The following is a 56,189-nucleotide window of genomic DNA, read 5'->3' on the forward strand; positions in this document are numbered from 1 at the left end:
TTGATTGCGGCGCCGATGGCACGGATGGTCCCGGAGGAGCCTATCGCTTCATCCCAGGTCAGGCGGTGCAGGGCATTCTCGATGCTCATCAGCTCCAGGCGCGCGGCAGTGTAGGCCTGGGCGTAGCGGGCCGGGGTGATCTTGCCATCGCGGAAATAGCGCTGGGTGAAGCTGACGCAGCCCATCTGCAGGCTTTCACGCAGCAGCGGCTCAAAGCGCTGGCCGATGATGAACTCGGTGCTGCCACCGCCGATATCGGCGACCAGGCGTTTACCAGGGGTGTCGGCCAGGGTGTGGGACACGCCCAGGTAGATCAGGCGCGCTTCTTCGCGGCCGGAGATCACTTCCACGGGGTGGCCGAGGATCACTTCGGCACGCTGGATGAATTCGTTGCGGTTGCGCGCCTCGCGCAGGGCGTTGGTGCCAACGATGCGCACGGCCCCCGCAGGCATGCCGTTGATCAGCTGGGCAAAGCGCTTCAGGCATTCCAGGCCCCGGACCATGGCTTCTTCGCTGAGCATGCGTGCTTCGTCGATGCCAGCGGCGAGCTGAACCTTTTCCCCGAGCCGCTCCAGGATGCGGATCTCGGTATGGTGAGCCTTGGCCACGACCATGTGGAAACTGTTGGAGCCCAGGTCGATGGCGGCAATCAGGGACAGGTTCTTCGCTAAGGTATGCGGCATGATCTGAGTAGTCTCGGTCGGTAACCCGGCAATCGTGCCACGTTAGCAGGCTGTCGCCAACGCGCGACTCGCCAGGGCTTGATGCAAGGCAATGTGCCAGTCGATGCTATGACACTTCTGTGACAGTTTCGATTCGTGGCGTCTTGCACAACTATAGTGACACTCAATCGTCCGCGACTTCCTGTAGCGCGTGGGTGCGGCTATGATGGGCCACGTTTTTTGCTTACGACCCTGGAGATATCCATGAGCAGCGATCTTATCAAACACGTCACCGACGCCACCTTTGAGGCCGAAGTCCTGCAAGCCCAAGGCCCGGTGCTGGTCGACTACTGGGCTGAATGGTGCGGCCCATGCAAGATGATCGCTCCGGTGCTGGACGACATCGCCACCACCTACGAGGGTAAACTGACCGTCGCCAAGCTGAACATCGACGACAACCAGGAAACCCCGGCCAAGCACGGCGTGCGTGGCATCCCGACGCTGATGCTGTTCAAGAACGGCAACGTCGAGGCCACCAAGGTCGGCGCCTTGTCCAAATCCCAGCTGGCCGCGTTCCTCGACGCCCACCTGTGATGTGAAAAAGCCCCGGAAATTCCGGGGCTTTTCTTTTCCAACCCACTAGACGTCGAAAAAAGCAAGTGTTACATTCGGCCTCGCACTGTTTCTCCAGTGCCCCCTGCACGCCGTCGCCGACGCACTCCTAATTAGAATCTGTGCGCGATCCTATCGCCTTCTAGCGGCGCGGCTTCATTAAGCCAGAAGCTTAATCCTCCCTTCATACATGATTACGTCATTCCCCTTATGAACCTGACTGAACTCAAGCAAAAGCCGATTACCGATCTGCTGGAAATGGCCGAACAGATGGGCATCGAAAACATGGCCCGTTCGCGCAAACAGGACGTGATTTTCGCCCTGCTGAAAAAGCACGCGAAAAGCGGCGAAGAGATCTCAGGTGACGGCGTGCTGGAGATTCTCCAGGATGGTTTCGGTTTCCTGCGTTCGGCTGATGCGTCCTATCTGGCCGGCCCTGACGACATCTACGTCTCGCCCAGCCAGATCCGCCGCTTCAACCTGCGTACCGGCGATACCATCGTCGGCAAGATCCGCCCGCCGAAGGAAGGGGAGCGTTACTTCGCGCTGCTCAAGGTCGACACGATCAACTTCGATCGCCCGGAAAACGCGAAGAACAAGATCCTCTTCGAAAACCTGACGCCGCTGTTCCCGAACAAGCGCCTGAAGATGGAAGCCGGCAACGGTTCCACCGAAGACCTGACCGGCCGCGTCATCGACCTGTGCGCGCCGATCGGCAAGGGCCAGCGTGGCCTGATCGTCGCCCCGCCGAAAGCGGGTAAAACGATCATGCTGCAGAACATCGCGGCCAACATCACCCGTAACAACCCCGAGTGCCACCTGATCGTTCTGCTGATCGACGAGCGCCCGGAAGAAGTGACCGAAATGCAGCGCACCGTGCGCGGTGAAGTGGTTGCCTCCACCTTCGATGAGCCGCCAACCCGCCACGTGCAGGTTGCCGAAATGGTCATCGAGAAGGCCAAGCGCCTGGTCGAGCACAAGAAGGATGTGGTCATCCTGCTGGACTCCATCACCCGTCTGGCGCGTGCCTACAACACCGTGATCCCGAGCTCCGGCAAGGTGCTGACCGGTGGTGTCGATGCCCACGCCCTGGAGAAGCCGAAGCGTTTCTTCGGCGCTGCGCGTAACATCGAGGAAGGCGGTTCGCTGACCATCATCGCCACCGCGCTGGTAGAAACCGGCTCGAAGATGGACGAAGTGATCTACGAAGAGTTCAAGGGTACCGGCAACATGGAACTGCCCCTGGACCGTCGCATCGCCGAGAAGCGTGTGTTCCCGGCCATCAACATCAACCGCTCGGGCACCCGCCGTGAAGAGCTGCTGACTGCTGATGACGAACTGCAGCGCATGTGGATCCTGCGCAAGCTGCTGCACCCGATGGACGAGATCGCCGCCATCGAGTTTTTGGTCGACAAGCTCAAGCAGACCAAGACCAACGACGAGTTCTTCCTGTCGATGAAGCGCAAGTAAGCGTTTCAGGCTGGCAGTGATTGGGGCTGCTTCGCAGCCCATCGCCGGCAAGCAGGCTCTTACAGGTCCTCTGCGATCCTTGTGGGAGCCGTCTTGCCGGCGATGGGGTGCGGAGCGGCCCCAAGTCATTTTTGGCCATTGAGCGCTGAACGGCGCTACACTCTGCACCCCGACCGATACGGCCAACACGAGGCTCATGCATGCAGTATCGCGACTTGCGCGACTTCATTCGTGGCCTGGAACAGCGCGGTGAACTCAAGCGCATCCAGGTCCCGATCTCCCCCGTCCTGGAAATGACCGAGGTGTGTGACCGCACCCTGCGTGCAAAGGGCCCGGCGTTGTTGTTCGAAAAGCCCACGGGCTTCGACATTCCGGTGCTCGGCAACCTGTTCGGCACCCCGCAGCGGGTGGCCATGGGCATGGGCGCCGAGTCGGTCGAGGAGCTGCGCGAGATCGGCAAGCTGCTGGCCTTCCTCAAGGAGCCGGAGCCGCCGAAAGGCCTCAAGGATGCCTGGTCGAAACTGCCGATCTTCAAGAAGGTCGTGTCCATGGCGCCGAAGGTGGTCAAGGATGCCGTTTGCCAGGAGGTGGTGGTCGAGGGTGATGATGTCGACCTTGGCCAGCTGCCGATCCAGCACTGCTGGCCGGGCGACGTGGCGCCGCTGATCACCTGGGGCCTTACCGTGACCCGCGGCCCGAACAAGGACCGCCAGAACCTGGGCATTTATCGCCAGCAGGTCATCGGCCGCAACAAAGTCATCATGCGCTGGTTGAGCCACCGCGGCGGTGCCCTGGATTATCGCGAATGGTGTGAGAAGAACCCCGGCCAACCGTTCCCTGTCGCCGTTGCCCTGGGTGCCGACCCGGCAACCATCCTCGGCGCCGTCACGCCGGTGCCCGATACCCTGTCCGAATATGCCTTCGCCGGCCTTTTGCGTGGCAACCGCACCGAGTTGGTCAAATGCCGAGGCAGCAACCTGCAGGTGCCGGCTACCGCCGAGATCATCCTTGAAGGTGTGATCCACCCGGGGGAGATGGCTCCGGAAGGCCCCTATGGTGACCACACCGGCTACTACAACGAAGTGGACAGCTTCCCGGTGTTCACCGTCGAGCGCATCACCCACCGGCAAAAACCGATCTACCACAGCACCTATACCGGCCGGCCGCCAGATGAGCCGGCCATCCTCGGCGTGGCGCTCAATGAAGTGTTCGTGCCGATCCTGCAAAAGCAGTTCCCGGAGATCGTCGACTTCTACCTGCCGCCGGAAGGGTGCTCGTACCGGATGGCGGTGGTGACGATGAAGAAGCAGTACCCGGGCCACGCCAAGCGCGTGATGCTGGGTGTGTGGTCGTTCCTGAGACAGTTCATGTACACCAAGTTCGTTATCGTAACCGACGACGACATCAACGCCCGTGACTGGAATGACGTGATCTGGGCCATCACCACGCGCATGGACCCCAAGCGTGATACGGTGATGATCGACAACACGCCGATCGATTACCTGGACTTTGCGTCGCCGGTATCGGGCCTGGGGTCGAAGATGGGCCTGGATGCCACCCACAAGTGGCCGGGCGAGACTACACGCGAATGGGGCCGGGTCATCGTCAAGGACGAGGCCGTCACCCGCCGCATCGATGAGTTGTGGGACCAGTTGGGAATAGATTGATGCAGGTAACGTTGCAGCCGTCCGGGGCGGTGCTGGCGCTCGAACCCGGGGAACGGATCCTGGATGGAGCGCGGCGGCTGGGCTATGACTGCCCGAACAGCTGTCGCAATGGCAATTGCCATGTGTGCGCCGCATTGTTGGTCGAAGGTCGCGTTCGCCAGAACGGTGAGGTGCGCGACCATGGTGAGCTGTTCACGTGCATCGCCGAACCGCTGGAGGACTGCGTGCTGCTCTGGGATGGTGTGCTGGCCCTGGGCGAGCTGCCAGTGCGCAAGCTGGCATGCAGCGTCATTGAATGCGTAGAGGTGGGTGGCGATGTCTGGCGCGTGCGCTTGCGCGCGCCGGCTGGCAAGCCACTGCGCTATCACGCCGGGCAGTATCTGATGATCGAGCGCGAGGGCGGCAAGCCGGCGGCCTTCTCCCTGGCGTCTGCCCCCCACAGTGGGCGCGACCTTGAGCTTCACGTGCTGGTCCGCGAAGACAGCGCCCGTCAGCTTTTGGCGCAACTGCAGCGTGACCCTATCGCCCGCATCGAAATGCCATTCGGTGACACCCACCTGGCCGAGCTGCCCGATGGACCGCTGGTGCTCATCGCTGCGGGGACCGGCATGGGGCAGATGCACAGCCTGGTCGAGCATTGCCGCGCCCAGGGCTTCAAGCACCCGGTACACCTCTACTGGGGCGTACGACGCCCTGAAGACTTCTACGCCATCGAGCACTGGGACGAATGGGAGCGTCTGCCCAACCTGTTCCTGCACAAGGTGGTGAGCGACCTGTGTGGCTGGGAAGGCCGCTGCGGCATGTTGCACGAGGCCGTGTGCGAGGACGTGCAAGACCTCAATACGGTCCATGTTTATGCCAGTGGTTCACCAAACATGGTTTATGCCACGCTCGATGCCCTGGTCGAGGCCGGTATGGATGCGCACCGCATGCGTGCGGATGTGTTTGCCTACGCACCGCGTGGTTAATAACCGAAGTTTCAGGTAGTGGGTATAAGGCGGTAATTCTTACCGCCTTGACTAATAACTTTCACTATACTTGGAACAATGCTCTCCAACCGTCGGAAGTTCGCGTGAAACTTGGGCTTCAGGGCTTGAGTGTTGGCGCGGTTCTACCCTAAGGTGGTTGCAGGTTCCCAAGGCGCTGGCGCAAGCCCCGCCCTGCAGGGCCTTTCGCTATATCAGTAGTTCACAGGGAATAATGGCGGCAGCTTATGTCGGCACTTGAAAGTTTATCCTGGAAAAGCGCTTATCCTCCGGCACTCGACTTCGGCCAGCAACTGACCCGCGAGCAATTGATCAACTCGATGCATACGACCATGTCGCGCCATGACGGTGGCCCGGTCTGGTTGTTCGCCTATGGTTCGTTGATATGGCGCCCGGAGTGCAGTTCGGTAGAGCGCCAGCGTGCACGCGTGCATGGCTATCACCGTGGCCTTTACCTGTGGTCGCACGAGCATCGTGGTACGCCGGAAACGCCAGGCCTGGTGTTCGGCCTCGACCGCGGCGGTTCGTGCAGCGGTTTTGCCTACCGCCTCGATGAAAGCAACCTCGACGACTCGCTGATGGCCTTGTGGCAAAGAGAGATGCCGTACCCGGCGTACCGGCCGCACTGGCTCAGCTGCCGGCTGGGTGATGGCAGCAAGGTGCAGGCCTTGGGCTTTGTACTTGAGCGGCACCTGCCGTGCTACGCCGGCAATCTGCCTGATACGCTGCTTAGCCAGATTCTTGCCAGTGCCAAAGGGCGCTACGGCACGACGCGTGAGTATGTCGAGCAGACGTTGAACGCATTGCGCAGCCACCAGATGCCCGACCGCAACCTCGAAGCGCGGTTCCGGCGCTGCCACAACCTGCGGGAGGTCTGATTGGGCTGTGCAGGGCTCTTCGCGCGTTTATCGGCGAAGAGCTCTGCAGCGGCAGCGTATCTTTCAATGATTAGCTGGCCAGCAGCACCAGCTTACCCACCGCTTTCCTTTGGCCCAACTGCTCGATCGCCGCGCCCGCCTCGGCCAGTGGGTAAGTCTTCGATACCAGCGGCTTCAGTTTGCCCTCGGCATGCCAGGCAAACAGCTGGTTGAAGTTGGCCGCATTGTCCTGCGGCTGACGCTGGGCAAAAGCCCCCCAGAATACCCCCAGCACCGCTGCGCCCTTGAGCAGCACCAGGTTCGCCGCCATCTGTGGAATCGTCCCGCTGGCAAAGCCGACCACCAGCAGCCGCCCGTTCCACGCCAGCCCGCGCACGGCCTGGTCGAACAGTTCACCGCCGACCGGGTCGTAGATCACATCTACCCCTTGGCCGCCGGTCAGGCGCTTGATTTCCTCCTTGAGGCTGGCCTGGCTGTAGTCGATCAACTCGTCCGCCCCTGCAGCCTTGGCCACGGCCAGTTTCTCTGCGCTGCTGGCGGCTGCGATCACCTTGGCGCCCATGGCTTTGCCGATCTCCACGGCCGCCAGGCCGACGCCACCGGACGCACCCAGCACCAGCAAGGTTTCCCCTGGCTGCAACTGGCCGCGCTGCTTGAGCGCATGCATCGAGGTGCCATAGGTCATGCCAAAGGCAGCAGCGGTGGTGAAGTCCATGCTTTCGGGGATGGGCAGCACGTTGTAGAACGGCACGGCCACCTGTTCGGCGAACGCCCCCCATCCGGTGAGGGCCATCACCCGGTCCCCGACCTGGAAGGCACCGGCGCGCTCGCCGACAGCGGCAACGACACCCGCCGCCTCGCCACCGGGAGAGAACGGTAGCGGTGGCTGGAACTGGTATTTGCCTTCGATGATCAGGGTATCTGGGAAGTTGACCCCAGCCGCATGCACCTCGAGCAGAATCTCGTTTTTCTTCGGTACCGGGCTGGCCACCTCTTCCAGAACCAGGTTGCGTGCCGGCCCCAAGGTTTTACACAACACAGCTTTCATCGGGCTATTCCTTTGCGGGTAGTGGCCGATAAGTGTAGGAGGGCGGCCTGCCGGGTCAACGAGCATGGCCCGCCCTGATGGGGCTGCATAAGCCCGGGCTTGGGTTTGGGCCGCATGCTGGGTAAGCTGGCGCCAATTGTTTTGAGGAGTGAATTCGTGAAAGCGTGGATCTTGATGTTGCTGGCCCTGATGCTGCCAGCGGCGGCCCTGGCCGAAGAAGCCAAGGAAGGAGCCCCCAAGGTCTCCTATATCAGCCTGAGCCCGCCCTTTGTAGGCAACTACGCCCTCGACGGTGGCCCCAGGTTGCGCGTATTCAAAGCTGATGTGGCCCTGCGTGTGACTGGCGATGAGGCAGCCAAGGCGGTCAAGCACCACGAGCCGCTGATTCGCAACCAGCTGGTGGCGCTGTTCACCCAACAAGGTGTGGATAACTTGAGCAACGTCGACGCCAAGGAAAAATTGCGCCAAGAGGCGCTCAAGCAGGTGCAGCAGGTGATGGAAGCAGAAGAAGGCAAGCCGATTGTCGAAGATCTGCTGTTCAATAACCTGATCGTGCAGTGATCAAGATACAGGCTGGCCTCTTCGCGGGGCCGGTCATTTGCTCAGCGCAATGATCGCCACCCACTGCTCTTCGGTCACCGGCATCACCGACAGCCGAGTGCCTTTGTGCACCAGTGGCAACTCCTCCAACGCGCTTTGTTGCTTGAGCAAGCCCAGCCCCAGCACCTGCCTGAACGTATTCACGTGCGCCACATCTACCGCGCTCCAGGGGTTCTTCTCGGCAGTGGCTTTGGCGTCGTAGTAATGGCTCTGAGGGTCCAGCGCAGTTGGGTCCGGGTAGGCCGCTGCAGTGATCCGGGCGATCCCGGCAATGCCCGGTTGAGGGCAACTGGAGTGGTAGAAGAAAAACTCATCGCCTACGTTCATGGCGCGCAGAAAATTGCGCGCCTGATAGTTGCGCACGCCATCCCAGCGGGCCTCACCCAGGCGGCCCAGGCCTTCGATCGAAAGCTCATCGGGCTCGGATTTCATCAGCCAGTAGGCCATGGATACTGCTCCTGAAAAGGTTTGAAATAACCTGTTGCACGAAACCGACAGCCGGTTGGCGTCAACGTTTGCGTGTCGACGCAGGTTGTCGGAAAATGCGCCGATTTTAACGCTATATGCTCCGGCGGCACCAAGAAGGTCGCCGAGCCAGAACGTATGCCTAGGGGGGCATTCTTCGATGAATCAACGCAAACCGGACCTGCTCTGGGTCCTGGTCTTCATCTTTGGTCTGGGTGTGGTTACCACCGGTTATGCTCAGGGTATCTGGGAGCGCAAGCTCGATACCGCGTACCAGGCACCGGTCGAAGCCGGTCAGCAGCAGCGCTGATCTTCCCCGCTGGCGCCTGTTATTTAGGCGCCAGGTACCAGTCACGGTCCGAGACCGTGCCCTGCAGTGGTACATCCCAACTGGCCTGCGCCAGTCGTTCGACCTTCTGGCATTCATGGGCCAGCCCCAGCAGCAGGGGTTTTTTCCATGTTTTGCGTCGCGCCTGGTAGGCCAGGCTGCGATCATAGAAACCACCGCCCATGCCTAGCCGCCCGCCGGCTTCATCGAAGCCCACCAGTGGCAGCAGAATCAGGTCCAGCGACCAGATCGGGCGCTGGCGCTTGCGGTCAGTCAGTGGCTCTGGAATACGGAAACGGTTGCGCTTGAGCTTTTCCCCTTGCTCGAACCGCTGGAACACCATGCGCGTACGCGGCCATGCGTGCAGTACCGGCAGGTAGGTACGTTTGCCACGGCGTTGCGCCTCGCGCAGTAGCAACTGCGGGTCGATTTCACCGTCGTTGGGCAGGTACAGGGCAATGTGCCGTGCGCGGCGGAACAGCGGGTTTTGCGCCAGCTGCCGATACAGCCCAAGGGAGGCTTGGCGTTGCTGGGCTGGCGTGAGTGCGCGGCGGGCATTGCGAAGCAGGCGACGAAGCTGGGGGCGGGTTAGCGGCGCGGTGTCGGTCATGGCACGGGCGTTCCCAGGTGTCGAAGCTAAAAGCGAGAACTGCCCGCCGGGGTGGGCGGGCAGTCGAAATCAGGCTCCCCGATAAGACCGCTATCGGTGTAGCCCTTGAACCCGAAAGTTCAAGGTGGAGATTGCAGGGGGCGTTAAGGCTTTCCGTCGGGCGGACATGCACACCGGCCCCAGCGTGCAACCCCCGTGGTTGTGCGTATCGGCTCAGGGACATAACCGACTGGCGCATCCCCCAGGGAGTGGCGCCAGTATACCAACCTCAGCCGATTTTGGTATCCGTGTCGTCGGACAAAGCCTTGTCGACGCGATCGAGCAGGTCGCGGACCTGTTCGCGGGTGGCACTGCCAGCGGGGGCGTCGGTGCGGTCTTCCTGGCGGTGGAGCATCTCGTGGGTGATGTTCAATGCGGCCATGACCGCGATCCGATCAGCACCGATCACCTTGCCGCTGCTGCGGATCTCGCGCATCTTGCCGTCCAGGTAGCGTGCGGCGCTGACCAGGTTGTTGCGTTCTTCCGGCGGGCAGATGATCGAGTATTCCTTGTCCAGGATCTGCACGGTGACGCTATTGCTTGAACTCATGAGTCATGCTCCAGGGCCTTGAGGCGTAAGATCATCGACTCGACCTTGCGCTTGGCGATCTCGTTCTTTTCGATGAGGTGGGCGCGCTCTTCGCGCCAGGATTTTTCCTGAGCTACTAGGAGTGCATTTTGCCGTTTAAGTTGCTCGACGCGCTCGATCAGCGACTCGAACCGGCTCATCAATGCTTGCAGGTCGTTCTCTTGCGTGGGTTGCACTCGATTCGCTCCGTCATTGAATCACCCGTCGATCATGCCTCTCCCTGAGCGGTGACGGCCAGTGCCGATGGTCTTGGCGCGCCTGCCGGTGCTAGGATACAAGGCCTTCATTCTAGTCAAATGCGCCGTCTGGCGCCTAGCCGCCCATGCCTAATACCCAATCGCCCTACACCGCATTCGCCGCACTGCTCTCGAGCAACGGCCACCCTGTTTCCCCCGCCGAGCTGCACGGCCTGCTGATCGGCCGCAGTTGCGCCGGTGCCGGCTTCGAGGCCGATGCCTGGCTGGCCGACGCTGCCGGGGTGCTGGAAAACGAACCTGAAGACAATGTGCGCGCTGCATTGATCGGCCTGCAAGAGATGGTCAAGGCCGAGCTGACCGGCGAGGACATTGCGATCGTTCTGCTGCTGCCAAGCGACGAAACCGCGCTGACCGAGCGTGCCACGGCGCTGGGCCAGTGGTGCCAGGGCTTCATCGCCGGCTTCGGGCTCAACGCTGGCGGCAAGGACCTGTCCACCGATGCCAAGGAAGTGCTCCAGGACCTGGTGGCCATTTCCCAGGTCCACGAAGCACTGGAAGAATCCGAGGACGGCGAAAGCGATTACATGGAAGTCATGGAGTATCTGCGCGTTGCGCCGCTGCTGCTGTACACAGAGCTGGCCGCGCCGGCCGCGCCTGCGCCAAAACCTTCGCTGCACTGATCAACCGGGGGTAGTCCTGCCCATGAGCCACATACCCAAGGCCGAATATGCCCGTCGGCGCAAGGCGCTGATGGCGCAGATGGTCCCCAACAGCATTGCCATCCTGCCGGCTGCCGCAGTCGCCATTCGCAACCGCGATGTCGAGCACGTCTACCGCCAGGACAGCGATTTCCAGTACCTGAGCGGCTTCCCGGAGCCGGAGGCGGTGATCGCGCTGATCCCGGGGCGCGAGCATGGCGAGTACGTGCTGTTCTGCCGCGAGCGTAACCCTGAGCGCGAGCTGTGGGACGGCCTGCGTGCCGGCCAGGAAGGTGCCATCCGCGACTTTGGCGCGGACGATGCCTTCCCGATCACCGACATCGACGAGATCCTGCCGGGCCTCATCGAAGGTCGCGAACGGGTCTACAGCGCCATGGGCAGCAACCCCGAGTTCGACCGTCGGCTGATGGACTGGATCAACGTGATCCGCTCCAAGGCGCGCCTTGGCGCCCAGCCACCGAACGAGTTCGTTGCCCTGGATCATCTGCTGCACGACATGCGTCTGTATAAATCGGCGGCGGAAGTGAAAGTGATGCGCGCCGCTGCAGAAATTTCCGCGCGTGCCCATGTGCGGGCCATGCAGGCCTGCCGGGCGGGGCTGCACGAGTACAGCCTGGAAGCCGAGCTGGACTACGAGTTCCGTAAAGGCGGGGCAAGAATGCCAGCCTACGGGTCGATCGTCGCTGCCGGCCGCAATGGCTGTATCCTGCACTATCAGGAGAACAATGCCGCGCTCAAGGACGGTGACCTGGTGCTGATCGACGCCGGTTGCGAAATCGATTGCTATGCCAGCGACATCACCCGCACCTTCCCGGTCAGCGGGCGGTTTTCGCCTGAGCAAAAGGCCGTCTATGAACTGGTGCTCAAGGCCCAGGCCGCCGCTTTCGCCGAGATTGCCCCAGGCAAGCACTGGAACCACGCCCATGAAGCGACCGTGCGGGTGATCACCGAGGGCCTGGTGGAGCTGGGCCTGCTCAAGGGCAAGGTGCAGGCGCTGATCGAAAGTGAAGCGTATCGGGCCTTCTACATGCACCGTGCCGGGCACTGGCTGGGCATGGACGTGCACGATGTGGGCGAATACAAGGTCGGCGGCCAGTGGCGGGTGCTGGAGCCTGGCATGGCGCTGACCGTCGAACCGGGTATCTACATTGCCGCCGACAATCAGCAGGTCGCGAAGAAATGGCGCGGCATCGGCGTAAGGATCGAGGACGACGTGGTGGTGACCAGGCAAGGCTGTGAAATTCTGACTTCGGGCGTGCCCAGGACGGTCGCCGAGATCGAGGCGCTTATGCAGGCGGCCCGTAAGGACGCTGCATGAACCGAGTCAACCTGGCGATCATTGGTGGCGGCCTGGTCGGTGCCAGCCTTGCGCTGGCCCTGCAGGCTGGGGCCAAGGCGCGTGGCTGGAAGATCCTGCTGATCGAGCCATTCGCCCCGGGCGACAGCTTCCAGCCCAGCTATGATGCGCGCTCCTCAGCGCTTTCGTTCGGTACCCGGCAGATCTACCAGCACCTGGGCGTGTGGCAGGGCATCAGCCCTCGTGCCGAGCCGATCCGGCAGATCCAGGTCTCGGACCGTGGGCGCTTTGGCTCCACCCGCCTCGATGCGCTGGAGGAGGGCGTGCCAGCGTTGGGCTACGTGGTCGAGAACGCCTGGCTTGGTCAGTGCCTTTGGCAAGGGCTGGACAGCGAGGTGGTGAGCTGGCGCTGCCCGGCCGAAGTGAAGGCGATGCAGGCCGTCGCCGGTGGTTATCGCTTGCAGCTGGACGATGACACCGCCCTTGAGTGCGACCTGGCAGTGCTGGCCGACGGTGGCCGCTCCGGGTTGCGCGAGCAACTGGGCATCCATGTGCGCCGCACGCCCTACGAGCAGAGCGCCCTGATCGCCAACATTACCCCGGGCGAGTCCCATCGCGGGCAAGCCTTCGAGCGCTTTACCGAGCAAGGCCCCATGGCATTGCTGCCGCTGCCCGAGAACCGCTGTGCGTTGGTCTGGACCCGTCAGGGTATGGACGCCAAGCGCTTGGCCGAGATCGACGAACGCAGCTTCCTGCGCGAGCTGCAGGATGTATTCGGCTATCGCCTCGGCGCCCTGCGCCAGGTCGGCGCACGGCATCTGTACCCGCTGGCACTGGTCGAAGCCCAAGAGCAGGTGCGCCCGCATCTGGTGGTACTGGGCAATGCCGCGCACAGCCTGCACCCCATTGCCGGGCAGGGTTTCAACCTGTCGCTGCGCGATGTGCAGTCGCTGGCCGATGCGCTGCTGGCCGGCCCGCAGCAGCCAGGCGATCTGGCGACCCTGCAGGCGTACCATCAACGCCAGCAACTCGACCAGGCCATGACCATCGGTTTCTCCGACCAGGTTACCCGCCTGTTCGGCAGTAATCAGCCGTTGCTGGCCGCCGGGCGCAACATCGGCTTGCTTGGGCTCGACTTGCTGCCGCCGGCCAAAAGCTGGTTCGCCCGCCAGGCCATGGGCCTGGGCACCCGCCCTGATCCGCGGGGGCAGGCATGAGCAACCCGCGCAAGCTGGCGCGCCGGGCGCGCATGTTGCGCTGGCTGCTGAACCTTTACCCACCGTACCTGGGCGCTGGCATTCGCATTCAGCACATCAGCCCAGACATGCGCAGTGTCAGGGTGCGCATGAAGCTGAACCGCTGGAACCGCAACTACGTCGGTACCCAGTTTGGCGGTAGCCTGTATTCGATGGTCGATCCGTTCTACATGCTATTGCTGATCGAACTGCTGGGCCGTGAGTACATCGTCTGGGACAAGGCAGCCAGCATTGACTTCATCGCACCGGGCAAAGGCCCGGTGTATGCCGATTTCCACATCGAAGACGCACTGCTGGACGAGATCCGCCAGCAGACCGCCAGCGGCAAGAAATACCTGCCACGTTTGCAGGTCGATGTCCGCGACGGTGCCGGCGAGCTGGTGGCGCGGGTCGATAAAACCCTATACGTGCGGCTCAAGCCGCAAGCGAGGCAGGCGTAAGGCATGGAAATGCGCGCAGATCTGTTGATTGTCGGTGCCGGTATGGTCGGCAGCGCCTTGGCCTTGGCGTTGCGCCACAGTGGCCTGGAGATACTCCTGCTCGACGGTGGTTCGCTGACGGTGAAGCCGTTTGACGGCGATGCGCCGTTCGAGGCGCGGGTCAGCGCCCTCTCGGCGGCCAGCCAGCGCATCCTCGAGCGTTTGGGCGCCTGGGAAGAAATCGCCAAACGGCGTGTTTCGCCCTACTCGGACATGCATGTCTGGGACGGCAGCGGCACTGGGCAGATTCACTTTTCCGCCGCCAGCGTGCACGCGCAGGTGCTTGGCCATATCGTCGAAAACCGGGTAGTGCAGGATGGCCTGCTGGAGCGCCTGCATGACAGCGATATCGGCCTGCTGCCCAACGCCCGCCTGGAGCAGATGCGCCGCTCTGGCGATGAGTGGCTGCTGACCCTGGCCGATGGCCGCCGCCTGCGGGCACCGCTGGTGGTGGCTGCCGACGGTGCCAATTCGGCGGTGCGGCGCCTGGCCGGCTGCCAGACCCGTGAGTGGGATTACCTGCACCACGCTATCGTCACCAGCGTGCGCTGCAGTGCTGCACACCAGGCTACCGCCTGGCAGCGCTTCACCGACGAAGGGCCGCTGGCCTTCCTGCCCTTGTCGCGAGACGGCCAGCAGGGCTGGTGCTCGATCGTGTGGTCGACCACGCCCGAGCAGGCCGAGCAGCTCATGGCGCTGGATGATCAAGCTTTCCTCAAGGCCCTGGAGCGTGGATTCGAGGGGCGCCTGGGCCAAGTGCTGCACGCCGACCCTCGGGTTTGCGTGCCGTTGCGCCAGCGCCACGCCAAGCGGTACGTGGACGAGGGGCTGGCATTGATCGGCGATGCCGCGCACACCATTCATCCGTTGGCGGGGCAGGGCGTGAACCTGGGCTTTCTCGATGCAGCGGTGCTGGCTGAGGTGTTGGTGAACGCCTGCGAGCGGGGTGAACGGCTGGCGGATGTGAAAGTGCTCAGCCGTTATGAGCGCCGACGCATGCCACACAACCTGGCATTGATGGCGGCGATGGAGGGCTTCGAGCGGCTGTTCCAGGCCAACCCGCTGCCGTTGCGCTGGTTGCGTAACAGCGGTCTGAAGCTGGTGCAGCAGATGCCGGAGGCCAAGGCGCTGTTCGTGCGCCAGGCGTTGGGGCTTTCCGGGGACTTGCCGGAGCTGGCCAGACCTTGAGATTGTTGGGCCGCTTTGCGGCCCTTTCGCGACACGAGGCCGCTCCTGCAGGCGTTCGCGTGCTCTTGCAACATCTGGTAACGGCTGGGTAGGTGAGCCGGAAAATGGGATTCACTACCATTTGCGCCTCTCATACGATTCGAGGAGTGCATCCCATGTTGCCACGCAAGCCCCTACTGGCCGCCCTGGCCCTGACGCTGTTCGGTGGCACCGCCCAGGCGGCGGACGAAGTAGTGGTGTACTCCTCGCGCATCGACGAGCTGATCAAGCCGGTGTTCGACGCCTACACCGCCGAGACCGGCGTCAAGATCAAGTTCATCACCGACAAGGAAGCCCCGCTGATGCAGCGCATCAAGGCCGAGGGCGAGAACGGGGTGGCCGACCTGCTGCTGACCGTCGATGCCGGTAACCTGTGGCAGGCCGAGCAGATGGGCATCCTGCAGCCTATCAAGTCGGCCATCATCGACCAGAACATCCCCGCTCAATACCGCGCCTCGTCCCATGACTGGACTGGCCTGAGCCTGCGCGCGCGGACCATCATCTACTCCACCGAGCGGGTCAAACCCGCAGAGCTGAGCACCTACGAGGCACTGGCCGACAAGCAGTGGGAAGGGCGTCTGTGCCTGCGCACGGCAAAGAAGGTCTACAACCAGTCGCTGACCGCCACGCTGATCGAGAACCATGGCGAGGCCAAGACCGAACAGATCGTCAAAGGCTGGGTCAACAACCTGTCTACCGACGTGTTCTCCGATGACAACTCGGTAATCCAGGCCATCGAGGCCGGCCAGTGCGATGTGGGGGTGGTGAACACTTACTACTTCGGCCGCCTGCACAAGCAGAACCCGAACTTGCCGGTGAAGATCTTCTGGCCTAACCAGGGCGACCGAGGCGTGCACGTCAACCTGTCCGGCATCGGCCTGACCAAGCACGCACCGCATCCGGAGGCGGCCAAGAAGCTGGTGGAGTGGATGACCGGTGAGCAGGCGCAGAAGCTGTTCGCCGACATCAACCAGGAGTTCCCGGCCAACCCGAAGGTCAAGCCATCGGACGAGGTCGCGGCATGGGGCAGCTTCAAGGCTGACAGCATCCCGGTCGAGGTGGCAGGCAAACGCCAGGCCGAGGCCATTCGCTTGATGGATCGGGCTGGCTGGAACTAAGCCCCAGGCTTTATCCTGCAGGGGCCCACAAGGGCCCCTTCGCGTGGCAAGCCCGCTCAGCGGTTGCCATCTGCCACAGAGACAGTTGCCTTGCCCCACGCTCCCCAACGCCGCTGGTACCTCCCGGTCACCCTGACTGCCGCACTCGTGCTCTTGCCCTTGAGCGTCTTGCTGCTGTCCTGGCAGTCGATCGACGTGCAGATCTGGTCGCACCTGCTCGACACCCAGATGAGCCGCCTGCTCGGCAACACGCTCACCCTGGTGGCGGGCGTAGGCGTAGGCGTCACGGTGCTTGGCGTGAGCCTGGCCTGGCTCACCAGCCTTTGCGAGTTCCCCGGCAGGCGCTGGCTGGACTGGGCACTGATGCTGCCGTTTGCCATCCCTGCCTATGTCTTGGCGTTCGTCTTCGTCGGCCTGCTTGATTTCGCCGGCCCAGTGCAAAGCGCCTTGCGTGAAGTGTTCGGGCCCATGCGCCTGCCGCGGGTGCGCTCCACCGGCGGGGTGATTGTCGTGCTGGTGCTGGTGTTCTATCCCTATGTCTACCTGCTCGCACGCACGGCATTCCTGGCCCAGGGCAAGGGGCTCATGGAAGCGGCGCGGGTGTTGGGTCTTTCGCCGCTGCAAGCTTTCTGGCGGGTTGCGCTGCCCATGGCGAGGCCGGCCATCGGCGCAGGCATTGCGCTGGCCCTGATGGAGACTTTGGCAGATTTCGGCGCGGTGGCGGTGTTCAATTTCGACACGTTCACCACCGCCATTTACAAGACCTGGTACGGCTTCTTCAGCCTGTCCAGCGCGGCTCAGCTGGCCAGCCTGCTATTGCTGGCGGTAATGCTGGTGCTGTACGGAGAGCGCCGAGCTCGTGGCGCCTCGCGCAGCTCAAACGAACGCCCGCGGGGTCAGGCCCTCTATCACCTGCGCGGTCTGAAGGCACTGCTGGCCAGTGGCTGGTGCCTGCTGGTATTTGCCTGTGCCTTCGTCATCCCGCTGCTGCAGTTGCTGGTATGGTTCTGGCACCGGGGGCGGCATGACCTGGACGAGCGCTATGTTGGCCTGGTGCTGCACACCTTGTACCTGGGCGCCCTGGCAGCCTTGATCACGGTGAGCGTCGCACTGCTGCTGGCATTTGCCCGGCGTCAGGCGCCGACCGGCGGCATCCGTGCCGGGGTTGGCCTGGCCAACCTGGGCTACGCCTTGCCCGGCTCGGTGCTGGCGGTGTCGATCATGCTGGCCTTCAGCTACCTGGACAACCACCTGGTGATCCCTCTGTCGAGCTGGCTGGGTGGGGCAGGCAAGCCATTGCTGCTGGGCAGCCTGGCGGCATTGCTGGTGGCCTATCTGGTACGTTTCATCGCCGTGGCCTATGGGCCACTGGAAGGCAGCCTGGAGCGCATCCGCCCGTCGTTGCCCGAGGTTTCACGGAGCCTGGGTGTCGGAGGGGCGAGATTGTTTTTCAAAGTGTATATGCCGCTGCTGGTCCCTGGTGCCCTCAGCGCCGCACTGCTGGTCTTCGTCGATGTGCTCAAGGAAATGCCCGCGACCTTGCTGATGCGGCCCTTCGGCTGGGATACCCTCGCCGTACGGGTGTTCGAGATGACCAGTGAAGGCGAGTGGGCGCGTGCCTCACTGCCCGCCTTGACCTTGGTGCTGGTTGGCCTGCTGCCGGTCATCGGCCTGATTCGTCGTTCAGCCAGGCGCCCCGGTCACAGTCACTGAGGGTGCCAGCCCGCGCCCTTGCGGCTACAATGCGCGGCATTCGCGCGACGGGTCCTACAAGAAGAGCTGACAACCAAACGTCATCGACCGCCGCCGCTTCGCCACGCCCGGAAGGAGAAACCCATGGGACAGCGCACGCTTTTGTACGACTTGCACCTGGCGCTAGGCGCCAAGACAGTCGATTTCGGTGGCTGGGACATGCCGCTGCACTACGGCTCGCAAGTTGAAGAGCACCATCAGGTGCGCAGTGACTGTGGGGTGTTCGATGTTTCCCACATGACCGTGATCGACATCGATGGCACCGATGCCACCGTCTGGCTGCAGCGCTTGCTGGCCAACGACGTTGCCCGCCTTGGGGGTGTCGGCAAGGCGCTGTACAGCCCGTTGCTCAACGAACAGGGCGCAATTATCGATGACCTGATCGTCTACCGCACGGAAAATGGCTACCGGCTGATCACCAATGCCGCTACCCGCGCCAATGTACTGGCGTGGCTGGAGGCCCACAGTACCGGCTTCTCGGTCGGTTTCAAGGTGCGCCCCGACCTGGCCATTCTCGCCATCCAGGGCCCCCAGGCCCGCGAGAAAGTCGCAGCCTTGCTCAGCGCTTCGCGCGCTGCGCTTATCCGTGAGCTGCGCCCGTTCGAAGGGCTTGGCGAGGGCGACTGGTTCATTGCCCGCACCGGTTACACCGGTGAGGACGGGTTGGAAATCATCCTGCCGGGCCATGAGGCCGTGGCCTTTTTCAACGACCTGGTCGGCGCTGGCATCGCCCCCAGTGGCCTTGGCGCCCGCGACACCTTGCGCCTGGAGGCCGGCATGAACCTGTACGGCCAGGATATCGACGAAGACCACACCCCGCTTACCTCCAACCTGGGCTGGAGCATCGCCTGGGAGCCGGCCGAGCGTGATTTCATCGGCCGCGCTGGCCTGCTGGCGGAAATCGAGCGCGGCGTGCAGGACAAGCTGGTCGGCCTGGTGCTGGAGGAACGCGGTGTTTTGCGCGCCCATCAGGTGGTTCGCGTTGCCGGCATTGGCGAAGGGGAGATCACCAGTGGTAGTTTCTCTCCTACGCTGAGCAAATCCATTGCCCTGGCGCGCGTGCCCATGGCCACCGGCGATCGTGCCGAGGTCGAGATTCGCGGCAAGTGGTACCCGGTGCGGGTGGTCAAACCGACCTTCGTGCGTCACGGCAAGATTCTGATCTGAACAATCAACGGCGGGCCGACCGCTGACCCAATCGAGGAATACAAGACATGAGCAATATCCCCGCCGATCTGCGTTTTGCCGAAAGCCACGAGTGGGCGCGCCTGGAAGCCGACGGTACTGTGACCGTGGGCATCAGCGACCACGCTCAAGAGGCCCTGGGTGATGTGGTGTTCGTGGAACTGGCAGAGGTTGGCAAAGTATTCGCTGCTGGCGATGCTGCTGGCGTGGTCGAGTCGGTCAAGGCCGCTTCGGATATCTATGCCCCGGTGGGTGGCGAAGTGATCGCGGTCAACGAAGACCTGGCCGACAGCCCGGAGCTGCTCAACGAAGAGCCTTACGGCGCCTGGATCTTCAAGCTCAAGCCAAGCGACAAGGCCGAACTGGACAAGCTGCTGGACGCTGCCGGTTACAAAGCCGCTATCGGCGAGTGAGCCTTCTGGCCTCATCGCCGGCTTGCCGGCGATGAGGCCGGTACTGGCGAAGCAAGTTTTCCCGCAGTATCGGCAATCCTTCCTAGACTTATAAGTCTCCACGAGGCCTGGTCTAGGAAGAGAGCGTCGTCATGTCCCAGTCGCCATCCCTGCATCAACTGCAAGAGCTCAACCCATTCCTGCGTCGCCACCTGGGGCCAGATGCCTCCGAGCAGCAGGCCATGCTCAACGCCCTGGGCTTGAGTAGCCGCAGCGAGCTGATCGAACAGACCGTCCCGCCGGATATCCGCTTCAACCGCGCCCTCGACCTGCCCCCCGCCCTGGATGAACAGGCTGCCTTGGCCAAGCTCGCCGGTTATGCCGAGCAGAACCAGGTGTGGACCAGCCTGATCGGCATGGGTTACCACGGCACCGTCACGCCAACCGTCATCCTGCGCAACGTGCTGGAGAACCCCGGCTGGTACACCGCCTATACGCCTTACCAGCCAGAAATCGCCCAAGGCCGGCTGGAAGCGCTGCTCAACTTTCAGCAAATGGTCATCGACCTGAGCGGCCTGGCCCTGGCCAATGCCTCACTGCTCGATGAAGCCACCGCCGCAGCCGAAGCCATGGCCTTGGCCAAACGCGTGGCGCGCAACAAGAGCAATGCCTTCTTTGCCGATGAACACTGTCACCCGCAGACACTGTCCGTGTTGCGAACCCGGGCTGAAGGTTTTGGTTTCGAGCTGATCGTCGACGCTGTGGATAACCTTGGCCAGCACCAAGTATTCGGCGCTTTGCTGCAGTACCCGGATACTCATGGGGAAGTGCGTGACCTGCGCCCGCTGATTGACCAGTTGCACGGCCAGCATGCCTTGGCATGCGTGGCGGCAGACCTGTTGAGCCTGGTGCTACTCACGCCGCCGGGCGAGCTTGGCGCAGACGTGGTGCTTGGCTCGACCCAGCGCTTTGGCGTGCCGATGGGCTATGGCGGCCCGCATGCGGCCTATTTCGCCTGCCGCGAAGACTACAAGCGGGCGATGCCGGGGCGCATCATCGGTGTGTCGCGTGATGCCCGTGGCAACACCGCACTGCGAATGGCCCTGCAGACCCGCGAGCAACACATCCGCCGCGAAAAAGCCAACTCCAACATCTGCACCGCCCAGGTACTGCTGGCCAACATCGCCGGCTTCTATGCGGTGTACCACGGCCCTGAAGGCTTGCAGCGCATTGCACAGCGCGTGCACCGGCTGACCGTCGTGCTCGCCGCGGGCCTTGAGGCCAAGGGCATCAAACGCCTTAACCCGCATTTCTTCGACACACTTACCCTGGATGTCGGCGGTGCCCAGGCGGCCATCATCGAAAGTGCGCAAGCGGCGTGCATCAACTTGCGCATTCTGGGCCGCGGCCATCTGGGTGTGAGCCTGGACGAAACGTGCAGCGAAGAAACCGTGCTTCGGCTGTTCGACATCTTTCTTGGCGTGGATCATGGCCTTGAGGTCACCGCGCTTGACCAGCAGGTTCTGACAGGGGGTATTCCGGCCGCTCTGGAACGGCGCACGCCGTTCCTCTCCCACCCGGTGTTCAACCTGCATCACAGCGAAACGCAGATGCTGCGCTACCTCAAGCAGCTGGAAAACAAGGACCTGGCGCTGAACCAATCGATGATCCCGCTGGGTTCCTGCACCATGAAGCTCAACGCCACCAGCGAAATGATCCCCATCACCTGGCCCGGATTCGCTCTGCTTCATCCCTTTGCGCCCGATGCTCAGGTCGCAGGCTACAAAGCGATGATCGATGAGCTGGAGCGCTGGCTGTGCGCTATTACCGGTTTTGATGCGATCTGCATGCAACCCAACTCGGGTGCCCAGGGCGAATACGCCGGGCTGATGGCAATCACCCGTTACCACCGCAGCCGTCATCAGCCCCAGCGCACGCTGTGCCTGATCCCTTCGTCGGCCCACGGCACCAACCCTGCTTCAGCGCAGATGGCTGGCATGGAAGTGGTGATCGTCGACTGCGATGACGACGGCAACGTTGACCTCGACGACCTCAAAGCCAAGGCCAAGGCTGCAGGCGAGCGGCTGTCCTGCCTCATGGTTACCTACCCGTCGACACATGGTGTGTATGAGGAGGGCATCCGGGAAATATGTGAGGTGGTGCACCAGCACGGTGGCCAGGTCTACATGGACGGCGCCAACCTCAACGCCCAGGTCGGTCTCACGCGGCCGGCTGACATCGGCGCCGATGTCTCGCACATGAACCTGCACAAGACCTTCTGCATCCCGCACGGTGGCGGCGGCCCCGGGATGGGGCCGATTGGCATCCGTGCACACCTCAAGCCGTTCGTCGCCAGTCATCCGGTGGTGCCGGTGCCGGGCCTGGACCCGAACAACAGCGCGGTCAGCGCCGCGCCTTGGGGCAGCGCGAGTATCTTGCCGATCAGCTGGATGTATATCGCCATGATGGGGCCGCAACTGGCCGATGCGAGCGAAGTGGCCATCCTGTCGGCCAACTACCTGGCCAGCCAGCTTGGTGGGGCTTTCCCGGTGCTGTACAGAGGCCGAAACCAGCGGGTGGCGCACGAGTGCATTCTTGATCTGCGGCCGCTCAAGGCAATTACCGGGATAACTGAAGAGGATGTGGCCAAGCGCCTGATGGACTATGGCTTCCATGCCCCGACCATGTCATTCCCGGTGCCCGGGACCTTGATGGTCGAACCGACAGAGAGCGAGTCGAAAGCCGAGCTGGACCGGTTCGTCGAGGCCATGCTGGCGATCCGTGCGGAGATCGGTGAGGTGCAGCAGGGTAACTGGCCAGCGGAAGACAACCCGCTCAAACATGCGCCACATACCCTGGCCGATGTGCTGGCACCGTGGAGCCGGCCTTACAGCCTTGAGCAGGCTGTAGCCCCCAGCGCTCACGTGCGCCAGCACAAGTACTGGCCGGCGGTGAACCGGGTCGACAACGTGTATGGGGACAGGAACCTGTTCTGTGCGTGCGTACCGGTGGAGGCGTATCGCTGAGTTGAAGTTGGGGCTGCACAGCAGCCCCAGGGGGCTTACTCGGCTACCGCGTTCCTGGCCAGGATGGCATTGGCCAGTTCCATGTCGCTGGCTTGCATGCCTGGGTTCTCAGCCCGCACCTGGCGCATTGCCGCCTCCAGGAACGGCCCACGAATAGCACCTTCACTGGCAACGAAGCTGCCGGCGTCATCCTGCGCCGCGACGACCAGCTTGTGGTCCCTGGAGGTCAGGTAAGTCGATGCCGTAGTCGCGCCGGAAGAAATCACGTTGCGCCAGAAGGTATCGGCCATGGCGGAGCCAATGGGCAGCGAAAGCAGGGCAGCGGCTGCGATGGCGGTTGGGAGACGCATGATGAAACACCTCGAAGGGTGAGGGCTGATGGAGCCCGATTTGATTGAGTCTGAGGGGTGTAAGTTCCCAGAAAACAAGGGTTTTTTGCTTATGCGCAGACCCGCAGCACTTCCTCTTGGCAGGTCAGCCCACTGGCCACCTTTGCCTCCCCGCAGCGTTTCAGGTCCAGCAACCCTTCGCTCAATGCCTGTCGCTGCAAGCTGGCAAGGTCCGCCCCTGCGCCTATCCGGGCGCGCAGGCTTTCACTTGGGACCAGCAGCTCGAACACGCCCGTTCGGCCATGAAAGCCGGTGCCCCGGCACAGCAGGCAAGGCTGGCCGCTGGCCGATGATGCGCAGCCCTGACAGTCACGGCACAGCAAGCGCACCAGGCGCTGCGCCATCACCCCGCTCAGGGAGGCCTTGATCAGGTAATCGGGCACGCCCAGTTCCAGCAGGCGGGTGATGGCGCCACAGCTGTCGTTGGTGTGCAGGGTCGAGAGCACCAGGTGCCCGGTAAGGGCAGCTTGCACGGCTACCAGCGCCGTCTCGCGATCGCGGATCTCGCCGATCATGATGATGTCAGGATCTTGGCGCAGCAGCGCGCGTACGCCGTTGGCGAAGCTGAGGTCCAGTGCCGGCTGCACCTGTAATTGATTGAAAGCCGGCTCCAGGCGTTCGATCGGGTCTTCGATGGTGCACAGGTTGACCTCGGGCGTGGCCAGCCACTTCAGGCTCGCGTACAGCGTGCTGGTCTTGCCTGAACCGGTAGGGCCGGTGACCAAAAGAATGCCATGACGGCGCTGCAGCAGGGCCTGCCACTGCTGCAGTTGTTCACCTTCCAGGCCCAGGCGGTCGAAGTCTTCCTGTAGCTGTTGTGGGTCGAACAAGCGCAGTACCAGCTTTTCGCCAAAGGGGGTGGGCAGCGTAGACAGGCGCAATTCCACCTCGTGGCCACCTGGCAGGCTGCTCTTCACACGGCCATCCTGCGGCCGGCGTTTTTCCGCGACATCCATGCGGCCCAAGTGCTTCAGGCGGCTGACGACGGCCAGGGTCACGCTGGCCGGGAAGGCGTAGACCGTATGCAGGAGGCCGTCTATGCGATAGCGCAACCGGCCCTGCTCGCGGCGTGGCTCAAGATGGATGTCACTGGCGCGCTGTTCGACAGCGTACTGCAGCAGCCAGTCGACGATGTGCACGATATGCGCGTCGTCTGCCGTGGCGTTGCCCTGGCGCTTGTCCTGCTCCAGCAATTGCTCGAGCTCACCGAGGCTTGCTGACTGCTGATGCTGGGCACCTTGCACCGAGTGGGCGAGGCGAAACAGCGACTGGCCCACCTGGCGCAACTGCAGGGGGCTGGCGAGCACACGGCGGATCGGCCTGCCCAGGCTGCGGGCCAGATCGGTTTGCCAGTCACACTGGTAAGGCTGCGCACTGGCCACGGTGATGCCCAGGCTGTCGCTGGCCAGGATGAGTATGCCGTGGCGATGGGCGAATGCTGGCGATATCAGCCCGTTGACCTGCGACAGGTCGAGTTGCAGTGGGTCGATGCGCTGGTAAGGCTGGCCGACTTTTCTGGCGAGCCATTGGCACAGGCAGTCCAGATGCAGGCGCTGGCCGGGGTGCTGGCGGTCTTCGAGGCCCAGGGCCGCTATGGTTTCGAGCGGATGGCGAAGTGGCTGTGAGGTGGCGTGTTCGAGTACCTGCCTGGCGTCGTTGGCGCTCAGGCGCTGGTCGGCTTGCAGCGTGTCCAGCACGCGCTTGATGTCGAGGGATCGATCGTCGGGGTTGTGCATGGCGGCGTCCGTGCCAAGTGATGAGTTCCTCATGAAGGCTAGCCAGTGGGGCTGGTTCGAGCGTAAGCGAAAGGTTTCGGGATCTTGCCGGGCTGGTAGTAGTCTGTTTCACGGTGAGGGGTGTCGGTTGGTCCTCCCCTCACATTTGCCTGCGCGCATTCGTCTACCCTGTAGGGGTTCCTGCCGGCAGCTTTCGGATAGGCTGTGCAACCATTCGTTCTTTTTTTCGAACAGCCTATTGTCCTATACCCCAGCAGCCGCTTAGCATTCGTTTGAGATTTCAAACGCTCGATGCCCTGCCTTGGGCGCTTTTCAACAATCAACAATTCGGGAAGCCGACATGCAGCTCAAAGACGCTCAGTTGTTCCGCCAGCAAGCCTTCATCAACGGTGAATGGCTGGATGCGGACAGCGGCCAGACCATCAATGTGACCAACCCGGCCACAGGTGAAGTCATCGGTACCGTGCCGAAGATGGGCTCTGCGGAAACCCGCCGCGCCATCGAAGCTGCCGACAAGGCCCTGCCGGCCTGGCGTGCACTGACCGCCAAAGAGCGCTCGAACAAGCTGCGTCGCTGGTTCGAACTGATGATCGAGAACCAGGACGACCTGGCTCGCCTGATGACCACCGAACAAGGCAAACCACTGGCCGAAGCCAAGGGCGAAATCGCCTACGCAGCCTCGTTCATCGAGTGGTTCGCCGAAGAAGCCAAGCGCGTCTACGGTGATACCATCCCGGGCCACCAGCCTGACAAGCGCCTGATCGTCATCAAGCAGCCGATCGGCGTTACCGCGGCCATCACCCCGTGGAACTTCCCGGCGGCGATGATCACCCGTAAAGCCGGCCCGGCCCTGGCCGCTGGCTGCACCATGGTGCTCAAGCCTGCTTCGCAAACCCCGTACTCTGCCCTGGCCCTGGTCGAGCTGGCTACCCGTGCCGGCATCCCGGCTGGCGTGCTGAGCGTGGTGACCGGCAGCGCTGGCGAAGTTGGCGGCGAGCTGACCGGCAACTCCCTGGTGCGCAAACTGTCCTTCACCGGCTCGACCGAAATCGGTCGCCAGTTGATGGAAGAATGTGCCAAGGACATCAAGAAGGTTTCCCTGGAGCTGGGTGGCAACGCCCCGTTCATCGTGTTCGACGATGCCGACCTGGACAAGGCGGTAGAAGGCGCGATCATCTCCAAGTACCGCAACAACGGCCAGACCTGCGTTTGCGCCAACCGTATCTATGTGCAGGACGGCGTCTACGATGCCTTCGCCGAGAAGCTCAAGGCTGCTGTGGCCAAACTGAAGATCGGTAACGGCCTGGAAGACGGCACCACCACTGGCCCGCTGATCGACGGCAAGGCCGTCGCCAAGGTTCAGGAACACATCGAGGACGCCGTCTCCAAAGGCGCCAAGGTGCTGTCCGGTGGCAAGCTGATCGAAGGCAACTTCTTCGAGCCGACCATCCTGGTCGACGTGCCGAAGACCGCTGCCGTCGCCAAGGAAGAGACCTTCGGCCCGCTGGCGCCGCTGTTCCGCTTCAAGGACGAGGCTGAAGTCATCGCCATGTCCAACGACACCGAGTTCGGCCTGGCCTCGTACTTCTATGCCCGCGACATGAGCCGTGTGTTCCGTGTTGCCGAGGCGCTGGAATACGGCATGGTGGGTATCAACACCGGCCTGATCTCCAACGAAGTCGCGCCATTCGGCGGTATCAAGGCTTCGGGCCTGGGCCGTGAAGGTTCCAAGTACGGCATCGAGGACTACCTCGAAATCAAGTACCTGTGCATCAGCGTCTGATGCGCTGAAGGCTTTACCTCTGCCAGCGGGGCGCGAGAGCGACGTCTCGCTGGCTTTTTTGACATCGCAGCACCTGGTGGCCAGGGCGTTCACGGCAGTCGATCAACGAATACTGTTCGCGAACACTCCCAGCCACCCCCGAATAAAAGCGCCGCTGATCGGCGCAAATGAGGGCATTATGAGCAAGACCAACGAATCCTTGATGCAACGTCGTGTAGCCGCCGTCCCACGTGGCGTAGGCCAGATTCACCCGATCTTCGTCGAAAGCGCGAAGAACTCGACCGTGATCGACGTTGAAGGCCGCGAACTGATCGACTTCGCCGGCGGCATCGCAGTTCTGAACACCGGCCACCTGCACCCGAAAGTGGTTGCCGCTGTTCAAGAGCAGCTGACCAAAGTCAGCCACACCTGCTTCCAGGTACTGGCTTACGAGCCTTACGTAGAGCTGTGCGAGAAGATCAACAAGCTGGTCCCAGGTGACTTCGACAAGAAGACCCTGCTGGTTTCCACCGGCTCCGAAGCCGTTGAGAACGCCGTGAAAATCGCCCGTGCCGCCACTGGCCGTGCTGGCGTGATCGCCTTCACCGGCGGCTACCACGGCCGCACCATGATGACCTTGGGCCTGACCGGCAAGGTTGTGCCGTACTCCGCAGGCATGGGCCTGATGCCTGGCGGTATCTTCCGCGCCCTGTTCCCGAGCGAACTGCACGGTGTCAGCGTTGACGACGCCATCGCTTCGGTCGAGCGCATCTTCAAGAACGACGCCGAGCCGCGCGACATCGCCGCGATCATCCTCGAGCCGGTACAGGGCGAAGGCGGCTTCCTGCCAGCGCCTAAAGAGCTGATGAAGCGCCTGCGCGCCCTGTGCGACCAGCACGGCATTCTGCTGATCGCCGACGAAGTTCAGACTGGTGCGGGCCGTACCGGCACCTTCTTCGCCATGGAACAGATGGGCGTCGCGCCGGACCTGACCACCTTCGCCAAATCCATTGCTGGCGGCTTCCCGCTGGCCGGTGTTTGCGGCAAGGCCGAGATCATGGACGCCATCGCTCCGGGCGGCCTGGGCGGTACTTACGCCGGTTCGCCGATCGCCTGTGCTGCGGCTCTGGCCGTCATCCAGGTGTTCGAAGAAGAGAAGCTGCTGGACCGCAGCAAGGCAGTAGGTGAGCACCTGACCGCTGGCCTGCGCAAGATCCAGGAAAAGCACCCGATCATTGGCGACGTCCGTGGTCTGGGCTCGATGATCGCTGTGGAAGTCTTCGAAAAAGGCACCCACACCCCGAACGCCGCTGCGGTCGCCCAAGTGGTTGCCAAAGCCCGTGACAAGGGTCTGATCCTGCTGTCTTGCGGTACCTACGGCAACGTTCTGCGTATCCTGGTTCCGCTGACCGCCGAAGATGAGCTGCTCGACAAGGGCCTGGCCATCATCGAAGAGTGCTTCGCTGAACTGGCCTGATGTGACACGCTTCATGAAAAAACCCGCTTAGGCGGGTTTTTTTTGTGCCTATTAAAGGCCCTTGGCGCTATGGTTGTGGCAGGACTTGCTTTGGAAGCTGCAACGGATTGCGTGTCAGGGATATTCAGGAGTTGGCCATGAACGCTGCAGACCCCACCCCACCTTGCGTACTGATTGCCGAAGGCGATCCCTGGGTGCGCGACATGCTGCGTGAGATGCTGCTCAGCGTGCGCTGTGATGCCCGGCTGCAGGTGTGCGCCGATGGCTCACAGGCGCTCACGGCATTGGCCAGCAAGCCTGATCTGATCATCGCTGCCCGTGAGCTGGCAGGTGTCGATGGCCTGGACCTGTTGCGCAAGGTGCGCGCCAAGGGGCCGGGGTTGCCGTTCATTCTCATGAGCAACCGCAGTGACAGTGCCAGCGTGCGTGAGGCGCTGCCGCTGCACCCCACGGCTTACCTGAGCAAGCCACTGAACATGGGCAACCTGCGCAAGCGTCTGGAAGAGCTGCTGCTTGAAGTGGGTGAGCAGATCGCCTGCCCGGTGCCACCGTTGCAGCCAGGGGCGAGCCTGCCGGCCTTCCTTGAGCAGCGCCGCGCCACCGCCGATGGCGGGCCGCTGTTTGCCGACGTGCAGGTGGCGATCAAGCGCGCGCTGAACCCGCAGGGGCTGGACCTCAAGGTGCTCGAAGCGGAAGTGCGCAACGACCCGCAGGTTACTGCCGTACTGATCGCTGCGGCCAACAGTGCTGCGCTGCACCGCGACGCTCCGGTGCAGACCCTGCTGCAGGCGCTGAACAAGCTTGGCAGCACGCAGAGCATGAACCTGATTCTGGGCCTTGCCCTCAAGCGCAGCGCCCGCCTTAGCGACCCGCTGCTGGCGCAGCAGGCGGCGCATTTCTGGAACCTGTCGCTGCATACCGCCGAATACGCTCGTTCGCTGGCGCGCATGCTTGAGCTCGATGAAGAGCTTTGTTACTGCGCCGGGCTGTTGCACTGCCTGGGTGACCTTGCGGTGCTGCGCTGCCTGCAGGAGTGGCGGCTGGCAGGTGGTGACCTGCATGATGGCTTGGTGCAGGCGTCACTGCGCGACTTCGGTGCAGCATTCGGCTCGGCGCTGCGAACCCGCTGGCGCTTGCCGCTGGGCCTGCGTGAGCTGATCGCAGCAATCTATCAGTTGGGCGGTGGGGTGTATTCGCGGGAGATCCTGGCCATGAACCTGGCAGGGCAACTGGCAAGGCTGCCGGCGGGTCAGGGGTTGGAGAAGGTGGCCGACAACAAGACCGCGCGCTTGCTCAAGGTTGGGTTGGCACAGTTGAGCCGGTTGCGCAAGGTGCAGAACCCTGAGGTAAAACCGCAAGATGAAGAGCCGCCTGTCCCCGAAGAAAAGGTGCCGACCTGAGTTTTTTTGGGGCCGCCGTGCGCAGCCACTTGCTCAGCCCCGCACGATCTGATTCTTGCCCTGCCGTTTGGCCCGGTACATCGCTGCATCGGCCCGAGCGAAGAGGCTGTCCAGTGAGTCATCCTCATCCGTTAGCCCGGTCAGCCCCTGGCTTACCGTCACTCCATACACCTGCTCGCCATGGCTGAAACTCAGCCGCTGAATCTCGCGCTGCAGGCGCTCGGCAATCTGCTCGGCGACCTGCGCATTGCAGCCGGGGAACACTGCGGCAAACTCCTCGCCACCAATACGCCCGAACAGGTCGCCGCGGCGCAGCACTGCCTTGCCGCTGTCGGCAATGCGTTGCAATACCTGGTCGCCTTCCTGATGGCCGTAGCTGTCGTTGATCTGCTTGAAGTCATCGATGTCCAGTAGCAGGAACGCCAGTGGCGTGCCGTCTTCGCGTGCGCTGTCGAAGGCTTGGCCTGCACATTCGAAAAAGTGCCGGCGGTTGCTGCTCTGGGTCAGCACGTCCGTGGTGGCCAGGCGATGCAGCTCGCCCTCAAGCTGCTTCTTGTCGGTGATGTCTTCGGCAATGCCGACGATTATCACCCGGTCACCTTCCTGCTGCTGGTTGATGTAGCACTTGTCACTGAGCCAGCGTACCTGGCCGTTTGCATTGAGAATGCGGTACTCGCGGTCTTCAACCGCGCCTTTGATCAGCACCTGGGCCAGGCTGCGCTCGGCGTATTCCAGGTCATCGGGGTAGATGCTGTCGCGCCATTCGTTGAAGTCCGCCAACACCAGGCTCGTGGGGCGGCCGAAGATGCGTTCGTAGGCGGGGCTGACGTAGAGCACCTGGCGTGTTTCCCAGTCGAACGCCCAGAGCACCGCGTTGACGCTGTCGAGCAACGAGCTGTAGAGCTGTTCACGTTCGCTCAGGCGAGCCACTTCGCCTTGGGCATGCAGCAAGGCCAGCAGTATTTGGGCTGCCTCGGGAGCTGAATTGCCGGGCAGCGTTGAATGGATGTTCTTGGCCATGTGCACGGAGCGGCTCTCGACGGGTAAGCGTGCGGCCAAAGACCGGCCCGCCACGCGGGCGATGTGCCGGCTTTGAGTGGTTTTTCAGGGGGGAAGTTCCAGCGTGCACGCCCCGTTGCGGGGCGTGCCGATCAACGGTGCTCAGGCGCCGTTCGGGCGCAGGGAGTAGGTTTTCAACTGCGCTGCGAAGTCGTGCAGGGCGTGAATGCCACTGGCTTCCGCCTCGTGCACCCAGTCTTTCATGGCGGCCAGCATGTCGTGACCATTGGCGCTGGTACGGGCCCAGATCTGCTGCAAGGCCAAGCGTTTCTCATAGATGGTCTTGAGTGCCTGGCTCTGCTCAAGCAGGGACTCGATGCGCACATGGTGACGCTCTTCGAGCAGGCTGGGTTCCCGCGACAGCAGGCGTTTGGCCCGGCGGAAGCGATGGCGTACCGAGGCGTCGACCTTGGCCAGTTCCTGTTTGACCAACGGGCCGATCACCAGCTTGCGGTATTGGGCCATGATCTGGAAACGGTTGTTGAGGATGGCCATGGTGGTGTCCATGTCCAGGTTGGCCTTGCCTTCGACGCGATGCGCGATAGGCGCCACCCGCTGTACTTTGGCCAGGCGCAGCAGGCACAACAGGCGTATCCAGGCCCAGCCGGCATCGAACTCCCAGCGCTTGACCGACAGCTTGGCCGAATTGGGGTAGGTGTGGTGGTTGTTGTGCAGTTCTTCGCCACCGATGACGATGCCCCATGGCACCAGGTTGGTAGCAGCGTCGCGGCACTCGAAGTTGCGGTAGCCCACCGCATGGCCCAAGCCGTTGACCACACCCGCTGCCCAGAACGGAATCCACATCATCTGCACCGCCCAGATGGTAATGCCGATAGTGCCGAACAGCAGCAGGTCGAGCACCGCCATCAGGGCGATACCGCCATGTTTGTAGCGTGAGTAGAGATTGCGCTCGATCCAGTCATCCGGGCAGTTTTTGCCGTAGATGCGCAGGGTTTCGGGGTTGAGTGCTTCTTCCCTGTAGAGTTCGGCGCCTTTGCGCAGCACCGTGCCCAGGCCTTTGTGCACTGGGCTGTGCGGGTCGTCCGGGGTTTCGCACTTGGCGTGGTGCTTGCGGTGCACTGCTGTCCACTCGCGGGTGTTCTGCGCCGTGGTCAGCCACAGCCAGAAGCGGAAAAAGTGCTTGAGCGCGCCATTGAGCTCCAGGGCACGGTGGGCGGAGTAGCGGTGCAGATAAATGGTGACGCTGATGATGGTCACGTGAGTCATCAGCAGGGTAACGCCAACCAGTTGCCAGGCCGACAAGTCGAGCAGACCGTAATACCACATAGGTGTCAAAACCCTCGAAGACACAGGGGAAGGCTCTGATTATCCCTTGGCAGGGAAATAAAACCAGTCACCCTTGCAGATAGGACGTCACGGCATGTTTCTGCCTCTATAATGCCCCATCATTTTTCATGGACTTTTGTTGCCGACATGTCTGTTTCCGTTCGCGACGCCTTGCGCATGGCCGCGCTGTATCTGGTGCTCTCGATCCTCTGGCTGGTGCTGTCAGAGGTGGTTTTGCGCAGCATGTCTGAAGACCCTCTGGCCTTGGCCGTGGGGCGGCAGATCAATGTTGTTCTATGGGTGCTGGCCAGCGCGGGGCTGATTTTCTTTACCCGTGCCCGTCTGCTCAATTTCATCGGTGTCGGCGCACGTCTTCGCAGCGAAGACCGCGCCCGCCTGCGTATGGCCGCAGCCGTGTTCGACAGTACCCTGGAGGGCGTGCTGGTCACTGACCGCCAGGGGCTGATCGTGCACGTCAACCGTGCCTTCATGCGGATCACGGGTTACCAGCAGGACGAAGTGCTCGGCCAGCGCCCGAGCAAGTTCAAGTCGGGCCGGCACGGCGTGCCGTTCTATCAGCAGATTTATGCCACCCTGGCAGAGAAGGGCGAGTGGAGCGGGGAGATATGGAACCGGCGCAAGAGCGGTGAAATCTACCCGCAATGGCAGACAATCCGCGCCATACACGATGATGGCGGTGAGATGACCCATTATGTCGCGGTTTTCAGCGACATCAGCGCGATCAAGCATACCGAGCAGGAACTGGCCTACCTGGCCCACCACGACCCCCTTACCGGCTTGCCCAACCGTCTGCTGTTCAACGACCGGGCCGAGCAGGCACTGGCTTCGGCACAGGCCAACAAGCGTGGATGTGCTTTGTTGCTGCTTGACCTTGACCACTTTCAGAGCATCAACGACGGCTTGGGCCACACCATCGGTGATCAGCTGCTCAAGCTGGTAGGCGAGCGTCTGGCCGAGGTGGTGGGCAATGGCGTGACCTTGGCGCGCCTGGGCGGTGACGAGTTTGGTGTGCTGGCAGAGAACTGCCAGCAGGTCGGCCAGGCCGGCAAACTGGCACAGGCGCTCATCGAACGCATGCGTGAACCGTTCGAGTTCGACGGGCATCGGCTGTTCATCAGCGTCAGTGTTGGCATCAGCCTGTTCCCCAGCGATGCGTTGAGCGCCGAACAGCTACTGCGCAACGCCGACTCGGCGCTGTTCAAGGCCAAGCACAATGGCCGCGCCTGTTACGCGCTGTACACCGAAGAGCTGACAGCACACGCCCAGCACCGGGTGGAAACGGCAGGCGAGCTGCGCCGTGCGCTGGCGCAAGACGAACTGCGGGTGTTCTACCAGCCGGTGTTCGACCTGTTCACCTCGAAGATGGTCGGGGTGGAGGCACTGGTGCGTTGGCAGCACCCGCAACGTGGCTTGGTGCCGCCAAGCGAATTCATCCCTATCGCCGAGCGTACCGGGCTGATTGCCGACATCGATGCCTGGGTGCTGCGCGAGGCGTGCCGGCAGATGGTCAGTTGGCAGGCTGACGGGCGCCTGCTCGAGTTCGTTGCGGTCAACATCTCCAGCCGGTTGTTCGGCCAGCGTGAGCTGTACCGGCAAGTGGCCGGGGTGTTGCACGAAACCGGTCTGGATCCGTCGCTGCTGGAGGTGGAGGTGACCGAGAGTGCAGTCATGGAAGACCCCGAAGTCGCGCTGGAGCAGTTGCACCGGCTGCGTGAGCTGGGCTTGAACCTGGCAATCGATGACTTTGGCACCGGCTACTCGTCGTTGCTGCGGCTAAAGCGCCTGCCGGTGCAGAAGCTGAAGATCGACCAGGGCTTCGTCGCCGGCTTGCCGATGGATGACGACGACGTCGCGATCGTGCGGGTGATCATCGCCCTGGCCCGGAGCATGGGCATGCAGGTGCACGCTGAGGGCATCGAGCAGCCGGAGCAGGCCAGGTTCCTGCTGGAGCAGCAGTGCCAGCTGGGGCAGGGCTACTGGTTCGGGCGGCCCGTGCCGGCTGAGGGTTTGCGTTGGAACTGAGTAGGGCCGCTTCGCGCCCCATCGCCGGTTTGCCGGCGATGGGCCAGTGAAACGAATGCCGATTATTCGGAAGCCGCAGTCCCGAGAAACTTGCGCAAGAACTGCCGCGTCCGCTCTTCCTTGGGATTGGCAAACAGCGCCTTGGCCTCGCCCTGCTCGACGATCACCCCCTTGTCGAAGAAGATCACCCGGTTAGCCACATCACGCGCAAAGCTCATCTCATGGGTGACGATGATCATGGTGCGCTTTTCTTCCGCCAGGCCGCGGATGGTCGCCAGCACCTCGCCGACCAGCTCAGGGTCGAGCGCCGAGGTGGGTTCATCGAACAGAATCACCTCAGGTTCCATGGCCAGCGCCCGGGCGATGGCAACGCGCTGTTGCTGTCCGCCCGAAAGGCGTTTGGGGTAGGCGTCTTCCTTGCCTGCCAGCCCGACCTTGGCCAGCAGCTTGCGGCCCAGCTCGATGGCTTGGGCGCGGGGCGTCTTCTTGACGATCACCGGCCCTTCGATGACGTTTTCCAGCGCTGTGCGATGAGGGAACAGGTTGAAGCTCTGGAACACGAAGCCGGCCTGCTGGCGCAAGCGGCGAATGGCACTTTGCTGATTGCCAAGCGGGCGGTTGGCATCGATGCTGATGGCACCGATCTGAATGCGCCCGGCGTCTGGCGTTTCCAGCAGGTTGAGGCAACGCAGGAAGGTGGTCTTGCCCGAGCCGCTGGGGCCGATGATGGCCACCACTTCGCCCGGTTGCACGGTCAGGTCGATGCCGTTGAGCACGGTCTGGCCTTTGAACTGCTTGGTCAGGCCTTCTACTACGATCATCTTCAGTGCTCCTGGTCGTGCTGGTTGACCCGCGCTTCCATGCGGTTCTGGAAGTGCGCGAGGATGCTGCAGAGGACCCAGTAGACCACCGCAACGGCCAGGTACATGGTGAATACTTCGAAAGTGCGCGCAGTGATCAGCTGCGCCTGGCGGAACAGCTCGGGCACCTGGATGGTCGCCGCCAAGGCGGTGTCCTTGACCAGCGAGATGAAGCTGTTACCCAGCGGTGGCAATGCCGTGCGCAGTGCTTGCGGCAGGATCGCCCGGCGCATGGCCTGGGTGCGGGTCATGCCGATGCTGGCGGCTGCTTCCCACTGGCCACGGTCGATCGAGGAGATCGCCGCACGCAGGATTTCGCAGATGTACGCTGCCATGTTCAGCGACAGGCCAATCAGCGAGGCCGGGATCGGGTCGAGTTCGATGCCGATCTGCGGCATGCCGAAGTAGATCACGAACAGCTGCACCAGCAGCGGCGTGCCCCGGAAGAACGACACATAGATGCGTGCCAGCCAGTCCAGCGGCAGGATCTTCGACAGGCGCATCAGTGCCAGGGCAAAACCCAGTACCAGGCCGAAGAACATGCCGCCGACACTCAGCAGCACTGTATAACCCGCGCCCTTGAGCAGGAAGGGCGCGGAATCGACAACGAGTTGCAGGCTTTCAGCGATCATTTGGTGACATCGGCACCGAAGTATTTCTCGGACAGCTTGGCCAGGGTGCCATCGGCCTTGAGCTTGTCGATGGCCTTGTTGATGGCCGCCAGCAGCTCCGGCTCACCCTTGCGCAGGGCCACGCCGCTTTCCAGGCGCGAGAAGGCGTCGCCGGCAAGCTCGGTGTCCTTGGCTTTTTGCGCGTATTCCAGGGCGGCCAGGCGGTCGATCAGGATGGCGTCGATACGGCCGTTGCGCAGGTCGGCGAACTTGCTTGGGTCATCTTCGTAGGTGCGCACTTCAGCGTTCGGAACGTCCTGCTTCACCCACTGTTCGTAATTGGTGCCCAGGCCCACACCGACCTTCTTGCCGGCCAGGTCCTGCGCGGTCTTGATGTTCAACTGCTCGGCTTTCTTCTTCAGGATCAGCGCCTGGATGCCGGAGACGGTGTAGGGCTCGGAGAAGTCGTACTTCTTCTTGCGCTCCTCGGAGATGGTCACTTGGTTGACCACCACGTCCAGGCGCTTGGATTCCAGCGCTGCAAGGATGCCATCCCATTTGGTTGGCTGGATCTTGGCCTTGACGCCCAGCTCCTTGGCCAGCAGTTCTGAAAACTCGACCTCGAAGCCGGCGAGCTTGCCGTTTTCATCCTGGAAGCTGAACGGCGGGTAGGTGCCCTCGAGGCCGACGTTGATCACGCCTTTTTCCTGGATGGTTTTCAGTTGCTCGCCGGCGAATGCCTGGCTGAACAGACCGGTGCCCAGCAGGATGGCCAGGCTGGCATTGAGAAGCGGTTTGGCGAATTTCGACATGTCAGGCCCCGCGCTTGTTGTGGAAGTGGTGGGTGGCGACTATAGGGTTGGCTTCATAGGCCAGGAAATAATAAAAACTTATTTTGTTATTTCCTTTTTGATCTGTGCCGGGTTTTGGCTGCTTTGAGGGTAGGCGACGATGCCGGGTCCGTCATCGCGGCTTATGCCCGACTTAGCGCAGGATGGAATAAAGCGTTGTTTTTTCCAAGGGGCTGATTTGCCGTAAAGTGGATTGCAAACTATCTGATTGGCCCTGGCAGGAGATCACCGTGAGCGAACAACCTTCATCCGCGCATTGGCAGTTGCACAATATTGTCAGCGGCCTGCGCAGCGCCCGTGAGCAGTGGCGAAGCCACAATGGCCGCAGCATTGGCGAGCAGGGCGGGCGCGAATTGCCCTCGCGCGAGGCCATTCGCCAGGTCCTCGAGCAGTTGTGCGGTGCGCTGTTCCCGATGCGTTTGGGCCCGGTCGACCTGCGCGAAGAGAGCGAGGACTTCTACGTTGGCCACACCCTCGACGCCGCGCTGACCGCGTTGCTGGCCCAGGCACGTCTGGAACTGCGCTATGCCGCGCGCCAGAGCAATGCCGACCTGGCCGCCGTCGATGCCCAGGCACTGCGCCTGATCCAGGATTTTGCCGCCGCCCTGCCAGGCCTGCGCGTGCTGCTCGACACCGATGTACTTGCCGCCTACCACGGTGACCCGGCCGCGCGCAGCGTCGATGAAGTGCTGCTGTGCTACCCGGGCATACTCGCCATCATCCATCACCGACTGGCCCACCATTTGTACCAGGCCGGTTTGCCATTGTTGGCGCGAATCTGTTCGGAGCTGGCGCATTCGGCCACGGGTATCGATATCCACCCGGGCGCGCAGATCGGCCCGAGCTTCTTCATCGACCACGGTACCGGTGTGGTGATCGGCGAGACTGCGATCATCGGTGAGCGTGTGCGCATCTACCAGGCGGTGACCCTTGGCGCCAAGCGCTTCCCGAGCGATGAGTCGGGTACGTTGCACAAAGGCCTGGCCCGCCACCCGATCGTCGAGGACGATGTTGTGATCTATGCGGGGGCGACCATCCTGGGAAGGATCACCATTGGTAAAGGTTCGACCATTGGCGGCAATGTGTGGCTGACCCGGAGTGTGCCGGCCGAAAGCAACATTACCCAGGCCAATCTACAGTTGGATTGCCAGGGCAAGAATTGACCTGAATGCTTCACTGCCTGTACCGGCCCTATCGCCGGTGCAGGAATGTGCCGATCAGCAGCCCGGGTCGCATCGAATCCCGATCCATGTTTAACTTGAACGCTTGTTCAACGAAAAAACGCTGGTCCGCTGCCGGTGTTCAACAGGAGGATTCCTTTGCTGAACCCGTTCATTCCGAACCTCACGTCAATCGACGAGGTGCATGCCCCATGAGTGCACCGACCCCTTCCAACAGCCAGATCCGCATGAACCCTCCGGTGTTCTATTTTGCGGCAAGCTTCATCCTCATCTTCGGCCTGGTGGTCATCGCCCAACCGCAAGCAGCGGGCGACTGGCTCTTGGCAGCGCAGAACTGGGCGGCCAACACGGTCGGCTGGTACTACATGCTGGCCATGACCCTGTACCTGGTCTTCGTGGTGGTCACCGCCTTGTCCGGCTACGGCAAGATCAAGCTCGGTGCCGACCACGACGAACCCGAGTTCAGCTACCTGTCGTGGGCCGGCATGTTGTTCGCCGCCGGTATCAGCATCACGCTGTTCTTCTTCTGCGTTTCCGAACCCCTGACCCACATGCTCCAGCCCCCCCAGGGTGAGGCGGGCACGGCGGAGGCCGGGCGCCAGGCGATGCAGATACTGTTCCTGCACTGGGGCCTGCATGGCTGGGGCGTGTTTGCCTTCGTCGGCATGGCGCTGGCCTACTTCGCCTACCGCCACAACCTGCCGCTGGCTTTGCGTTCGGCGCTGTACCCGCTGATCGGCAAGCGTATCAACGGGCCGATCGGTTACGCGGTAGACGGTTTCGGCATCATCGCCACGGTGTTCGGCCTGGGCGCCGACATGGGCTTCGGGGTGCTGCACCTCAATGCCGGCCTCGACTACCTGTTCGGCATCAGCCATAGCCAATGGGTGCAGATCGCGCTCATCGTCCTGATGATGGGCGCTGCGGTGGCCGTAGCGGTCGCGGGGGTGGAGAAAGGTGTGCGGGTGATGAGCGACATCAACCTGTTCCTGGCCTGTGCCCTGCTGCTGTTCGTGCTGTTCGCCGGGCCCACCCAGCACCTGTTCAATACCTTGATCCAGAACCTTGGCGATTACCTTGGCGCCCTGCCACGCAAGAGCTTCGACGTCTATGCCTACGGCGAAAACCGTGACTGGCTGGGCGGCTGGACGGTGTTCTACTGGGCCTGGTGGATTGCCTGGGCGCCTTTCGTGGGGCTGTTCATCGCGCGTATCTCGCGTGGCCGCACCATCCGTGAATTCGTCTTCGGTGTGCTGCTGATCCCGCTGGGCTTCACCCTGGCGTGGATGTCGATCTTCGGCAACAGCGCGCTGGACCAGGTGCTGAACCACGGCATGACCGCGCTCGGCCAGTCGGCCATCGATAACCCGTCGATGAGCCTGTACCTGCTGCTGGAGACCTACCCGTGGAGCAAGACCGTCATCGCGGTGACGGTGTTCATCAGCTTCGTGTTCTTCGTCACATCGGCGGACTCGGGCACGGTGGTGCTGTCGACCTTGTCCGCCAAGGATGGCGGTGCTGATGAAGACGGCCCGAACTGGTTGCGGATCTTCTGGGGCGCGATGACTGCGCTGATCACCAGCAGCCTGCTGTTCGCCGGCAGCATCGATTCGCTCAAGTCGGCGGTGGTGCTGACCTCGCTGCCGTTCTCGTTGATCCTGCTGTGCATGATGTGGGGCTTGCATAAGGCGTTCTACCTGGAGTCGCAGCGCCAGATTGCCCAGTTGCATTCGCTGGCACCGTTCGCGCAGTCCCGCCGTGGCCGTGGTGGCTGGCGCCAGCGCCTGAGCCAGGCGGTGCACTTCCCGTCACGCGATGAGGTGTACCGCTTCATGGACGACGTGGTGCGCCCGGCGATTGCCGATGTGCGCGAGGTGTTCGAGCAGAAAGGCCTGGTACTGGTGACCCAGGATGACCCTAGCCATGACAACGTCAGCCTGAAAGTGGGCCATGGTGAAGAGCAGCCGTTCATCTATCAGGTGCAGATGCGCGGGTATTTCACACCGTCGTTCGCGCTGGGTGGGTTGGGGACGCAGGATTTGAAGAACCGCCGTTATTACCGGGCGGAGGTGCACCTTAGCGAGGGCAGCCAGAACTACGACCTGGTGGGCTACAGCAAGGAGCAGATCATCAACGACATCCTCGACCAGTACGAGCGGCATATGCAGTTCTTGCATCTGGTCAGGTAGATCGCTGGGGCCGCTTTGCGGCCCTTTCGCGACACAAGGCCGCTCCTACAGGCCTGTAGGCGCGGCCTTGTGTCGCGAAAGGAGGCCAAAGGCCTCCCAACGTTCTTTCAGAACGGCGCATCCCCCAGGATGGTCGCCCGATGCATCACCCGCCGGTTCGGCCGGTAATCATCCACCGCAAAATGCTGAGTGACGCGGTTGTCCCAGAACGCCACGTCGTTCTCCTGCCAGCGCCAGCGGATGCTGAACTCCGGCCGCGTCGCATGGGCGAACAGCAGCTTGAGCAGCGCCTCGCTCTCCAACTCGCTCAGCTCATTGATCCGCGTGGTGAACCCTTCATTGACGAACAACGCCTTGCGGCCGCTTACCGGGTGCGTACGAATAACCGGGTGTGACAGCGGCGGGTTGTTGCGCCGGGTCGCTTCCCAGCGCGCCAGATCTTCAGGCGTAGTGCCAAAGCGCTCGAGCGGGAACGACTTGGTGAAATCGTGCGTTGCAGTCAGGCCATCGAGCATCTCGCGCAGCGGGGCCGACAGGGCTTGGAAGGCGGCAATGCCGCTGGCCCACAAGGTATCGCCGCCATAGGCCGGCAACTGCTTGGCACTGAGCACCGCACCCAGTGCCGGGGTCGGCAGGAAGGTTACGTCGGTGTGCCACACGGCATTATCGCGTACGTCGGTGACCGCAGTGTCGAGGATCAGCACCTGCGGGGTTTGCGGTACGTTGGGGTAGATCGGGTGGATGTGCAGGTCGCCGAAGCGCGCGGCAAAGCGCGCTTGCTGCTCGGGTGTGATCGGCTGGTCCCGGAAGAACAACACCTGGTGTTGGAGCAGTGCCTGCTCGATGGCGTCGCGCTGCTCGACGGTAATCTCGCCGCTGATGTCCACGCCGCTGATCTGGGCGCCGAGGGCCGGGCTGAGGGGGGTAACGGTCAGGCTCATGTCTTTTCTCACTCCAGGCGCCGGGTAGCCGGCGTGGTCAGTCCGCAATCGGTCAGTGGCTTTGCCCATGCCAGGGCACCAGCTTGCGCTGCAGGGCGCGCAGGCCCATCTCCAGGGCGAAGGCGATCAGGGCGATCAGCAGGATGCCCAGCACCACCACGTCGGTCACCAGAAACTGCGCCGCCGACTGCACCATGAAGCCCAGGCCGCTGGTGGCAGCGATCAGCTCGGCGGCTACAAGGGTCGACCAGCCCACACCCAGGCCGATACGGATGCCGGTGAGTATGTCGGGCAGGGCGCTGGGCACGATCACATGGCGGATCAGTTGCACTTTGGTCGCCCCCAGCGATTGCGCAGCGCGCAATCTGGCCGGGTCGACGGTGCGCACGCCGGTGGCCGTAGCGATGGCGATCGGGGCGAAGATTGCCAGGTAGATCAGCAGTACCTTGGACAACTCGCCGATACCGCACCAGATGACGATCAGTGGCAGGTAGGCCAGTGGCGGTATGGGGCGGTAGAACTCGATCAGTGGGTCGAGGATGCCGCGGGCCACACGGTTGTAGCCGATGGCGATACCGGCCGGGATGGCGGTCAGGGTCGCGGCAACCAGCGCCAGGCCGATGCGGCCCAGGCTCGCGCCCAGGTGTTGCCACAGGCTGGCGTCCATGTAGCCTTGGGTGAGCAAGCTCCAGGCTTTGGCCAGGATGTCGCCGGGCGCTGGCAGGAACAGTGGCTCGATCCAGCCGGCGGCGGTCACCAGCCACCAGACCAGCAGCAGGCTGGCCAGGGTTAGCGTGCTGATCCAGCGGGTAGAAAGTTGGCGGCGCGCTTTATCAACGGGCCGGGCTTGGCTGTCGCGCTTGCTGGCGACCGGCAGATCAAGGCTGCTCATGCGTGCTCCTGCAGGCTTTGGCGTTGAGAGAAAACCCGCGCCAGCACATGCTCGCGGGTTTCAATGAAGCGTCGGTCAGACTTGATGGCCCGGGCCGATTCGCCAGCGGCATAACGTTGGCCGAAGTCCAGCTGCAGGCGCTCGACCACGCGGCCTGGGTCTGGGGCCAACAGCACCAGTTCGGTTGCAAGGAATACGGCTTCTTCAATGTCGTGAGTGATCAGGAACACCGGTTTGGCGGTGCGCTGCCAGACCTGCAGCAACAGTTCCTGCATCTGCTCGCGGGTGAACGCATCGAGGGCGCCGAACGGCTCGTCCATCAGCAGTACCCTTGGGTCGGCCGCCAGCGCGCGGGCCAGGCCCACACGCTGCTTCTGGCCACCGGACAGTTGCCAGATGCGCCGCTCGCCAAAGCCATCCAGATCGACCAGTGCCAGCATTTCCCGTGCCTTGGCCTCTCGCTCGCCGCGGGCTACACCAGCCAGCTCCAAACCGAAGGCGACATTGCCCAGCACGTTCTGCCATGGCAGCAGGGCATCGTCCTGAAACACCACGCCGCGTTCGGCGCCGGGGCCTTGCACCGGCACGCCGTCAAGGGTGATGCGCCCGCCGCTGGGGGCGACAAAGCCCGCGATCAGGTTGAGCAGCGATGTCTTGCCGCTGCCGGAGGGGCCCAGTGCTACCAGCAGCTGGCCTGGGCCCAGGCTGAGGTTGATGTCGGCCAGCACAGGGGTGCTGGCGCCGGGGTACTGTGCGCTGATGCGCTCCAGTTCTAGCAAGGCCATGACGGGCTCCGGATCAATTGGGCAAGAACTTGGCGCTGACGTAGGCCGAATAGTCCGGCAACACGGCGTCGACCTTGCCTTGCTGCTTGAGGAAGGTGGCGGTGTCGGTCAGCGCTTGAGTGGTCGGTGCACCCAGGGCGTTGGCCTGGTCGGCGGCCAGCGGGTAGACGTTGCCTTGCAACAGAGCAGGAATATCACTGGCCTTGGCACCGGACAGCTTCACCAGCTTGGCCACGTTGTCCTTGTTGGCCAGCCAGGCCTGCGGGTCTTTGCGGTAGTCGGCGTAGGCGTCGAGGGTGACCTTGGCAAAGGCTTTGACCACCTCGGGGTGCTTGTCGGCGAAGTCCTTGCGCACGATCCAGGCATCGAAGGTCGGTGCGCCTTTCTCGGCCAGCTCCCCGGAGGTGATCAGCACCTTGCCGTTTTCCTTGGCCACGCCCAGGGCCGGGTCCCAGACGTAAGTGGCGTCGATGTCGCCGCGCTTCCAGGCAGCGATGATCGCCGGTGGGGCGAGGTTGAGGATCTGCACCTTGGACGGGTCGATGTTCCAGCTCTTCAGCGCGGCCAGCAGGCTGTAGTGGCCGGTGGAAACAAAGGGCACGGCGACTTTCTTGCCGATCAGGTCTTGTGGGGTCTTGATGCTGTCGCGGGCCACCAGCGCTTCGCCGGCGCCGATCTGGGTGGCGATCAGGAAGGTTTCCACCGGCAGCTTGCGGGTGGTGGCAGCGGCCAGCGGGCTGGAGCCCAGGTAGCCGATCTGTACATCGCCGCTGGCTACCGCTGTGATCACATCGGCGCCGTTATCGAACTTGCGCCAGTCGATGCTGGCCTTGCTGGCTTTTTCGTAGTCGCCATCGACCTGGGCCACCTTAGCCGGGTCGACGGTGGTCTGGTAGGCGACGGTCAGGTCGGCGGCCTGGGCGAACCCGCTGGTGCCGGCGAGGGTCAGGGCGGCGAGCAAGCGCAGTGGCGTGTGCGGGATCATGGTCGAACCTCTTGTCAGGCAATCGGTGTGATAGATGGCAAGAAGGCTAGATGATCTAAGAAATAGAAAATAAATAACTTTTTGGAATTAGCATAGGAGCCATTCGCTTTAAGCTGAAGGGCTCGATCAGGCTTCTGGGCGAAGACCAAGTGAAATGGTCGGTCTTTTCCGCTTAACAGAGCGATTGGAAATAAGGATATGAGCAAACGTTTGCAAATAACCTAAAGCTATTACAAGCGTCTGCCGATACAGCTTTTGGCAGTAAAGGTTTCAACCATATGCCTTAAAAATCTTACAAATTCATAAAACGGTCATTTTGGATTTATAGGATTGTCATTATCCTGTAGCGCAGGTGGCGTCTTAGACCAAAGTCGTGAAATGTTCAGTAACGATTGACTTGCTGGTCACTCTTTGGGACTAAATCGCCAGTCCACGGTGAGCAGGGCATCAGATCCCGCCGCCAGAGATACACAAAAATTAGAACGTAGAGGAGCAAAACATGTACAAGTCCAGCCTGGCTCTGGCCGTGGCACTGGGGGTTCTCGCCCAACAAGCAGGCGCTGCCGGTTTCGTTGAAGACAGCAAATTGTCCCTCAGCTCGCGCACCATGTATTTCAACGATGACACCCGTGAAGGCGGTGTGGAAGATCAGAAAGAGGCAGGTCAAGGCTTCAAGCTTGACTACCTGTCTGGCTTCACCCAGGGTGTCGTAGGCTTTGGTGTTGATGTACAAGCGCTGTGGGGTATTCACCTTGATGGTGGCCGTGGCAGCCGTCCTGACGCCGATAACTCCTTCTTCCCAAGTGATTCTGATGGTTCTGCAGCTCATAACTGGGCGCGGATCGGGGGCAATGCTAAGGCGCGCTTCTCGAAGACCGAAGTCCACTATGGTAGTGCGCTGGCGCCGAACCTGCCGATCTTGGTGTCCAACGACGGTCGTCTGCTGCCGCAGACCTTTGAAGGCGGCACCATTCAGTCGAAAGAAATCGACAACCTGACCATCAACGCCGGTCAGTTGACCCACGCTATGGGGCGCGCATCGAGCAATCGTACCGGTCTGTCCGTAGCTGGTGCCTTCCACGAGAGCAATAAGTTCCGCTATGGCGGTCTGGACTACAAACTTACTCCTGACCTGACCCTGCAGTACTACTACTCCAATCTGGAAGACTTCTATAAGCAGCACTTCCTGGGCGCGACCCATGTCTTCAAAATCGCTGACAACCAGTCGTTCAAAACCGACCTGCGCTACTTCGACAGCAGCAGCGATGGCCGTAACGGCGAAGCGGGTTACGCGTTCAGCAACAACAATGGCTACGCCAAGAACGCTGGCGAGGTTGATAACAAAACCTGGTCTGCAATGTTCACCTATACCTTGGGCGGCCACTCGCTTCTGGTCGGTCACCAACAGGTTGGTGATGACGGTGGCTTTGTCTGGCTGAACCAGGGCAACGTCCGCAAAGACGGCTCTGCTTCCTCACTAGAAGGCGCCGGTGGCGCTAGCTTCTACCTGTTCACCGACAGCATGATTAACCAGTTTGCCCGTGCTGGTGAGAACACCACTTTCGGTCAGTATTCCTATGACTTCGCCGGTTTAGGTGTTCCAGGTCTGAAAGCTGCCGTTTCGTATCTGCGTGGTGATGACATCCGCTACCGTTCTGGTCACGGCACTTATAGCGAGTGGGAGCGTGATGCACGTATCGATTACACCATTCAAGAGGGCACGCTGAAAGGCCTCGGCTTCAGCCTGCGTCAAGGTGTCTATCGTGGGAGCGGTGGTTCGACGAGTGAGTTCACTAAAGACAAAGATCAGGCCCGCCTAATCGTGAACTACACTTACAACTTCATGTAAAACGTAGTTGTGAAAAAGAGCCTCGCCTAGCGCGAGGTTTTTTTATGCTCATCATTTTGTATTCCGTATGGTTATAAATAAATTGTTATTTATTCTTTTTGTTTTTATCGGAATGCAGGCACATTGAACATCACAAGGCCAGCCCATAGCCAAGGAGCCGCACCACATGAGCCTCAAACTCGGCGACATCGCCCCCGACTTCGAACAAGATTCCAGCGAAGGTACGATCCGCTTCCACGAGTGGCTCGGTAACAGCTGGGGTGTGCTGTTCTCTCACCCGGCTGACTTCACCCCGGTGTGCACCACCGAGCTAGGCCTGACCGCCAAGCTCAAGGACGACTTCGCCAAACGTGGGGTCAAGGCCATCGCCCTGTCCGTGGACCCGGTCGACTCTCACCACAAGTGGATCGAGGACATCAACGAGACCCAGAACACCGTGGTCAACTTCCCGATCATCGCCGACGCCGACCGCAAGGTTTCCGACCTGTACGACCTGATCCACCCGAACGCCAGCGACACCCTGACCGTACGCTCGCTGTTCGTCATCGACCCGAACAAGAAGGTGCGCCTGACCATCACCTATCCAGCCAGTACCGGGCGCAACTTCAACGAAATACTGCGGGTGATCGACTCGCTGCAGCTCACCGACAACCACAAGGTGGCCACGCCAGGTAACTGGCAGGATGGCGACGAAGTGGTAATCGTGCCTTCGTTGAAGGATGAGGACGAGATCAAGCAGCGCTTCCCGAAAGGCTATCGCGCTGTAAAACCCTATCTGCGGCTGACCCCGCAACCCAATCGCTGAAGCATTCTCGTTGCATTGCTCTTAGCCATAGCAGGGATATTCGGGCCGTTTCGACGGCCCTTTTTTATGCCTGCACAAACCGCTTCATGCGTGGGGCTGCTGCGCAGCCCATCGCGACACAAGGCGCGGTTCCTCGTAGGAGCGGCCTTGTGTCGCGAAAGGGCCGCAAAGCGGCCCCAATATCAAAGAATCACCAAAGTACTTTATGGAATAAACAAATGAAAAAATATGATTTCTAGGAATATACCAAGGCTGCTAATGTCAGCCCTCAGGTGCAACACTTCCAGCGCTGGAGCATCTGAACCGGCACAACGGATTTATCGCGTCATCCACCTTACTCGCCCGTCAACGAGGCAAGCAGGTGCAACCCGAACCTACTCGCACAGGAGAGCGCCATGCGCACAGTCTTCTTGCGTCGTGGTCTGGTCGCCCTGTTTGCGGCGGCTGTGTCCTTCGGCGTCATTACCCAAGCCCAGGCTGAAAGCCTGCGTATCGGCTATCAGAAATACGGCACCCTGGTGCTGCTCAAAGCCAAGGGCACGCTGGAAAAGCGCTGGCCGATCAGGGCATCCAGGTGCAATGGACCGAATTCCCAGGTGGCCCGCAGCTGCTCGAAGGCTTGAATGTCGGCTCCATCGACTTTGGCGTAACTGGTGAAACGCCGCCGGTATTCGCTCAGGCCGCCGGTGCCGATCTGCTCTATGTGGCCTACGAACCGCCTGCGCCGCACAGTGAAGCGATCCTTGTACCGAAGGGTTCGCCGATCCAGTCGGTGAAGGAACTCAAAGGCAAGAAAGTTGCGCTCAACAAAGGTTCGAACGTGCACTACCTGCTGGTCCGCGCCCTGGAAGAGGCCGGCCTCAAGTACAGCGATATACAGCCCGTCTACCTGCCGCCGGCCGATGCCCGCGCCGCGTTCGAGCGTGGCAGCGTCGATGCCTGGGTGATCTGGGACCCGTACCAGGCCGCCGCCGAACAGCAGCTGCAGGCACGCACCCTGCGTGACGGCAAAGACCTGGTCGACAACCACCAGTTCTACCTGGCTACCCGCAACTACGCGACCCAGCATCCGGCTGTGATCAACGCCCTCATCGAAGAAGTACGCGCCGTGGGCAAATGGTCACAGGCCAACCCGCAGGAGGTGACCGACCAGGTCGCTGCGCTGCTCGGGCTGCCCGCCGACATCACCCTGACTTCGGTCAAGCGCCAAGGCTACGGTGCCGCGCCGCTGACCCCCGAGGTGGTGGCCGCACAACAGAAAATCGCCGACACCTTCCAGGCGCTGAAGCTGATTCCCAAGCCGCTGAGCATCAAGGACGCGATCTGGACACCCCCGGCCAAGGTCGCCAGCGCGCCTTGATTGATTCGCCTGTGCCGGGGTGCCGCTGTGGCCCTCGCCACCTTTGAGGAGACAACTCCAATGAGCCTTAACATTTTCTGGTTCCTCCCCACCCACGGTGACGGCAAGTACCTGGGCACATCCGAGGGCGCCCGTGCGGTCGATCACGGTTACCTGCAACAGATTGCCCAGGCCGCCGACCGTCTCGGCTTTGGTGGTGTGCTGATCCCTACCGGGCGTTCCTGCGAGGATTCCTGGTTGGTGGCAGCATCGCTGATCCCGGTGACCCAGCATCTGAAATTCCTGGTTGCCCTGCGTCCAGGCATCATTTCGCCAACGGTCGCGGCGCGCCAGGCGGCAACCCTGGACCGCCTGTCCAACGGCCGGGCACTGTTCAACCTGGTCACCGGTGGCGACCCCGACGAGCTGGCCGGTGATGGCCTGCACCTGAACCACCAGGAGCGCTACGAAGCCTCGGTCGAGTTCACGCGTATCTGGCGCAAGGTGCTGGAGGGAGAGAACGTCGACTACCAAGGCAAGCACATCCAGGTGAAGGGCGCCAAGCTGCTCTATCCGCCCATTCAGCAACCACGCCCGCCTCTGTATTTCGGTGGCTCGTCCGAAGCCGCGCAGGACCTTGCCGCCGAGCAGGTCGAGCTGTACCTGACCTGGGGCGAGCCGCCAGCCGCTGTTGCCGAGAAAATCGCTCAGGTGCGGGAGAAGGCTGCCGCGCAGGGCCGCGAAGTACGCTTTGGTATCCGTCTGCATGTGATCGTGCGGGAAACCAACGACGAAGCCTGGGCCGCGGCAGACCGCCTGATTTCGCACCTGGACGACGACACCATCGCCCGTGCCCAGGCTTCGCTGGCGCGCTTCGACTCGGTGGGCCAGCAGCGCATGGCCGCATTGCATGGCGGCAACCGTGACAACCTCGAAGTCAGCCCCAGCCTGTGGGCGGGTGTCGGCCTGGTACGCGGTGGCGCCGGTACCGCGCTGGTCGGTGATGGCCCGACTGTCGCAGCGCGGGTCAAGGAATACGCAGACCTGGGGATAGATACCTTCATCTTCTCAGGTTACCCACACCTGGAAGAGTCCTACCGCGTTGCCGAGCTGCTGTTCCCGCACTTGGACGTGCAGCGCCCGGAGCAACCGCAGACCGGTGGCTACGTGAGCCCGTTCGGCGAGATGGTGGCCAACGACATCCTGCCCAAGTCCGTGTCGCAGAGCTGAGGGCGCAGCCATGAGTCGTGCAACGTCCTCCACTCTGACCCAGCGCCTGGCGCCGTGGGCGCTGCCGGTACTGCTGTTGGCCATCTGGCAGCTGGCGGTCAGTGCTGGCTGGTTGTCGACGCGCATCCTGCCTGCACCCAGCGCCGTAGTCAGCGCCGGTGTCGAGCTGGTGCGCAGCGGTGAAATCTGGACCCACCTGGCCATCAGCGGCTGGCGTGCCGGCCTGGGCTTTGTGATCGGTGGCAGCATTGGGCTGGTGCTGGGCTTCATCACCGGCCTGTCGAACTGGGGCGAACGCCTGCTCGACAGCTCGGTGCAGATGATCCGCAACGTGCCGCATCTGGCGCTGATCCCGCTGGTGATCCTGTGGTTCGGTATCGACGAGTCGGCAAAGATCTTCCTGGTCGCGCTGGGCACGCTGTTCCCGATCTACCTGAACACCTATCACGGTATCCGCAACGTCGACCCGGCGCTGGTGGAAATGGCCCGCAGCTATGGCCTGTCCGGCTTCGGCCTGTTCCGCCAGGTGATCCTGCCGGGTGCGCTGCCCTCGATCCTGGTCGGTGTGCGCTTTGCCCTCGGCTTCATGTGGCTGACCCTTATCGTTGCCGAAACCATTTCGGCCAACGCCGGTATCGGTTACCTGGCAATGAATGCCCGTGAATTCCTGCAGACCGACGTGGTGGTCCTGGCCATCGTCCTGTATGCCGTGCTCGGCAAGCTCGCCGACCTCGCCGCCCGTGGCCTGGAACGTCTCTGGTTGCGCTGGCATCCGGCCTACCAAGTCGCCAGGAAGGAGGGCGCATGACCATTCTCAAGGAGCAACCTCCGCGCTTGTTGCGGGGTATCCCGCTGGCCGCCAATAGCTTGCGCAAGACCTTTGGCCAGCGTGAAGTGTTGCGTGGTATCGACCTGCACATTCCGGCCGGCCAGTTCGTTGCCATCGTCGGGCGCAGCGGCTGTGGCAAGAGCACCTTGCTGCGCCTGCTGGCCGGGCTCGACCAGCCCGGCGCCGGTGAGCTTCTGGCTGGTGCCGCACCGCTGGCCGAGGCCCGCGAAGAAACCCGCCTGATGTTCCAGGACGCTCGCCTGCTGCCTTGGAAAAAGGTGATCGACAACGTCTGCCTGGGCCTGTCCGGCCACTGGCGCCCCCGTGCGCTGGAAGCACTGGAGGCGGTTGGCCTGGCTGACCGCGCCAATGAATGGCCGGCAGCGCTCTCGGGTGGCCAGAAGCAGCGCGTGGCGTTGGCCCGGGCGCTGATTCATCAGCCACGCCTGCTGCTGCTGGACGAGCCGCTGGGTGCGCTGGATGCCCTGACCCGTATCGAGATGCAGCAACTGATCGAACGCCTGTGGCGTCAGCACGGCTTCACCGTGCTGCTGGTCACCCATGACGTCAACGAAGCCGTTGCCGTGGCCGACCGGGTGATCCTTATCGAGGACGGGGCAGTCGGCCTGGACCTCAATGTCGATCTGGCACGGCCAAGGGTGCGTGGTTCGCAGCGTCTGGCCGCGCTGGAAGGCGAAGTGCTCAACCGTGTTCTGTCGGCCCCGGGCACTGCGCCAGAGCCGGACCCTGTAGCCCCTCTGCCCACGCAACTGCGTTGGGCGCACTGAATGACTCACTTACCAGACTGAAGCCATAGAGAAGGAAGCACATCATGACTATCAAAGCCATCAACGTCCGCAACCAGTTCAAAGGCACCGTGAAAGAAATCCTCGAAGGCCCGGTATTGTCGGAAATCGATGTGCAGACCGCCTCCGGCATCGTCACCTCGGTGATCACCACCCGCTCTGTGAAGGAGCTGGAACTGCAGGTGGGCAGTGAAGTGATCGCTTTTGTGAAATCGACTGAAGTGTCCATCGCCAAGCTGTGATGTGGGCATTTGGGGCTGCTTTGCAGCCCTTTCGCGACACAAGGCCGCTCCTACAGGGGAACGCGATTTCCTGTAGGAGCGGCCTTGTGTCGCGAAAGGGCCGCAGGGCGGCCCCAGCAAGATCAGCGTTTAGTAAGAAACGGCGGCAGGTACAAGCCCAGGTACGCCTCGAACACCCGCTTGCCTTCCTCGGCCATGCGCGGGGTGATCGCCTCGTGCAACTGTACCGAGCGCGCATACACCCGGTCGCTCAACTCCATGGCCAGTGCAAACACATCCACGTCCGCAGGCATTACCGGCAACCGGAAATGCTGGTCGAACAGCTTGTGCATCAACTCACCCAGCTCCATGTCGTGCTGCCGGTCCGCCTGCACCACTTCGCTCAGGCCATGCTGGGCCAGGATCAACTGACGCGCTGCAGCATCCTCGTTGTAGATGTCGAGCATGCGCTGTTCGATCAACCGTGAAAGCTCATGCCAGGTGCCGAGCGCACTGCTGTCTATCGGTGCGCTCAACGCCTCGCGAAAAGCCCGGTGCACATCGGCCGTCAGCGCTTCGAGCAGTGCCGGCACGCTGGCAAAGAAGTGATACACCGACGAGGGTGGAATCTGCGCCCGTTCGGCCACGCTGTAGATCGACAATGCTGCCACCCCTTGCTCGGCCAACAGCTCGCGCGCCGCCGCCAGGATCGCCTCGATCCTGGCCTGGCTGCTGGCGCGCGGCTTGCGCGGGGTGGTGCTGCGGGTCATCAGTTGCTGATCGCCAGGATGCTGGCCTGGTAGGCGCCGACGAACTGGTCGAAGTCGCCGACTTCCTGCTGCTCGAGGCGTGACTGCTCGGCCAGCGAATTGCGGGCGAGGGTCTCGTAGGCTTGCTGGCGCTCTGTGGGCAGCGGTTGCTCACGGAACGTTTGCGCGTGCAGGCGGCTCTGGCGCAGCGAGAACTGGATGAAGCTTTCCTCATGCTCGCTCATGCGCGCGAGCACCTGGGCCGATGGCGTCAGCGAAGCGTCGTCGACTTTGGCCTGCTGTGCGGCCAGGGCTTTGGCATGTTCGTCGCCGCCTTGAGCGTGATCGAGCAGCTCAGCCAGTTGGCCGATGCGCCCAAGCAAGTCGCTGGCCCAGGCTTTCAGCTCGATCGGTTGGCCGTCGCGGCGCAGCTCAAGGCCTGGGCGACGGCCTTCCTTGACCACACTCAGGAAGTTGTCGGTGCATTGGCCGCATTCGCCATTGTCCAGCAGCGGGCTGTCTTCCAGGGCACAGAACAACAGAAACGCATCCAGGAAGCGCGCCTCGGTCAGGTCGATGCCTACCGGCAGGAACGGGTTGATGTCCAGGCAGCGCACCTCGACGTACTGCACGCCGCGTGAGGTCAGGGCCTGGATCGGCCGCTCGCCGGTGTAGGTGACACGCTTGGGGCGGATGTTCGAGTAGTACTCGTTCTCGATCTGCAGGATGTTGGTGTTCAACTGCACCCATTCGCCGTCCACATGCGTACCGATTTCCACATAGGGCGGGTAGGGCGTGCCCACCGCCTTGCGCAGGCTGTCGGTATAGCTGGCCAGATTGTTGTAGCAGGGGGTGAGGCCGGCCTGAGCATTGCTCTGATAGCCCAGGTCGCTCATGCGCAAGCTGGTAGCGTAGGGCAGGTACAGGGTTTCGGCGTCCAGCTCTTCGAGCTGGTGCGGGCGGCCACGCAGGAAGCCTTTGTCCAGGGCTGGCGAGGCACCGAACAGGTACATCAGCAGCCAGCTGTAACGGCGGAAATTGCGGATCAGCGCAATGTACGCCGCCGACTGGTAGTCGCGGTCGCTCTGGTCGTTGCCCTCGGCGGCGCGCAGCAGCGGCCACAGCGCTTCAGGCAACGAGAAGTTGTAGTGGATGCCGGCGATGCACTGCATGGTGCGGCCGTAGCGCAGGGCCAGGCCCTTGCGGTAGACGTGCTTGAGCTTGCCGATGTTCGAGGTCCCGTACTCGGCGATCGGGATGTCCTCCTCGGCCGGCAGCGTGCACGGCATCGACGGGCTCCACAGCAATTCGTCGCCAAGCTTGCTGTAGACGAAGCGGTGAGTTTGCTCGAGGCTTTCCAGCACTTGGGCCGGGTCGGGCAGGGCCGGGGTGATGAACTCCAGCAGCGACTCGGAATAATCGGTGGTGATCTGCTCGTTGGTCAGCGCCGAACCCAGGTTTTCCGGATGCGGGGTCTGAGCCAGGCGACCTTCGTCGGTGACGCGCAGGCATTCGCGCTCAATACCGTGCAGGCACTGCTTGAGCAGGGGGAGATTGGCGCCGAGCAGGCTCAGGCGGCGGTTGAGGAGGTCGCTCAAGATGGTTTCCTTCACGCATCAGTCGCCCCAATATGGGGGTAGAGTTGACGGTCTACAAGGGTAGGAGGAAAGGAACTGGCGTTGTCGCCTGGTTTACGCGGTTACGGCAGTGCCAGCGCACTGCCGCAAAATACCGCAGATACCGTTTGGTGAGCTAGAGAACCGCGAAGGTTCCCTGCGCTTTGGCGACCAGTTTGTCGCCTTGGACTACGTCGGCGTCGACCACCAGGGTACGGCGCCCGGCGTGCAGCACCCGCGCCGTGCACAGGACCTCGCCGTCACCGACCGCACGCATGTAGTTGATCTTGCATTCGATGGTCACGCTCTGCTGGTCGAAACCATGGCTGGCCGAGCAGGCCAGGCCCATGGCGATGTCCACCAGGCTGAAGATGGCCCCGCCGTGCAGCTTCTGGCCGCGGTTGCGCAGGTGCGGTTCAAGCGCCAGTGCCACCTCTGCAACGCCCGTGTCCAGGCGTTGCAGGCGGCAGCCCAGTAGCTGGCTGTAGGCGCTTTCAACGAGCTCTTTGGGGATCTCCATCACTTCTTTTTCAACTGCTTGGCGTTGGCAAAGAGCGCAGCCATGGCGTTGTTCGCCGGCGCGGCGCTAGCGGTTTCGCGCTGGCGTGGTGCCTGCTGCGGGCGGTTGCCGCCATTGCCACGGTTGCCACCACGGTTGCCTTCGACTTTTTCGCCCGGGGTATCGCTCATGCGCATGGACAGGCCGACACGCTTGCGCGGGATGTCCACTTCCATGACCTTGACCTTGACCACGTCGCCGGCCTTGACCGCTTCGCGCGGGTCCTTGACGAACTTCTCGGACAGCGCCGAGATGTGTACCAGGCCGTCCTGGTGCACGCCGATGTCGACGAACGCGCCGAAGTTGGTGACGTTGGTGACCACGCCTTCGAGAATCATGCCGGGCTCCAGGTCCTTGAGGTCTTCGACGCCGTCCTGGAAGGTGGCGGTCTTGAACTCGGGGCGCGGGTCACGGCCGGGCTTGTCCAGTTCCTGGAGGATGTCGGTGACGGTGGGCAGGCCGAAGGTTTCGTCGGTGAACTGCTTGGGGTCCAGGCGCTTGAGGAAGCCGCTGTCGCCGATGAGCGAGCGGATGTCACGGCCGGTGTCGGCGGCGATGCGTTTCACCAGCGGGTAGGCCTCGGGGTGCACGGCGGAGGCATCCAGCGGGTTGTCGCCGTTCATTACGCGCAGGAAGCCTGCGGCCTGTTCGAAGGTTTTCTCACCCAGACGGCTGACCTTCTTGAGTGCGGCACGGGTGGCGAACGGGCCATTGGCGTCGCGGTGCGCGACGATGTTCTGCGCCAGGGTGGCGTTGAGGCCGGAGATGCGGGTCAGCAGCGCGACCGAAGCGGTGTTGACGTCCACGCCCACGGCGTTCACACAGTCCTCGACCACAGCGTCCAGGCCGCGGGCCAGCTTCACCTGGGACACATCGTGCTGGTACTGGCCGACACCGATGGATTTGGGGTCGATCTTCACCAGTTCGGCCAGCGGGTCCTGCAGGCGGCGGGCAATCGACACGGCGCCACGGATCGACACGTCCAGGTCAGGGAATTCACGGGCAGCCAGCTCCGACGCCGAGTACACCGACGCACCGGCTTCGGAGACCATGATCTTGGTGATCTTCAGCGCCGGGTATTTTTTAACCAGCTCGGCGATCAGCTTGTCGCTCTCGCGGCTGGCGGTGCCGTTGCCAATGGCGATCAGCTCCACCGAGTGTTTGGCGCACAGTGCGGCCAGTACCGAGATCGTGCGGTCCCAGTCGTTGCGCGGTGCGTGCGGGTAGACCGTGGCGGTGTCCAGCAGCTTGCCGGTGGCATCGACCACCGCGACCTTGCAGCCGGTACGCAGGCCCGGGTCGAAGCCCAGGGTCGCGCGCGGGCCGGCCGGGGCGGCCAGCAGCAGGTCGTGCAGGTTGTGGGCGAAGACGTTGATCGCCTCGCTTTCGGCGTTATCGCGCAACTCACCGAACAGGTCGGTTTCCAGGTGGGTGTACAGCTTGACCTTCCAGGTCCAGCGCACCACCTCGCCCAGCCACTTGTCAGCCGGGCGGTTGCGGTTTTCCACGCCGAAGTGGCTGCCGATCATCATTTCGCACGGGTGCAGGGTGCCCGGCAGCTCTTCGCCAACCTTCAGCGACGCGCTCAGCACACCTTCGTTGCGGCCGCGGAAAATGGCCAGTGCGCGGTGCGACGGGCAAGTGCGCAGCAGTTCGTCATGGGCGAAATAATCGCGGAACTTGGCGCCTTCCTCTTCCTTGCCAGCCACCACGCGGGCGCTGAGCACCGCTTCCTGCTTGAGGAAGTTGCGCAGCTTGTCGAGCAGGGCAGCGTCTTCGGCGAAACGCTCCATGAGGATGTACTTGGCGCCCTCGAGGGCGGCCTTGACGTCGGCGACACCTTTGTCGGCATCGACGAAGCGCGCGGCTTCGCTTTCCGGCGCCAGTTGCGGGTCGTTGAACAGGCCGTCGGCCAGCTCGCCCAGGCCGGCTTCCAGGGCGATCTGGCCCTTGGTGCGGCGCTTTTGCTTGTACGGCAGGTAAAGGTCTTCGAGGCGGGTCTTGGTGTCGGCCAGCTTGATCTCGCGGGCCAGCTCAGGGGTCAGCTTGCCCTGTTCCTCGATGCTGGACAGGATGCTCGCACGGCGCTCGTCCAGCTCGCGCAGGTAGCGCAGGCGCTCTTCCAGGTGGCGCAACTGGGTGTCGTCCAGGCTACCGGTCACTTCCTTGCGGTAACGGGCGATGAAGGGCACGGTAGAGCCTTCGTCCAACAGGCCCACGGCCGCCTCGACCTGCTGAGGGCGTACGCCCAGTTCCTCGGCGATACGGCTGTTGATGCTGTCCATGTAAACCACCTGACAATTGTGAATACGGGGGCTGCGAGGCGCTTGTTCCGCCCGGCGGCGCTGGAGAAAGCCGCGCATTATACCCATCGCAGACGGCTTGCGGTGATGGCGCCAGGCCAGTTGCGGAGGCCGGGAAGTGGCGCCGGGGGAAAAATCTGCTAACAATGCTCACGGCACGCGTGGCAATGGCTACGCCATAATGCGCGGCGATCTCAGAGGAGTTATTCATGACCGGCACCGCAAACAACGCTGAAGGTGACAAGATTCTCATCGTCGACGACGATCCGGGGCTCAGCAGCCTGCTGGAACGTTTCTTCACCAGCAAGGGCTACCGTGCCCGCGCGGTGCCCAACACCGAACAGATGGACCGCCTGCTGCAGCGCGAGGTATTCAACCTGGTGGTGCTCGACCTGATGCTGCCGGGCGAGGATGGCTTGTCCGCGTGCAAGCGCCTGCGCCAGTCGAACAACCAGATCCCGATCATCATGCTCACCGCCAAGGGTGACGAACTCAGCCGCATCAAGGGGCTTGAGCTGGGCGCTGACGATTACCTGGGCAAGCCGTTCAACCCGGACGAGCTGATGGCGCGGGTCAAGGCCGTGCTGCGCCGTCAGGCACCGACGGTACCGGGCGCCCCGGGCAGCGAGGACGAGTCGGTCACTTTCGGCGATTACGAGCTGTCGCTGGCCACCCGTGAACTCAAGCGTGGCGAAGAAGTGCACATGCTCACCACCGGTGAATTCGCCGTGCTCAAGGCCCTGGTCATGCACGCCCGTGAGCCGTTGACCCGCGACAAGCTGATGAACCTGGCCCGTGGCCGTGAGTGGGATGCCCTGGAGCGCTCGATCGAC

At 62.5% G+C, this 56,189-nt stretch carries 51 protein-coding genes, 1 other RNA gene and 1 pseudogene (2 of these 53 only partly in view); 31 read left to right on the forward strand and 22 right to left on the reverse strand.

Annotated elements, in window-relative coordinates; genetic code table 11:
- Nucleotides 1–683: the 5' portion of an exopolyphosphatase gene (gene ppx, locus IWW33_RS12235; protein ID WP_046788189.1), read on the reverse strand. The gene continues 820 nt to the left of window position 1, outside the view; the window shows 683 of its 1,503 coding nt (coding positions 1–683); its start codon is at nt 681–683; its stop codon lies beyond the left edge, outside the window.
- A 243-nt stretch (nt 684–926) separates the two neighbouring features.
- On the opposite strand from ppx, the gene trxA reads away from it, so the two are divergent.
- The 5 genes from trxA (at nt 927) to IWW33_RS12260 (ending at nt 6,275) form a co-directional block, all read left to right on the forward strand.
- Nucleotides 927–1,256 (forward strand): thioredoxin TrxA, encoded by a 330-nt coding sequence (gene trxA, locus IWW33_RS12240; protein WP_012316792.1) that lies wholly within the window; start codon nt 927–929, stop codon nt 1,254–1,256.
- A gap of 228 nt (nt 1,257–1,484) precedes the next feature.
- Nucleotides 1,485–2,744: a transcription termination factor Rho gene (rho, locus tag IWW33_RS12245; RefSeq protein ID WP_003253661.1), complete on the forward strand. Its 1,260-nt coding sequence runs from the start codon at nt 1,485–1,487 to the stop codon at nt 2,742–2,744.
- Between the two features lie 200 nt (nt 2,745–2,944).
- A complete protein-coding gene (gene ubiD, locus IWW33_RS12250) occupies nt 2,945–4,411 on the forward strand; it encodes a 4-hydroxy-3-polyprenylbenzoate decarboxylase (protein ID WP_046788190.1) in 1,467 nt (488 codons plus the stop codon).
- Nucleotides 4,411–5,379 (forward strand): CDP-6-deoxy-delta-3,4-glucoseen reductase, encoded by a 969-nt coding sequence (locus tag IWW33_RS12255; protein WP_046788191.1) that lies wholly within the window; start codon nt 4,411–4,413, stop codon nt 5,377–5,379. The genes ubiD and IWW33_RS12255 overlap by 1 nt, the downstream gene beginning before the upstream one ends.
- Before the next feature lie 245 nt (nt 5,380–5,624).
- The gene (locus IWW33_RS12260) at nt 5,625–6,275 is read left to right on the forward strand and encodes a gamma-glutamylcyclotransferase (protein WP_046788192.1); all 651 of its coding nucleotides are present in this window, start codon (nt 5,625–5,627) and stop codon (nt 6,273–6,275) included.
- 70 nt (nt 6,276–6,345) lie between these two features.
- Here the strand turns inward: IWW33_RS12260 and IWW33_RS12265 are convergent, their stop codons facing one another.
- Complete coding sequence (locus IWW33_RS12265; protein ID WP_046788193.1) at nt 6,346–7,323, reverse strand: NADPH:quinone oxidoreductase family protein; 978 nt, start codon at nt 7,321–7,323, stop codon at nt 6,346–6,348.
- 156 nt (nt 7,324–7,479) lie between these two features.
- Between IWW33_RS12265 and IWW33_RS12270 the strand changes: the two genes are divergently transcribed.
- The gene (locus IWW33_RS12270; RefSeq protein WP_125924702.1) at nt 7,480–7,884 is read left to right on the forward strand and encodes a flagellar basal body-associated protein FliL; all 405 of its coding nucleotides are present in this window, start codon (nt 7,480–7,482) and stop codon (nt 7,882–7,884) included.
- Between the two features lie 33 nt (nt 7,885–7,917).
- Here IWW33_RS12270 and IWW33_RS12275 read toward each other — a convergent pair whose 3' ends face one another.
- Nucleotides 7,918–8,370 (reverse strand): EVE domain-containing protein, encoded by a 453-nt coding sequence (locus tag IWW33_RS12275; RefSeq protein WP_174141992.1) that lies wholly within the window; start codon nt 8,368–8,370, stop codon nt 7,918–7,920.
- A 178-nt stretch (nt 8,371–8,548) separates the two neighbouring features.
- Between IWW33_RS12275 and IWW33_RS12280 the strand changes: the two genes are divergently transcribed.
- Nucleotides 8,549–8,698 carry a hypothetical protein gene (locus tag IWW33_RS12280; protein ID WP_168216575.1) on the forward strand — a complete coding sequence of 50 codons (150 nt, stop codon included), beginning with the start codon at nt 8,549–8,551 and terminating at the stop codon, nt 8,696–8,698.
- A gap of 19 nt (nt 8,699–8,717) precedes the next feature.
- On the opposite strand, the gene IWW33_RS12285 is transcribed toward IWW33_RS12280, so the two are convergent.
- The 4 genes from IWW33_RS12285 to IWW33_RS12300 form a co-directional block, all read right to left on the reverse strand.
- A complete protein-coding gene (locus IWW33_RS12285) occupies nt 8,718–9,326 on the reverse strand; it encodes a 5-formyltetrahydrofolate cyclo-ligase (RefSeq protein ID WP_046788196.1) in 609 nt (202 codons plus the stop codon).
- Between the two features lie 71 nt (nt 9,327–9,397).
- Nucleotides 9,398–9,577, reverse strand: a non-coding RNA gene (gene ssrS, locus IWW33_RS12290) — 6S RNA.
- A 17-nt stretch (nt 9,578–9,594) separates the two neighbouring features.
- Entirely contained in the window at nt 9,595–9,915 is a 321-nt protein-coding gene (locus IWW33_RS12295; protein ID WP_012316783.1) for a cell division protein ZapA, read from the reverse strand.
- Nucleotides 9,912–10,094, reverse strand: a complete 183-nt coding sequence (locus IWW33_RS12300; RefSeq protein WP_039603542.1) for a TIGR02449 family protein — start codon at nt 10,092–10,094, stop codon at nt 9,912–9,914. Before IWW33_RS12300 ends, IWW33_RS12295 begins: the two co-directional genes overlap by 4 nt.
- Nucleotides 10,095–10,276: 182 nt before the next feature.
- On the opposite strand from IWW33_RS12300, the gene IWW33_RS12305 reads away from it, so the two are divergent.
- From IWW33_RS12305 to gcvP, 10 genes are all read left to right on the forward strand, one after another.
- Nucleotides 10,277–10,831 carry a YecA family protein gene (locus IWW33_RS12305; protein ID WP_174141991.1) on the forward strand — a complete coding sequence of 185 codons (555 nt, stop codon included), beginning with the start codon at nt 10,277–10,279 and terminating at the stop codon, nt 10,829–10,831.
- Nucleotides 10,832–10,853: 22 nt separating this feature from the next.
- Nucleotides 10,854–12,188 carry a Xaa-Pro aminopeptidase gene (gene pepP / locus IWW33_RS12310; protein ID WP_115273145.1) on the forward strand — a complete coding sequence of 445 codons (1,335 nt, stop codon included), beginning with the start codon at nt 10,854–10,856 and terminating at the stop codon, nt 12,186–12,188.
- Nucleotides 12,185–13,384 carry a 2-octaprenyl-6-methoxyphenyl hydroxylase gene (ubiH, locus tag IWW33_RS12315; RefSeq protein ID WP_115273144.1) on the forward strand — a complete coding sequence of 400 codons (1,200 nt, stop codon included), beginning with the start codon at nt 12,185–12,187 and terminating at the stop codon, nt 13,382–13,384. Before pepP ends, ubiH begins: the two co-directional genes overlap by 4 nt.
- Entirely contained in the window at nt 13,381–13,863 is a 483-nt protein-coding gene (locus tag IWW33_RS12320; RefSeq protein WP_046788199.1) for a DUF4442 domain-containing protein, read from the forward strand. Before ubiH ends, IWW33_RS12320 begins: the two co-directional genes overlap by 4 nt.
- A 9-nt stretch (nt 13,864–13,872) precedes the next feature.
- Entirely contained in the window at nt 13,873–15,090 is a 1,218-nt protein-coding gene (locus IWW33_RS12325) for a 2-octaprenyl-3-methyl-6-methoxy-1,4-benzoquinol hydroxylase (RefSeq protein ID WP_174142001.1), read from the forward strand.
- A 155-nt stretch (nt 15,091–15,245) separates the two neighbouring features.
- The gene (locus IWW33_RS12330; protein WP_119687952.1) at nt 15,246–16,247 is read left to right on the forward strand and encodes an extracellular solute-binding protein; all 1,002 of its coding nucleotides are present in this window, start codon (nt 15,246–15,248) and stop codon (nt 16,245–16,247) included.
- 90 nt (nt 16,248–16,337) lie between these two features.
- Nucleotides 16,338–17,960, forward strand: coding sequence for an iron ABC transporter permease (locus IWW33_RS12335; RefSeq protein ID WP_174141990.1), 1,623 nt, complete (start codon nt 16,338–16,340; stop codon nt 17,958–17,960).
- Nucleotides 17,961–18,083: 123 nt separating this feature from the next.
- On the forward strand, nt 18,084–19,166 hold the full coding sequence (gene gcvT / locus IWW33_RS12340) for a glycine cleavage system aminomethyltransferase GcvT (RefSeq protein ID WP_046788202.1): 1,083 nt from the start codon (nt 18,084–18,086) through the stop codon (nt 19,164–19,166).
- Nucleotides 19,167–19,213: 47 nt separating this feature from the next.
- Nucleotides 19,214–19,597, forward strand: coding sequence for a glycine cleavage system protein GcvH (gcvH, locus tag IWW33_RS12345; RefSeq protein WP_046788203.1), 384 nt, complete (start codon nt 19,214–19,216; stop codon nt 19,595–19,597).
- A gap of 131 nt (nt 19,598–19,728) precedes the next feature.
- A complete protein-coding gene (gcvP, locus tag IWW33_RS12350; RefSeq protein WP_174141989.1) occupies nt 19,729–22,602 on the forward strand; it encodes an aminomethyl-transferring glycine dehydrogenase in 2,874 nt (957 codons plus the stop codon).
- Nucleotides 22,603–22,637: 35 nt separating this feature from the next.
- Here the strand turns inward: gcvP and IWW33_RS12355 are convergent, their stop codons facing one another.
- Both IWW33_RS12355 and IWW33_RS12360 read right to left on the reverse strand, forming a co-directional pair.
- The gene (locus IWW33_RS12355) at nt 22,638–22,952 is read right to left on the reverse strand and encodes a DUF2388 domain-containing protein (protein ID WP_046788205.1); all 315 of its coding nucleotides are present in this window, start codon (nt 22,950–22,952) and stop codon (nt 22,638–22,640) included.
- Between the two features lie 89 nt (nt 22,953–23,041).
- A complete protein-coding gene (locus IWW33_RS12360; protein ID WP_174141988.1) occupies nt 23,042–24,727 on the reverse strand; it encodes a GspE/PulE family protein in 1,686 nt (561 codons plus the stop codon).
- Between the two features lie 340 nt (nt 24,728–25,067).
- Between IWW33_RS12360 and gabD the strand changes: the two genes are divergently transcribed.
- The 3 genes from gabD (at nt 25,068) to IWW33_RS12375 (ending at nt 29,366) form a co-directional block, all read left to right on the forward strand.
- Nucleotides 25,068–26,510 carry an NADP-dependent succinate-semialdehyde dehydrogenase gene (gene gabD, locus IWW33_RS12365; RefSeq protein WP_046788207.1) on the forward strand — a complete coding sequence of 481 codons (1,443 nt, stop codon included), beginning with the start codon at nt 25,068–25,070 and terminating at the stop codon, nt 26,508–26,510.
- Nucleotides 26,511–26,688: 178 nt separating this feature from the next.
- Complete coding sequence (gabT, locus tag IWW33_RS12370) at nt 26,689–27,966, forward strand: 4-aminobutyrate--2-oxoglutarate transaminase (RefSeq protein ID WP_012316754.1); 1,278 nt, start codon at nt 26,689–26,691, stop codon at nt 27,964–27,966.
- 137 nt (nt 27,967–28,103) lie between these two features.
- Nucleotides 28,104–29,366 (forward strand): response regulator, encoded by a 1,263-nt coding sequence (locus IWW33_RS12375; RefSeq protein WP_119687948.1) that lies wholly within the window; start codon nt 28,104–28,106, stop codon nt 29,364–29,366.
- 33 nt (nt 29,367–29,399) lie between these two features.
- On the opposite strand, the gene IWW33_RS12380 is transcribed toward IWW33_RS12375, so the two are convergent.
- Complete coding sequence (locus tag IWW33_RS12380) at nt 29,400–30,386, reverse strand: sensor domain-containing diguanylate cyclase (RefSeq protein WP_046788209.1); 987 nt, start codon at nt 30,384–30,386, stop codon at nt 29,400–29,402.
- A gap of 141 nt (nt 30,387–30,527) precedes the next feature.
- A complete protein-coding gene (gene desA, locus IWW33_RS12385; RefSeq protein WP_046788210.1) occupies nt 30,528–31,712 on the reverse strand; it encodes a delta-9 fatty acid desaturase DesA in 1,185 nt (394 codons plus the stop codon).
- Nucleotides 31,713–31,859: 147 nt separating this feature from the next.
- Here desA and dibA point away from each other — a divergent pair, with 147 nt between their 5' ends.
- The gene (gene dibA, locus IWW33_RS12390; protein ID WP_115273136.1) at nt 31,860–33,755 is read left to right on the forward strand and encodes a phosphodiesterase DibA; all 1,896 of its coding nucleotides are present in this window, start codon (nt 31,860–31,862) and stop codon (nt 33,753–33,755) included.
- Between the two features lie 62 nt (nt 33,756–33,817).
- On the opposite strand, the gene tcyN is transcribed toward dibA, so the two are convergent.
- From tcyN to tcyJ, 3 genes are read right to left on the reverse strand one after another with little or no spacing between them, the layout of a single operon-like run.
- Nucleotides 33,818–34,576, reverse strand: a complete 759-nt coding sequence (tcyN, locus tag IWW33_RS12395) for an L-cystine ABC transporter ATP-binding protein TcyN (protein WP_046788212.1) — start codon at nt 34,574–34,576, stop codon at nt 33,818–33,820.
- 2 nt (nt 34,577–34,578) lie between these two features.
- A complete protein-coding gene (gene tcyL / locus IWW33_RS12400) occupies nt 34,579–35,247 on the reverse strand; it encodes a cystine ABC transporter permease (protein ID WP_039603142.1) in 669 nt (222 codons plus the stop codon).
- Nucleotides 35,244–36,038: a cystine ABC transporter substrate-binding protein gene (gene tcyJ, locus IWW33_RS12405; RefSeq protein ID WP_115273135.1), complete on the reverse strand. Its 795-nt coding sequence runs from the start codon at nt 36,036–36,038 to the stop codon at nt 35,244–35,246. The genes tcyL and tcyJ overlap by 4 nt, the downstream gene beginning before the upstream one ends.
- Nucleotides 36,039–36,307: 269 nt before the next feature.
- Here tcyJ and epsC point away from each other — a divergent pair, with 269 nt between their 5' ends.
- Nucleotides 36,308–37,240 (forward strand): serine O-acetyltransferase EpsC, encoded by a 933-nt coding sequence (gene epsC, locus IWW33_RS12410; protein ID WP_174141987.1) that lies wholly within the window; start codon nt 36,308–36,310, stop codon nt 37,238–37,240.
- Nucleotides 37,241–37,485: 245 nt separating this feature from the next.
- Nucleotides 37,486–39,447 (forward strand): choline BCCT transporter BetT, encoded by a 1,962-nt coding sequence (betT, locus tag IWW33_RS12415; RefSeq protein ID WP_217433396.1) that lies wholly within the window; start codon nt 37,486–37,488, stop codon nt 39,445–39,447.
- A 107-nt stretch (nt 39,448–39,554) separates the two neighbouring features.
- On the opposite strand, the gene tauD is transcribed toward betT, so the two are convergent.
- From tauD to tauA, 4 genes are read right to left on the reverse strand one after another with little or no spacing between them, the layout of a single operon-like run.
- On the reverse strand, nt 39,555–40,388 hold the full coding sequence (tauD, locus tag IWW33_RS12420; RefSeq protein WP_174141986.1) for a taurine dioxygenase: 834 nt from the start codon (nt 40,386–40,388) through the stop codon (nt 39,555–39,557).
- A 52-nt stretch (nt 40,389–40,440) separates the two neighbouring features.
- Nucleotides 40,441–41,280 (reverse strand): taurine ABC transporter permease TauC, encoded by an 840-nt coding sequence (gene tauC / locus IWW33_RS12425; protein ID WP_125924696.1) that lies wholly within the window; start codon nt 41,278–41,280, stop codon nt 40,441–40,443.
- The gene (gene tauB / locus IWW33_RS12430) at nt 41,277–42,065 is read right to left on the reverse strand and encodes a taurine ABC transporter ATP-binding subunit (protein WP_174141985.1); all 789 of its coding nucleotides are present in this window, start codon (nt 42,063–42,065) and stop codon (nt 41,277–41,279) included. Before tauB ends, tauC begins: the two co-directional genes overlap by 4 nt.
- Before the next feature lie 13 nt (nt 42,066–42,078).
- Nucleotides 42,079–43,050: a taurine ABC transporter substrate-binding protein gene (tauA, locus tag IWW33_RS12435; RefSeq protein WP_174141984.1), complete on the reverse strand. Its 972-nt coding sequence runs from the start codon at nt 43,048–43,050 to the stop codon at nt 42,079–42,081.
- Between the two features lie 499 nt (nt 43,051–43,549).
- On the opposite strand from tauA, the gene IWW33_RS12440 reads away from it, so the two are divergent.
- The 7 genes and pseudogenes from IWW33_RS12440 to IWW33_RS12470 all read left to right on the forward strand — a co-directional run bounded on the left by IWW33_RS12440 (nt 43,550) and on the right by IWW33_RS12470 (nt 50,150).
- The gene (locus IWW33_RS12440) at nt 43,550–44,899 is read left to right on the forward strand and encodes an OprD family porin (protein WP_161871810.1); all 1,350 of its coding nucleotides are present in this window, start codon (nt 43,550–43,552) and stop codon (nt 44,897–44,899) included.
- A gap of 166 nt (nt 44,900–45,065) precedes the next feature.
- Complete coding sequence (locus tag IWW33_RS12445; RefSeq protein WP_012316733.1) at nt 45,066–45,704, forward strand: peroxiredoxin; 639 nt, start codon at nt 45,066–45,068, stop codon at nt 45,702–45,704.
- A 395-nt stretch (nt 45,705–46,099) separates the two neighbouring features.
- A pseudogene (locus IWW33_RS12450) lies at nt 46,100–47,064 on the forward strand (sulfonate ABC transporter substrate-binding protein).
- A 60-nt stretch (nt 47,065–47,124) separates the two neighbouring features.
- Nucleotides 47,125–48,273 carry an FMNH2-dependent alkanesulfonate monooxygenase gene (gene ssuD, locus IWW33_RS12455; RefSeq protein WP_174141982.1) on the forward strand — a complete coding sequence of 383 codons (1,149 nt, stop codon included), beginning with the start codon at nt 47,125–47,127 and terminating at the stop codon, nt 48,271–48,273.
- A 10-nt stretch (nt 48,274–48,283) separates the two neighbouring features.
- Entirely contained in the window at nt 48,284–49,081 is a 798-nt protein-coding gene (ssuC, locus tag IWW33_RS12460) for an aliphatic sulfonate ABC transporter permease SsuC (protein ID WP_174141981.1), read from the forward strand.
- Complete coding sequence (gene ssuB / locus IWW33_RS12465) at nt 49,078–49,890, forward strand: aliphatic sulfonates ABC transporter ATP-binding protein (RefSeq protein WP_174141980.1); 813 nt, start codon at nt 49,078–49,080, stop codon at nt 49,888–49,890. The genes ssuC and ssuB overlap by 4 nt, the downstream gene beginning before the upstream one ends.
- A 44-nt stretch (nt 49,891–49,934) precedes the next feature.
- Nucleotides 49,935–50,150, forward strand: a complete 216-nt coding sequence (locus tag IWW33_RS12470; RefSeq protein WP_008095172.1) for a molybdopterin-binding protein — start codon at nt 49,935–49,937, stop codon at nt 50,148–50,150.
- Between the two features lie 122 nt (nt 50,151–50,272).
- Here IWW33_RS12470 and IWW33_RS12475 read toward each other — a convergent pair whose 3' ends face one another.
- From IWW33_RS12475 to IWW33_RS12490, 4 genes are all read right to left on the reverse strand, one after another.
- A complete protein-coding gene (locus tag IWW33_RS12475; RefSeq protein ID WP_161871806.1) occupies nt 50,273–50,899 on the reverse strand; it encodes a TetR/AcrR family transcriptional regulator in 627 nt (208 codons plus the stop codon).
- Nucleotides 50,899–52,476: a glutamate--cysteine ligase gene (gshA, locus tag IWW33_RS12480; protein ID WP_174141979.1), complete on the reverse strand. Its 1,578-nt coding sequence runs from the start codon at nt 52,474–52,476 to the stop codon at nt 50,899–50,901. The genes IWW33_RS12475 and gshA overlap by 1 nt, the downstream gene beginning before the upstream one ends.
- A gap of 154 nt (nt 52,477–52,630) precedes the next feature.
- The gene (locus tag IWW33_RS12485) at nt 52,631–53,014 is read right to left on the reverse strand and encodes a PaaI family thioesterase (RefSeq protein WP_012316725.1); all 384 of its coding nucleotides are present in this window, start codon (nt 53,012–53,014) and stop codon (nt 52,631–52,633) included.
- Nucleotides 53,014–55,338 (reverse strand): Tex family protein, encoded by a 2,325-nt coding sequence (locus IWW33_RS12490; RefSeq protein WP_119687938.1) that lies wholly within the window; start codon nt 55,336–55,338, stop codon nt 53,014–53,016. The genes IWW33_RS12485 and IWW33_RS12490 overlap by 1 nt, the downstream gene beginning before the upstream one ends.
- Before the next feature lie 227 nt (nt 55,339–55,565).
- Here IWW33_RS12490 and ompR point away from each other — a divergent pair, with 227 nt between their 5' ends.
- On the forward strand, nt 55,566–56,189 hold the 5' portion of the coding sequence (gene ompR, locus IWW33_RS12495; protein ID WP_046788224.1) for a two-component system response regulator OmpR. Its footprint extends 117 nt past the window's final position; 624 of the gene's 741 nt are visible here — the first part of the coding sequence; it begins with the start codon at nt 55,566–55,568; its stop codon lies beyond the right edge, outside the window.

Origin of the sequence: Pseudomonas sp. M2, from assembly GCF_015751845.1 — a bacterium.
Lineage (GTDB): Bacteria > Pseudomonadota > Gammaproteobacteria > Pseudomonadales > Pseudomonadaceae > Aquipseudomonas > Aquipseudomonas putida_E.

Excerpts from the sequence above, each read along its gene's own strand:
- IWW33_RS12300 (WP_039603542.1), bottom strand. The coding sequence starts at position 10,094 with ATGAGCCGGTTCGAGTCGCTGATCGAGCGCGTCGAGCAACTTAAACGG.
- IWW33_RS12490 (WP_119687938.1), bottom strand. The coding sequence starts at position 55,338 with ATGGACAGCATCAACAGCCGTATCGCCGAGGAACTGGGCGTACGCCCT.
- gcvH (WP_046788203.1), top strand. The coding sequence starts at position 19,214 with ATGAGCAATATCCCCGCCGATCTGCGTTTTGCCGAAAGCCACGAGTGG.
- ssuB (WP_174141980.1), top strand. The coding sequence starts at position 49,078 with ATGACCATTCTCAAGGAGCAACCTCCGCGCTTGTTGCGGGGTATCCCG.
- gabD (WP_046788207.1), top strand. The coding sequence starts at position 25,068 with ATGCAGCTCAAAGACGCTCAGTTGTTCCGCCAGCAAGCCTTCATCAAC.
- pepP (WP_115273145.1), top strand. The coding sequence starts at position 10,854 with ATGAGCCACATACCCAAGGCCGAATATGCCCGTCGGCGCAAGGCGCTG.
- rho (WP_003253661.1), top strand. The coding sequence starts at position 1,485 with ATGAACCTGACTGAACTCAAGCAAAAGCCGATTACCGATCTGCTGGAA.
- ubiH (WP_115273144.1), top strand. The coding sequence starts at position 12,185 with ATGAACCGAGTCAACCTGGCGATCATTGGTGGCGGCCTGGTCGGTGCC.
- IWW33_RS12305 (WP_174141991.1), top strand. The coding sequence starts at position 10,277 with ATGCCTAATACCCAATCGCCCTACACCGCATTCGCCGCACTGCTCTCG.
- gcvT (WP_046788202.1), top strand. The coding sequence starts at position 18,084 with ATGGGACAGCGCACGCTTTTGTACGACTTGCACCTGGCGCTAGGCGCC.
- IWW33_RS12320 (WP_046788199.1), top strand. The coding sequence starts at position 13,381 with ATGAGCAACCCGCGCAAGCTGGCGCGCCGGGCGCGCATGTTGCGCTGG.
- tauB (WP_174141985.1), bottom strand. The coding sequence starts at position 42,065 with ATGGCCTTGCTAGAACTGGAGCGCATCAGCGCACAGTACCCCGGCGCC.
- IWW33_RS12485 (WP_012316725.1), bottom strand. The coding sequence starts at position 53,014 with ATGGAGATCCCCAAAGAGCTCGTTGAAAGCGCCTACAGCCAGCTACTG.
- IWW33_RS12355 (WP_046788205.1), bottom strand. The coding sequence starts at position 22,952 with ATGCGTCTCCCAACCGCCATCGCAGCCGCTGCCCTGCTTTCGCTGCCC.
- gcvP (WP_174141989.1), top strand. The coding sequence starts at position 19,729 with ATGTCCCAGTCGCCATCCCTGCATCAACTGCAAGAGCTCAACCCATTC.
- IWW33_RS12330 (WP_119687952.1), top strand. The coding sequence starts at position 15,246 with ATGTTGCCACGCAAGCCCCTACTGGCCGCCCTGGCCCTGACGCTGTTC.
- IWW33_RS12440 (WP_161871810.1), top strand. The coding sequence starts at position 43,550 with ATGTACAAGTCCAGCCTGGCTCTGGCCGTGGCACTGGGGGTTCTCGCC.
- IWW33_RS12375 (WP_119687948.1), top strand. The coding sequence starts at position 28,104 with ATGAACGCTGCAGACCCCACCCCACCTTGCGTACTGATTGCCGAAGGC.
- desA (WP_046788210.1), bottom strand. The coding sequence starts at position 31,712 with ATGTGGTATTACGGTCTGCTCGACTTGTCGGCCTGGCAACTGGTTGGC.
- IWW33_RS12445 (WP_012316733.1), top strand. The coding sequence starts at position 45,066 with ATGAGCCTCAAACTCGGCGACATCGCCCCCGACTTCGAACAAGATTCC.
- IWW33_RS12265 (WP_046788193.1), bottom strand. The coding sequence starts at position 7,323 with ATGAAAGCTGTGTTGTGTAAAACCTTGGGGCCGGCACGCAACCTGGTT.
- IWW33_RS12280 (WP_168216575.1), top strand. The coding sequence starts at position 8,549 with ATGAATCAACGCAAACCGGACCTGCTCTGGGTCCTGGTCTTCATCTTT.
- ssuD (WP_174141982.1), top strand. The coding sequence starts at position 47,125 with ATGAGCCTTAACATTTTCTGGTTCCTCCCCACCCACGGTGACGGCAAG.
- IWW33_RS12380 (WP_046788209.1), bottom strand. The coding sequence starts at position 30,386 with ATGGCCAAGAACATCCATTCAACGCTGCCCGGCAATTCAGCTCCCGAG.
- tauD (WP_174141986.1), bottom strand. The coding sequence starts at position 40,388 with ATGAGCCTGACCGTTACCCCCCTCAGCCCGGCCCTCGGCGCCCAGATC.
- IWW33_RS12255 (WP_046788191.1), top strand. The coding sequence starts at position 4,411 with ATGCAGGTAACGTTGCAGCCGTCCGGGGCGGTGCTGGCGCTCGAACCC.
- ubiD (WP_046788190.1), top strand. The coding sequence starts at position 2,945 with ATGCAGTATCGCGACTTGCGCGACTTCATTCGTGGCCTGGAACAGCGC.
- trxA (WP_012316792.1), top strand. The coding sequence starts at position 927 with ATGAGCAGCGATCTTATCAAACACGTCACCGACGCCACCTTTGAGGCC.
- tcyJ (WP_115273135.1), bottom strand. The coding sequence starts at position 36,038 with ATGTCGAAATTCGCCAAACCGCTTCTCAATGCCAGCCTGGCCATCCTG.
- IWW33_RS12295 (WP_012316783.1), bottom strand. The coding sequence starts at position 9,915 with ATGAGTTCAAGCAATAGCGTCACCGTGCAGATCCTGGACAAGGAATAC.
- IWW33_RS12360 (WP_174141988.1), bottom strand. The coding sequence starts at position 24,727 with ATGCACAACCCCGACGATCGATCCCTCGACATCAAGCGCGTGCTGGAC.
- IWW33_RS12260 (WP_046788192.1), top strand. The coding sequence starts at position 5,625 with ATGTCGGCACTTGAAAGTTTATCCTGGAAAAGCGCTTATCCTCCGGCA.
- tauA (WP_174141984.1), bottom strand. The coding sequence starts at position 43,050 with ATGATCCCGCACACGCCACTGCGCTTGCTCGCCGCCCTGACCCTCGCC.
- dibA (WP_115273136.1), top strand. The coding sequence starts at position 31,860 with ATGTCTGTTTCCGTTCGCGACGCCTTGCGCATGGCCGCGCTGTATCTG.
- IWW33_RS12470 (WP_008095172.1), top strand. The coding sequence starts at position 49,935 with ATGACTATCAAAGCCATCAACGTCCGCAACCAGTTCAAAGGCACCGTG.
- IWW33_RS12275 (WP_174141992.1), bottom strand. The coding sequence starts at position 8,370 with ATGGCCTACTGGCTGATGAAATCCGAGCCCGATGAGCTTTCGATCGAA.
- gabT (WP_012316754.1), top strand. The coding sequence starts at position 26,689 with ATGAGCAAGACCAACGAATCCTTGATGCAACGTCGTGTAGCCGCCGTC.
- betT (WP_217433396.1), top strand. The coding sequence starts at position 37,486 with ATGAACCCTCCGGTGTTCTATTTTGCGGCAAGCTTCATCCTCATCTTC.
- IWW33_RS12325 (WP_174142001.1), top strand. The coding sequence starts at position 13,873 with ATGCGCGCAGATCTGTTGATTGTCGGTGCCGGTATGGTCGGCAGCGCC.
- tcyL (WP_039603142.1), bottom strand. The coding sequence starts at position 35,247 with ATGATCGCTGAAAGCCTGCAACTCGTTGTCGATTCCGCGCCCTTCCTG.
- tcyN (WP_046788212.1), bottom strand. The coding sequence starts at position 34,576 with ATGATCGTAGTAGAAGGCCTGACCAAGCAGTTCAAAGGCCAGACCGTG.
- IWW33_RS12285 (WP_046788196.1), bottom strand. The coding sequence starts at position 9,326 with ATGACCGACACCGCGCCGCTAACCCGCCCCCAGCTTCGTCGCCTGCTT.
- IWW33_RS12475 (WP_161871806.1), bottom strand. The coding sequence starts at position 50,899 with ATGACCCGCAGCACCACCCCGCGCAAGCCGCGCGCCAGCAGCCAGGCC.
- tauC (WP_125924696.1), bottom strand. The coding sequence starts at position 41,280 with ATGAGCAGCCTTGATCTGCCGGTCGCCAGCAAGCGCGACAGCCAAGCC.
- ssuC (WP_174141981.1), top strand. The coding sequence starts at position 48,284 with ATGAGTCGTGCAACGTCCTCCACTCTGACCCAGCGCCTGGCGCCGTGG.